General features: G+C 73.3%; 47 protein-coding genes (1 of these 47 only partly in view). 30 read left to right on the forward strand and 17 right to left on the reverse strand.

The window, feature by feature from the left end; all coding sequences use genetic code 11:
* The 5 genes from ACZ4MH_RS01020 to ACZ4MH_RS01040 form a co-directional block, all read right to left on the reverse strand.
* Nucleotides 1–270: the start of a thioesterase II family protein gene (locus ACZ4MH_RS01020; protein ID WP_351599502.1), read on the reverse strand. Its footprint begins 516 nt before the window's first position; 270 of the gene's 786 nt are visible here — the first part of the coding sequence; it begins with the start codon at nt 268–270; its stop codon lies off the left edge, out of view.
* Nucleotides 267–785, reverse strand: coding sequence for a PaaI family thioesterase (locus ACZ4MH_RS01025; RefSeq protein WP_351599503.1), 519 nt, complete (start codon nt 783–785; stop codon nt 267–269). The genes ACZ4MH_RS01020 and ACZ4MH_RS01025 overlap by 4 nt, the downstream gene beginning before the upstream one ends.
* Before the next feature lie 20 nt (nt 786–805).
* Nucleotides 806–1,954 carry an acyl-CoA dehydrogenase family protein gene (locus ACZ4MH_RS01030; protein WP_351599504.1) on the reverse strand — a complete coding sequence of 383 codons (1,149 nt, stop codon included), beginning with the start codon at nt 1,952–1,954 and terminating at the stop codon, nt 806–808.
* A 6-nt stretch (nt 1,955–1,960) separates the two neighbouring features.
* Entirely contained in the window at nt 1,961–3,553 is a 1,593-nt protein-coding gene (locus ACZ4MH_RS01035) for an aldehyde dehydrogenase family protein (RefSeq protein WP_351599510.1), read from the reverse strand.
* A 95-nt stretch (nt 3,554–3,648) separates the two neighbouring features.
* A complete protein-coding gene (locus tag ACZ4MH_RS01040; RefSeq protein WP_351599505.1) occupies nt 3,649–5,103 on the reverse strand; it encodes a CoA transferase in 1,455 nt (484 codons plus the stop codon).
* A 133-nt stretch (nt 5,104–5,236) separates the two neighbouring features.
* On the opposite strand from ACZ4MH_RS01040, the gene ACZ4MH_RS01045 reads away from it, so the two are divergent.
* Genes ACZ4MH_RS01045 through ACZ4MH_RS01060 form a run of 4 tightly spaced genes read left to right on the forward strand, consistent with a single transcriptional unit; the run spans nt 5,237 to nt 14,526 of the window.
* Nucleotides 5,237–5,545 (forward strand): acyl carrier protein, encoded by a 309-nt coding sequence (locus tag ACZ4MH_RS01045; protein ID WP_351599506.1) that lies wholly within the window; start codon nt 5,237–5,239, stop codon nt 5,543–5,545.
* A 14-nt stretch (nt 5,546–5,559) separates the two neighbouring features.
* Nucleotides 5,560–11,895 carry a type I polyketide synthase gene (locus ACZ4MH_RS01050; protein WP_351599507.1) on the forward strand — a complete coding sequence of 2,112 codons (6,336 nt, stop codon included), beginning with the start codon at nt 5,560–5,562 and terminating at the stop codon, nt 11,893–11,895.
* The gene (locus ACZ4MH_RS01055) at nt 11,895–13,505 is read left to right on the forward strand and encodes a long-chain-fatty-acid--CoA ligase (protein WP_351599508.1); all 1,611 of its coding nucleotides are present in this window, start codon (nt 11,895–11,897) and stop codon (nt 13,503–13,505) included. The genes ACZ4MH_RS01050 and ACZ4MH_RS01055 overlap by 1 nt, the downstream gene beginning before the upstream one ends.
* A 28-nt stretch (nt 13,506–13,533) precedes the next feature.
* A complete protein-coding gene (locus ACZ4MH_RS01060) occupies nt 13,534–14,526 on the forward strand; it encodes an LLM class flavin-dependent oxidoreductase (RefSeq protein WP_467753688.1) in 993 nt (330 codons plus the stop codon).
* A gap of 15 nt (nt 14,527–14,541) precedes the next feature.
* On the opposite strand, the gene ACZ4MH_RS01065 is transcribed toward ACZ4MH_RS01060, so the two are convergent.
* Both ACZ4MH_RS01065 and ACZ4MH_RS01070 read right to left on the reverse strand, forming a co-directional pair.
* Nucleotides 14,542–15,459, reverse strand: a complete 918-nt coding sequence (locus tag ACZ4MH_RS01065) for an esterase/lipase family protein (protein ID WP_467753690.1) — start codon at nt 15,457–15,459, stop codon at nt 14,542–14,544.
* Between the two features lie 76 nt (nt 15,460–15,535).
* On the reverse strand, nt 15,536–16,732 hold the full coding sequence (locus tag ACZ4MH_RS01070) for an MGDG synthase family glycosyltransferase (RefSeq protein WP_351598021.1): 1,197 nt from the start codon (nt 16,730–16,732) through the stop codon (nt 15,536–15,538).
* 41 nt (nt 16,733–16,773) lie between these two features.
* On the opposite strand from ACZ4MH_RS01070, the gene ACZ4MH_RS01075 reads away from it, so the two are divergent.
* The 4 genes from ACZ4MH_RS01075 (at nt 16,774) to ACZ4MH_RS01090 (ending at nt 20,374) form a co-directional block, all read left to right on the forward strand.
* The gene (locus ACZ4MH_RS01075; RefSeq protein WP_351598019.1) at nt 16,774–17,553 is read left to right on the forward strand and encodes a polysaccharide deacetylase family protein; all 780 of its coding nucleotides are present in this window, start codon (nt 16,774–16,776) and stop codon (nt 17,551–17,553) included.
* 105 nt (nt 17,554–17,658) lie between these two features.
* Entirely contained in the window at nt 17,659–18,495 is an 837-nt protein-coding gene (locus tag ACZ4MH_RS01080) for an SDR family NAD(P)-dependent oxidoreductase (protein WP_467753693.1), read from the forward strand.
* A gap of 49 nt (nt 18,496–18,544) precedes the next feature.
* The gene (locus tag ACZ4MH_RS01085) at nt 18,545–19,477 is read left to right on the forward strand and encodes a DMT family transporter (RefSeq protein WP_351598017.1); all 933 of its coding nucleotides are present in this window, start codon (nt 18,545–18,547) and stop codon (nt 19,475–19,477) included.
* Nucleotides 19,478–19,480: 3 nt separating this feature from the next.
* On the forward strand, nt 19,481–20,374 hold the full coding sequence (locus ACZ4MH_RS01090; protein ID WP_351598015.1) for a DMT family transporter: 894 nt from the start codon (nt 19,481–19,483) through the stop codon (nt 20,372–20,374).
* A 73-nt stretch (nt 20,375–20,447) separates the two neighbouring features.
* Here ACZ4MH_RS01090 and ACZ4MH_RS01095 read toward each other — a convergent pair whose 3' ends face one another.
* Complete coding sequence (locus ACZ4MH_RS01095) at nt 20,448–21,776, reverse strand: patatin-like phospholipase family protein (protein WP_351598012.1); 1,329 nt, start codon at nt 21,774–21,776, stop codon at nt 20,448–20,450.
* 367 nt (nt 21,777–22,143) lie between these two features.
* Nucleotides 22,144–22,956: a dimethylargininase gene (ddaH, locus tag ACZ4MH_RS01100; protein ID WP_351598009.1), complete on the reverse strand. Its 813-nt coding sequence runs from the start codon at nt 22,954–22,956 to the stop codon at nt 22,144–22,146.
* A gap of 265 nt (nt 22,957–23,221) precedes the next feature.
* On the opposite strand from ddaH, the gene ACZ4MH_RS01105 reads away from it, so the two are divergent.
* The 8 genes from ACZ4MH_RS01105 (at nt 23,222) to ACZ4MH_RS01140 (ending at nt 31,397) form a co-directional block, all read left to right on the forward strand.
* A complete protein-coding gene (locus ACZ4MH_RS01105; RefSeq protein WP_351598007.1) occupies nt 23,222–23,878 on the forward strand; it encodes a response regulator transcription factor in 657 nt (218 codons plus the stop codon).
* A 66-nt stretch (nt 23,879–23,944) separates the two neighbouring features.
* Nucleotides 23,945–25,630: a sensor histidine kinase gene (locus tag ACZ4MH_RS01110; RefSeq protein WP_351598004.1), complete on the forward strand. Its 1,686-nt coding sequence runs from the start codon at nt 23,945–23,947 to the stop codon at nt 25,628–25,630.
* 385 nt (nt 25,631–26,015) lie between these two features.
* Nucleotides 26,016–26,729 carry a GAF and ANTAR domain-containing protein gene (locus ACZ4MH_RS01115; protein WP_351598001.1) on the forward strand — a complete coding sequence of 238 codons (714 nt, stop codon included), beginning with the start codon at nt 26,016–26,018 and terminating at the stop codon, nt 26,727–26,729.
* Nucleotides 26,730–26,910: 181 nt separating this feature from the next.
* Entirely contained in the window at nt 26,911–28,611 is a 1,701-nt protein-coding gene (gene ctaD, locus ACZ4MH_RS01120; protein ID WP_351598030.1) for an aa3-type cytochrome oxidase subunit I, read from the forward strand.
* Nucleotides 28,608–28,976, forward strand: a complete 369-nt coding sequence (locus tag ACZ4MH_RS01125) for a hypothetical protein (RefSeq protein WP_351597999.1) — start codon at nt 28,608–28,610, stop codon at nt 28,974–28,976. The genes ctaD and ACZ4MH_RS01125 overlap by 4 nt, the downstream gene beginning before the upstream one ends.
* A gap of 158 nt (nt 28,977–29,134) precedes the next feature.
* Nucleotides 29,135–29,446: a hypothetical protein gene (locus ACZ4MH_RS01130; RefSeq protein WP_351597997.1), complete on the forward strand. Its 312-nt coding sequence runs from the start codon at nt 29,135–29,137 to the stop codon at nt 29,444–29,446.
* A gap of 45 nt (nt 29,447–29,491) precedes the next feature.
* Nucleotides 29,492–30,751: a nucleotide sugar dehydrogenase gene (locus ACZ4MH_RS01135; protein WP_351597995.1), complete on the forward strand. Its 1,260-nt coding sequence runs from the start codon at nt 29,492–29,494 to the stop codon at nt 30,749–30,751.
* A 112-nt stretch (nt 30,752–30,863) separates the two neighbouring features.
* On the forward strand, nt 30,864–31,397 hold the full coding sequence (locus tag ACZ4MH_RS01140; protein WP_351597993.1) for an EF-hand domain-containing protein: 534 nt from the start codon (nt 30,864–30,866) through the stop codon (nt 31,395–31,397).
* 75 nt (nt 31,398–31,472) lie between these two features.
* Here the strand turns inward: ACZ4MH_RS01140 and ACZ4MH_RS01145 are convergent, their stop codons facing one another.
* Genes ACZ4MH_RS01145 through ACZ4MH_RS01170 form a run of 6 tightly spaced genes read right to left on the reverse strand, consistent with a single transcriptional unit; the run spans nt 31,473 to nt 37,259 of the window.
* Nucleotides 31,473–31,937: a DUF6917 domain-containing protein gene (locus tag ACZ4MH_RS01145; protein ID WP_351597990.1), complete on the reverse strand. Its 465-nt coding sequence runs from the start codon at nt 31,935–31,937 to the stop codon at nt 31,473–31,475.
* Nucleotides 31,934–32,881, reverse strand: coding sequence for a Gfo/Idh/MocA family protein (locus ACZ4MH_RS01150; protein WP_351597987.1), 948 nt, complete (start codon nt 32,879–32,881; stop codon nt 31,934–31,936). Before ACZ4MH_RS01150 ends, ACZ4MH_RS01145 begins: the two co-directional genes overlap by 4 nt.
* Complete coding sequence (locus tag ACZ4MH_RS01155; RefSeq protein ID WP_351597984.1) at nt 32,878–34,002, reverse strand: Ldh family oxidoreductase; 1,125 nt, start codon at nt 34,000–34,002, stop codon at nt 32,878–32,880. The genes ACZ4MH_RS01150 and ACZ4MH_RS01155 overlap by 4 nt, the downstream gene beginning before the upstream one ends.
* Nucleotides 33,999–35,321 (reverse strand): M20/M25/M40 family metallo-hydrolase, encoded by a 1,323-nt coding sequence (locus tag ACZ4MH_RS01160; protein WP_351597981.1) that lies wholly within the window; start codon nt 35,319–35,321, stop codon nt 33,999–34,001. Before ACZ4MH_RS01160 ends, ACZ4MH_RS01155 begins: the two co-directional genes overlap by 4 nt.
* Nucleotides 35,318–36,235, reverse strand: coding sequence for a sugar phosphate isomerase/epimerase family protein (locus ACZ4MH_RS01165; RefSeq protein WP_351597978.1), 918 nt, complete (start codon nt 36,233–36,235; stop codon nt 35,318–35,320). Before ACZ4MH_RS01165 ends, ACZ4MH_RS01160 begins: the two co-directional genes overlap by 4 nt.
* Nucleotides 36,225–37,259, reverse strand: a complete 1,035-nt coding sequence (locus tag ACZ4MH_RS01170) for a Gfo/Idh/MocA family oxidoreductase (RefSeq protein ID WP_351597975.1) — start codon at nt 37,257–37,259, stop codon at nt 36,225–36,227. The genes ACZ4MH_RS01165 and ACZ4MH_RS01170 overlap by 11 nt, the downstream gene beginning before the upstream one ends.
* A 288-nt stretch (nt 37,260–37,547) precedes the next feature.
* Between ACZ4MH_RS01170 and ACZ4MH_RS01175 the strand changes: the two genes are divergently transcribed.
* From ACZ4MH_RS01175 to ACZ4MH_RS01215, 9 genes are all read left to right on the forward strand, one after another.
* Nucleotides 37,548–38,651, forward strand: a complete 1,104-nt coding sequence (locus tag ACZ4MH_RS01175) for a DegT/DnrJ/EryC1/StrS family aminotransferase (RefSeq protein ID WP_351597972.1) — start codon at nt 37,548–37,550, stop codon at nt 38,649–38,651.
* On the forward strand, nt 38,648–39,778 hold the full coding sequence (locus ACZ4MH_RS01180; protein ID WP_351597969.1) for a DegT/DnrJ/EryC1/StrS family aminotransferase: 1,131 nt from the start codon (nt 38,648–38,650) through the stop codon (nt 39,776–39,778). The genes ACZ4MH_RS01175 and ACZ4MH_RS01180 overlap by 4 nt, the downstream gene beginning before the upstream one ends.
* Nucleotides 39,779–39,874: 96 nt before the next feature.
* On the forward strand, nt 39,875–40,873 hold the full coding sequence (locus tag ACZ4MH_RS01185; RefSeq protein WP_351597966.1) for a UbiA family prenyltransferase: 999 nt from the start codon (nt 39,875–39,877) through the stop codon (nt 40,871–40,873).
* The gene (locus ACZ4MH_RS01190; protein WP_467753702.1) at nt 40,870–42,243 is read left to right on the forward strand and encodes a protoporphyrinogen/coproporphyrinogen oxidase; all 1,374 of its coding nucleotides are present in this window, start codon (nt 40,870–40,872) and stop codon (nt 42,241–42,243) included. Before ACZ4MH_RS01185 ends, ACZ4MH_RS01190 begins: the two co-directional genes overlap by 4 nt.
* 1 nt (nt 42,244) lies before the next feature.
* The gene (locus ACZ4MH_RS01195; RefSeq protein WP_351599322.1) at nt 42,245–43,822 is read left to right on the forward strand and encodes a long-chain fatty acid--CoA ligase; all 1,578 of its coding nucleotides are present in this window, start codon (nt 42,245–42,247) and stop codon (nt 43,820–43,822) included.
* Nucleotides 43,823–43,848: 26 nt separating this feature from the next.
* Nucleotides 43,849–44,697, forward strand: a complete 849-nt coding sequence (locus ACZ4MH_RS01200) for a methyltransferase (protein WP_351599323.1) — start codon at nt 43,849–43,851, stop codon at nt 44,695–44,697.
* On the forward strand, nt 44,694–46,388 hold the full coding sequence (locus tag ACZ4MH_RS01205) for a CoA transferase (protein ID WP_351599324.1): 1,695 nt from the start codon (nt 44,694–44,696) through the stop codon (nt 46,386–46,388). The genes ACZ4MH_RS01200 and ACZ4MH_RS01205 overlap by 4 nt, the downstream gene beginning before the upstream one ends.
* Entirely contained in the window at nt 46,385–48,031 is a 1,647-nt protein-coding gene (locus tag ACZ4MH_RS01210; protein ID WP_351599325.1) for a class I adenylate-forming enzyme family protein, read from the forward strand. Before ACZ4MH_RS01205 ends, ACZ4MH_RS01210 begins: the two co-directional genes overlap by 4 nt.
* A gap of 97 nt (nt 48,032–48,128) precedes the next feature.
* Nucleotides 48,129–49,259, forward strand: coding sequence for a PP2C family protein-serine/threonine phosphatase (locus ACZ4MH_RS01215; protein ID WP_351599326.1), 1,131 nt, complete (start codon nt 48,129–48,131; stop codon nt 49,257–49,259).
* 34 nt (nt 49,260–49,293) lie between these two features.
* Here the strand turns inward: ACZ4MH_RS01215 and ACZ4MH_RS01220 are convergent, their stop codons facing one another.
* On the reverse strand, nt 49,294–50,175 hold the full coding sequence (locus ACZ4MH_RS01220; protein WP_351599327.1) for a DUF5707 domain-containing protein: 882 nt from the start codon (nt 50,173–50,175) through the stop codon (nt 49,294–49,296).
* Between the two features lie 287 nt (nt 50,176–50,462).
* Here ACZ4MH_RS01220 and ACZ4MH_RS01225 point away from each other — a divergent pair, with 287 nt between their 5' ends.
* Both ACZ4MH_RS01225 and ACZ4MH_RS01230 read left to right on the forward strand, forming a co-directional pair.
* The gene (locus ACZ4MH_RS01225) at nt 50,463–51,059 is read left to right on the forward strand and encodes a TetR/AcrR family transcriptional regulator (protein ID WP_351599336.1); all 597 of its coding nucleotides are present in this window, start codon (nt 50,463–50,465) and stop codon (nt 51,057–51,059) included.
* A gap of 5 nt (nt 51,060–51,064) precedes the next feature.
* On the forward strand, nt 51,065–52,288 hold the full coding sequence (locus tag ACZ4MH_RS01230; protein ID WP_351599328.1) for a GDSL-type esterase/lipase family protein: 1,224 nt from the start codon (nt 51,065–51,067) through the stop codon (nt 52,286–52,288).
* 22 nt (nt 52,289–52,310) lie between these two features.
* Here ACZ4MH_RS01230 and ACZ4MH_RS01235 read toward each other — a convergent pair whose 3' ends face one another.
* Nucleotides 52,311–52,685 carry a hypothetical protein gene (locus ACZ4MH_RS01235; RefSeq protein ID WP_351599329.1) on the reverse strand — a complete coding sequence of 125 codons (375 nt, stop codon included), beginning with the start codon at nt 52,683–52,685 and terminating at the stop codon, nt 52,311–52,313.
* A 329-nt stretch (nt 52,686–53,014) separates the two neighbouring features.
* On the opposite strand from ACZ4MH_RS01235, the gene ACZ4MH_RS01240 reads away from it, so the two are divergent.
* From ACZ4MH_RS01240 to ACZ4MH_RS01250, 3 genes are read left to right on the forward strand one after another with little or no spacing between them, the layout of a single operon-like run.
* Complete coding sequence (locus tag ACZ4MH_RS01240) at nt 53,015–54,016, forward strand: LacI family DNA-binding transcriptional regulator (protein ID WP_351599330.1); 1,002 nt, start codon at nt 53,015–53,017, stop codon at nt 54,014–54,016.
* Between the two features lie 24 nt (nt 54,017–54,040).
* On the forward strand, nt 54,041–55,264 hold the full coding sequence (gene manD / locus ACZ4MH_RS01245; RefSeq protein WP_351599331.1) for a D-mannonate dehydratase ManD: 1,224 nt from the start codon (nt 54,041–54,043) through the stop codon (nt 55,262–55,264).
* Nucleotides 55,265–55,307: 43 nt separating this feature from the next.
* The gene (locus ACZ4MH_RS01250) at nt 55,308–56,822 is read left to right on the forward strand and encodes a mannitol dehydrogenase family protein (protein ID WP_351599332.1); all 1,515 of its coding nucleotides are present in this window, start codon (nt 55,308–55,310) and stop codon (nt 56,820–56,822) included.
* Nucleotides 56,823–56,879: the final 57 nt, after the last annotated feature.

The following is a 56,879-nucleotide window of genomic DNA, read 5'->3' on the forward strand; positions in this document are numbered from 1 at the left end:
GAAGAACGCGTACAGGCGGCCGTCCAGCTCCGCGTCGAGCGCCTCCCGCACCGCTTCGACCAGGGGTGCGGTCCGCCGGTGCGGCGGTTCGGTACGGCGCTCCCCGCGCCCCGGCAACTGCACGGCGTGCACCTCGACTCCGGGGAGCAGGGCCGCCCACCGGTGGTAGAAGGCGGCGCCGCCCCCGGCGTGCGCGAAGCAGAACAGCTGCCGTGCGGCGTCGGGCCGGGGCTCCGCCGTGCGGAACCAGCGGCCCGCCTCCCCCGTCACCCGGCACCCCCCTCCGCCGCCGCCCGCATCCGCTCCGCGAAGTCCGTGTCCGGCACGACGCTCGCGCGGGCCTGGGCGACGGCGCGCCCTTCCGCGTCGGCGATCCGGGCGTTGGCGACCATCCGGCGCCGGCCGGGATGGACGAGTTCGGCGTGCACGGTGTAGGCGTCGCCGGGCCGCGCCGGCCGCAGGAAGTCGATGTCCAGGCTGAGCGTGATCATGGGGTACGCGTGATCGCCGTGGCTCATTCCGGCGGCGCAGCAGGCGTCGTCGAGGACCATGGCGAGGTACCCGGCGTGCACCCCGCTGCCGGCGAAGTTGGCCAGCTCCCGCGGGGGCCGCCAGCTCTCGTCGACCCCGCCGGGCCGGGCGCCGGTCACCCGCAGGCCGAGCAGGGCGTGGTGGGCGCCGTGCGGCACCCGCCCGTCGGCCAGCGCCTGCAGCAGCTCGGCGCCGGTGAGTTCGTCCCAGTGTGCGAGCAGCGCGCTCTCCATCGTCTCCGGCACGTCCGGCATCCTCCCATCGTGACGGGCCATCAGGACAGCACGAGGGGCGCGCCGCCGAAGTAGGCGAGCAGCGGCTCGGCGGTGCTGGTGCGGGACGGCGGATGGAAGGCCAGCGGCCGGACGGCGGCGGCGAGCAGCGCGCCTTCCGGGGAGCGGATGAAGTCCATGCCGCCGAGCAGTTCCAGGGCGAGGTCGGCGGCGCCGGTCAGCGCCTCCTGGACGGCGTACCGGGCGACGAGCACGGCGGCGACCGCCTCCTCGCCCGCCAGGTCGCCGTCGCGGACCGCGCGCGCTGTGCCCTCCAGGAGCAGGCAGGCCGCCTCGACGCGTACCGCGAGCGCTGCCCGGTCGGTGGCGGCGCCCCGGCCGTGCTCCAGTACGCGCTGGACGAGGGCGGTGGCGACGCCCGCGTATCCGGCGGAGATCAGCAGCTCGAACCAGAGGAAGCCGGCGCTCTGGATCTCGGAGAGCCGGTCGGGGCCGTCGCCGTCGGCGGTGGTGCGCAGGACCAGGTCCTCGGGTACGAACACGTCCTTCAGGCGCACTTCGTCGCTCTCGGCCGCGGCGAGCGCGCCGTTGGCCCAGAAGGGATACACGCCGATGCCCGGCGTGTCGGCCCGCACCAGCGCGACGGCCAGCTCGGGCCGCCCCTCGGCGCCGGGGACGGTGACGCTCGCGGTCAGCAGGTCCATCGAGCGGGACAGACTGCACGGCTTCTTGGCGCCGTTGAGCACATAGCCGCCGTCGGCCGGCCGCGCGGTGACGGCCGGGGCGAGGATGTTCTGCTGGGTGCGGCCCTCGGCCCAGCCGGAGGCCATCAGCTTCCGGTCGGGCACGACGCCGGCCAGCAGGTCGCGCTGGGCCGCGGTGAGGCCGTCCTCGCGGTCGGCCAGCGAGTAGAGCATCGCGGCCGTGAAGTGGTGCATGGTCGCGGCGGCGGCGAGGGAGGGCGAGTACGAGCCGAGGGCCCGCATGACCCGTACGGCGTCCACCGGGTCGGCTTCGCGCCCGCCGAAGGCGGCGGGCACCAGCAGTCCGACGCCGCCGTGTTCGCGGAAGAGCGGGATCACCGGGCTGCCGGGCTGTTCCCGGTCCACGAGGTCGGTCTCCTCCAGGGCCTTGCCCAGGCCCGGGTGGTACTGCTCGCAGGTGGTGCGGGCGGATTCCAGGGAGCGCATCGGAGGTCACCTTTCGCCGAAGACCGCGTGGCGCGGGCTGACGCCGGAGCTGATGCCGACACCCTGGAGGTGCGAGGTGGTCAGCATGGGGTAGTTGGCCTCGCCGTGCACGCCGCCGGTCAGGCCGGTGCCGCCGTGGCTGGGCAGGCAGGGCAGGAAGCCGATGTGCGAGTCGTTGACCTTCAGCAGGCCGCCGTTGCGGACCCGTCGCACGAAGGCGTCCACGACCGAACCGTCCCTCGTCCAGAGGGAGTTGCGCAGGCCGTAGGCGTTGGCGTTGAGGAAGTCCCAGAACCGGTCCAGGAGGACCTTCTCGGCGGCCGGTTCGGCGACGATCACCGGGAGCAGCGGGAAGAACGTCTCCCTGCGCACCATCTCCAGCTTCCGGGCGCCCGCGAGGCCGTCGACCCGGACCACGGTCGGCTCCAGGAACACCCCGGTCTCCGACCGCGTCCCGTCCGCCTCGATGCGGTGCCCGCCGCAGACCAGCTCGGCTCCGGAGCCCAGCGCCTCGTCCAGCAGCGCGAAGAACCGCTCGCTGCGCCGTACGGGAGAGAGCAGTACGTCCTCGTCGCCCGGGTGGCCCGGGCGGATGTCGCGGGCCTTGGCTGTCACCTCGGCGAGCAGCGCGTCGGCGATGTCCGGGTGGGCGAGGACGTAGTTGGGGACCATGCAGATCTGGCCGGAGCCGTAGAACGCTTCGGTGACGGCCTCGGCGGCGAGCGGCAGATCGGCGTCCTTCCACACCATGACGCCGTCGTTGCCGGCGAGTTCGAGGACGGGCTTCTTCCCGGCGGCGATGCAGCGCAGCTGGAAGCGGAGGCCCTCCTCGCTGCCGCCGATGTAGAAGATGTCGTCCACCAGGGGGCTGTCGAGCCATCGGGTGAGGGTCCGGCCGGGGTTGCCGCAGACGGCGGCCAGGATGCCGGGCGGGGCACCGGCCTCCCGCAGGACGGGGGCGACGAGTTCACGCAGCAGGTACATGGTGCTGAGCGCGATGCTGCGCGGGGCGCGGACCACGACGGCATTGCCGGCCATGAGCATCAGGACGGCGAGCGCGGCGCTGGGCGCCGGGGCGTTCTGCGGCGGGTTCAGGCACACCACGCCGTCGGGCTGCCGGTGGACGACGAGGCGGCGTCCGGCGTGCCGGAATTCGCTGTGCATGCACTGCCGGTACCACGCGCAGCTCTCCGCGCCGTACAGCTCCAGCAGGCCGCTCAGCTGCCAGCGGGCGAGCCGCAGCGGGGTGCCCTCGGCCACCATCAGGCCGAGGAGTTCGGTGCGGTGCTCCAGCAGTCGTTCCCAGAACATCGGTGCCAGGGCCATGCGCCGGTCCAGTGGCACGGCTGCCCAGTCGGGTGCCGCTTCCGCCGCGGCCTTGAGGGCGGCGTCGTTGTCCGCGTCGTCCGCGACGGCGACCCGGCCGACGACATACGGGTGCTGGGCGGCGGCGGAGTCGGGGTCCGGGTCGCGTTCCAGGGCGCGCTTCAGCCTGACGCTGGTGAAGACGTCCTCCAGCAGGGAGCCGGCGCTGACGGTGTAGACCCAGCCCTCGCCGCCGGCGTCGCGGCCTCCGATGTACGAGGAGTAACTGCGCAGCGGGTGTGCGCGGGGCGGCGGTGCGGGTGCCGCACCGGCCGGCTCGGTGGTGCTGCGGGGAGAGGACCCCACGGTGCCTCCAACGGTCGGGATGGTCACTGCCCCACCGGCAGCGGGCGCCACCGCGGCGCCGAGGAGCCGCGGGGTACGAGTACCGGGTCGTCGTGGCCCGCCGGGGTCTCGCTGAGGCGGACGGGCGGGACGGTGTGCCGCAGCTCGCCCAGCGGGGTGGCGCTGGTCCGCCACTCGGGGGCGGGTGGGACGGCGTCCTCGGCGAGCGCGTCCGTCAACTCCGGCTCCCAGCTGCCCAGTTCCCAGCACCAGTTGGCGACGCCGGCGAGCGATACGCGGACGGCGTAGCTGCCGCCTTCGTGGGCGCGGCGGACGGCCGCGGCCATGATGCCGGAGGCCGCCAGGTAGGAGGCGATGTAGTCGCACAGGATGCGGCCGGGCGGCAGCTTCGGGGTGTCGCCACCGCCTTCGCGCAGGCTGATGCCGGTGAGCGCCTGGGCCTGCTGGTCGAAGCCGCCGCGGTCGCGCCAGGGCCCGGTGTGTCCGTAGGCGCTGAGGGAGCAGTGGATCAGGCCGGGGACCGCGGCGGCGCACTCCTCGGCGGTGAGCCCGAGCCGTTCGGCCTTGCCCGGGCGGTAGTTGTGGACGAAGACGTCGGCGTCGCGCAGCAGCCGGTCGAAGGTGTCGCGGCCGGCGGCGCCCCGGGCGTGCAGGTCCAGCCGGGCCGAGCGCATGCCGCCGGCCGACTCGTGCCAGATGATGTCGTGGTCGAAGGAGTCCGGTTCGCACACGTGCAGGACGTCGGCGCCGTACTCCGCCAGCGTCCGGCCGGTCGCGGTGCCCGCCAGGATGTGGGTGAACTGCAGGCAGCGCAGCGAGGACAGCGGCCGCGGCCCGTGCGGCAGCGGGACGACGGGGCCGTCGGCGATCCGCTCCACCGCCACCAGCGGCTCGGCCAGCACGGCGCGGCCCTGGGGGTGGGCGAGGAATTCCGCGCGGGTGCGGGCGACGGCGAGCGGGACGGCCCGTTCGGCGGCCGCCTCCTCCAGATCCGCGGCGTCCCAGCCTGCGACGGCGGCCGCAAGGTGCTCCCTGGTGTGCGCGCACCCCAGGAGGTCCAGCAGGGCGTCGCGGGTGCGCGGGTAGCAGGCGATGGGGATGACCCAGCGGCCGTCGGCGGTGCGGTAGAAGTCCCAGAGCGCGGGGGCCGGTCCGGACAGCCCGGCCAGCGATCCCATGCTGGAGGGGTAGCCGTTGAGCGTGGCCAGGCCGCCCAGGAACGGGGACATGCGGTGCAGGCCCTGGCCCAGGTCCAGGGCGAGGCGCTGGGCCCGTCCCGTGCGCAGCTGCCAGATCTGTGCGGCGCCGACGGCCGACGTGAGCAGCGGCACCCCGATCGCGGCGGACATGCGCAGCGTGGATTTCACGTACGGATGGCAGCCGGTCACGGTCAGGTCGCTCACGGCCGATTCCCGGCTCAGGCCGATCGCTTTCAGCGTGGCGTCCAGTTCTCGGGTGAAGTCGAACCCGTCCTCCATTATTCCCTCGATTCTTTCCGTCCGGCGCGTTCCGGTGCGGGGCCGCCGAGTCTGCCACTGCCGTGGCACCGCCGGAACACATGGTCAGCGAGGCGTCAGCGCATTGTCAGCGGGCTTTGCTTGACTGCCGACCATGGCGGACTCCGACGACCTTCACCGGCTGCCCCGCGCCGAGCGCCGGGAGGCGCTGGAAGAAATTCTTTCCCGGGAGTTCAGGGCCGGTCTGCTGATGGACGAGGCGGAAGAATTGCCTTGGGACGAGAACTTCTTCGACCTGGGCCTGACCTCGCTGCGCCTCATGGAGCTCAAGCAGCGCGTGGAAACCCTGCTGAACTGTGACATCAGCACCAACGTGCTGTTCAACAGCCCCAATTTGGCGAAGCTTGCGGACCACCTGGCCGATGTCGTCCTGCCCGGCCTTTCCGACGAACCGGCCCGCTGAGGAAGGAACCAGCCATGTCAGAAACGCCCGAGGCCGCCACGGGGGACATCCGGCACACCGCGGACGAGCCGATAGCCGTCGTCGGAGTGGGCCTGCGTTTTCCCGGCGGAAACGAAACGCTCGCGGAATTCGCGGATTTCCTGCGTGCGGGACGGTCCGCCGAGGGGCCCGTTCCGGAGGACCGGTGGGTTTCCGCGGACAGTACGGAGCGGCCTGCGGGTAATTTCCTCGACGGGCTCGACCGGTTCGACGCGAAGTTCTTCAAGATATCCCCCAAGGAAGCCCCGTACATCGATCCCCAGCAGCGCCTGGTGCTGGAGACCGCCTGGCACGCCCTGGAGGACGCCAACATCGACCCGACGGGCCTGCGGGACACCGGCGCCGGGGTCTATCTGGGCGTCATGTCCATGGACTACATGACGGAGACGGCCGCGGTACCGGAGAAGGAACTGTCCGGCGCGCTGGTCCCCGGCAACGCGCACAGCGCCGTGTCCGGGCGGCTGTCGTACTTCCTGGGGCTGCGCGGCCCCTGCATGAGCGTCGACACCGCCTGCGCGTCCTCGCTCACCGCCGCCCACCTCGCCGCGCAGGGCCTGCGCCGCGGGGAGTGCGACCTTGCGCTGTGCGGCGGCGTCAACGCGATCCATCACCCGCTGATCCAGGCCGCCCTGAACAGCGCGGGGATGCTCGGCGCCGACGGGCGCTGCAAGACCTTCGACGAGAGCGCGGACGGCTACAGCCGCGGCGAGGGCTGCGGCGTCCTGGTGCTCAAGCGGCTGTCCGACGCGCTGCGCGACGAGGACCGCGTCCTCGGGCTGCTGCGCGGCTCGGCCGTGGGCGCGGACGGCGAGAGCGCGGGCCTGACCGCGCCCAGCGGCATCGCCCAGCAGGCCGTGATGAGGGCCGCGATCGCCGACGCCGGGCTGCGGCCCGAGCACATCCAGTACGTCGAGGCACACGGCACGGGCACCCCGCTGGGCGACCCCGTGGAACTGGGCTCGATCAGCGACACCTTCGCGGCCTCCCACAGCGCGGCCGCGCCGGTGGTGGTCGCCTCGGCCAAGACCAACGTCGGGCACCTGGAGTCCGCGGCCGGTGTCTGCGGCATCGTCAAGGTCCTGCTGCAGATGCGCGAGGGCGTCTTCTACCCGCATCTGCACCTCACCACCCCGTCGCCCCGCATCCCCTGGGACAGCTGCCCGGTGACCGTGCCGACCCGGGTCACGCCGTGGCCCGCCGGCGGTCCGCGGCGCGCCCTGGTGAACGGCTTCGGCATCGCCGGCACCCTCGGCTGCGTGGTGGTCGAGGAGCCGCCGCCCGCGGCCGGCACGGAGCCCCCGCAGGACGACGCCGCACCGCAGGTCCTCACCCTGTCCGCCAAGAGCGCCCCGTCGCTGCAACGCCAGATCGAGCGCTGCCGGGAGTACGTCGCGGACCACCCCGATGCCCCGGTCGCCGACCTGTGCCGCACCGCCGCGCTCGGCCGCGCCCACCTCCCCGTCCGCCGCGCCGGAGTCGTCCGCGACCGCGCCGGGCTGACGAAGCTGCTCGGCGACTGGGCGGCGCGCGACGCCGGACCGGGCGCCGGCGGCGCCGACGGCGGGCGCGGCGTGCGCAAGGTCGCGTTCCTGTTCACCGGCCAGGGCAGCCAGTACCCGGGCATGGGCCGGGCACTGTACGCCCGCCACCCGCTCTTCCGGGAGCGTCTGGACGCCTGCGACCGGCTGTTCGCGCCGCACCTGGGCCGGTCGGTGAAGGACCTGGTGACCGGCGCCGACGGGGACGGCGTCGCGATCGACCGGACCGTGCACACCCAGCCCGCACTGTTCGCGCTGGAGTACGCGCTGGCACACCTGTGGCTGTCCTGGGGCGTACGCCCGAACGTCCTGGTCGGCCACAGCATCGGCGAGATCGCCGCGGCGGCCGTCGCGGGGGTCTTCTCCCTGGAGGACGCGGTGGCGCTGGTGGCGGCGCGGGCCCGGCTGATGCAGTCGGTCACCGCGCCCGGCGGCATGGCCCAGGTGCCGCTGCCTGCGGACGAACTCGCCCCCTTCCTGGACGGCCACGCCGATCTCGCCGTCGCCTGCCGCAACGCGCCCCGCCAAAGCGTGATCTCCGGCGGCCGGCGGACCCTGGACGAGGTGTGCACGTACCTGCGCAAGGAAGGTCACGACGTGCGCGAGCTGCCGGTATCGCACGCGTTCCACTCACCGCTCATGGCCGAGGTGGCGGACGCCTTCCGGCACGAGCTGAAGGACCTCAACTTCCACGAGCCGCGACTGCCCCTCGTCTCGAACATCACCGGGCGCGTCGCCAGGGCCGGGGAGCTGACCACGCCGGAGTACTGGGTCCGGCACATCGGCGCGCCCGTGGACTTCGCGGGCAGCATGCGCACGGTCGCCCGGCGCGGCGGGCACGCGTGCGTCGAGATCGGCCCCGCCTCGACGCTCACCTCCCTGGCCCGGCAGTGCGTACCGGCCGGTGACCACCTGTGGCTGGGCGGCCTGCACCGGGCCGACGGGGACGGCAACGTACTGCTGACCTCCCTCGCCCGGCTCTACACGGCCGGCTTCCCGGTGGACTGGGCGGGCTTCCACCGCGGCACCGCCGGCCGGCCCGTCACCCTGCCCCCGTACGCCTTCGACCGGAAGCCGTACTGGCTCCCGGTCCCGCGCGGGCGGAATCGGGGCGCGGTGGCCGCCGCGGCCGGGCAGCAGCACCATCCACTGCTGGGCGAGGAGAGCACCACCGAGGAGCAACTCGGCGACAGCGTGCGGGAGTTCGCCGCCCGGGTGAATGCCAAGCACCCCGCGTACCTGGCGGACCACGTCATCATGGGGCAGGTCGTGCTCCCCGGCGCGGCCTATCTGGAAGTGCTGCTCGCGCTTCAGGACGCGGTGTACGGGGAGACCTGCCGGCCGGTGACGGACGTGGCGATCCTGGAGCCCGTCTTCCTCGCCACCGACCGGGTCACGGAGCTGCGCACGCGGCTGCGGTCCCGGCCGGACGGCACGGCGACGGCCGAGATCGTGACCCGGGTCGCGGGCCGGGGCGGGGCCTTCGAGCGCTGCCACGCCACCGCGGTCCTGGGCCTGCCCGCGGCGCCCGGTACGGCGCTCACCAGGGCCGGTACCGAGCTGTGCGCCAGGGCCGCCGAGGCGGCCGGAGCAGGCGAGGCGGCGGCGGAGATGAGCAGCGAGGAGCTGTACGCCGGGATGTCGGCGGCCGGGGTGGACTACGGCCCGGAGTTCCGCCGCCTGGTGCGGGCCCGCCGGTACGACGGCCGGCTCACCGTGGGCGAGCTGCGCGGCACGCGGACGGGCGCGGCCGAACAGCTGCCGCCGGCCCTGCTGGACAGCTCACTGCACGCCATGGCCCTCCTCAATGACGCCGGGGAGACCTACCTGCCGGTGCGGTTCGGACGGCTGCGGCTGTTCAAGAAGCCGAAGTCGGCGGAGCTGCGGACGCTGGCCAGGCTCGTCCCGGTACCGCCCGGGGCCGCGCAGGAGGTGGACCTGGCGGCGGACGTCGTGCTGCTGGAGGGCGACCGGCCGGTCTTCGAACTGACCGGACTGGGCCTGAAGCGGGTGGCCAACACGGCGGCCGGGAGCGGGCGTCCGGCCCACCTCTACCACGAACCGCGCTGGGTCAAGCGCTCGCTGACCGGTCCTGGGGCCGGGTCCGGGGAGCCGCGCCGCGTCGTGGTGCTGAACCGCGGCGAGGCGGAGCGGGCGCCGCTGGCCGCCCGGGCCGCGGAGACCGGTACGGAACTGGCGTACGCCACCGGACCTGATGACCTCGCCGATCTGCTGGCCGACCGGCGGCCCACCGATGTGTGCTGGTTCTGGCGGCCCGGCGAGGGCGACGGAGTGGCGGCGCTGCGTGCCGAGTGCCGGCGCAACTACCGCGACCTGCTCGCGGTGCTGGGCGCGCTGGAGCGCGCGGGCTTCGGGCACGGCGGGCGGCTGTGGCTGGTCACCGAGGGCGCCCAGCTGCTGCCGGAGGAGGCACCGCGCGGGGCCGGGCCGTCGGCGGCGGCCACGTTGTGGGGCTTCGGGCAGGCGCTGTGGCACGAGTACCCGGGTTACCGCGTCACCCTGGTCGACCTGCCCGGCGGCAGCGATGCGGACGGCGCGGCGGGGGCGCTGCTGGACGAGTTGCCGGCGCGGGACACCGGGGAGTTCCAGGTGGCGTACCGGGGCGGGCACCGCCACGTACGGCGGCTGCACCCGTTCGATCCCGCGGGCCGGCGGGACGCCCCCGTCCGGCTGGCCATCAAGGAGTACGGCTCGTTCGCGGACGTCCGGCCGGAGCCGGCCGAGGCCGTCCCGCCCACGGGCGACCGGATCCAGGTCGCGGTGCACGCCGCGGGGCTGAACTTCAAGGACGTGCTCAACGCTCTGGGCCTGCTCAAGCAGCACGCCGAGGACACCGGCGGGACGTACCGGGCGCAGCCGCTGGGGTTCGAATGCGCGGGGACGGTGATCGCGGCCGGGCCGGACGCGGCCTTCGGGCCCGGAGACGAGGTGGTGGTGAACGCGGTCGGCTGCATGGCGAGCACCCTGACCGTCTCCTCGGAGCTGGCGGTGCGCAAGCCGGACCGCCTCACCATGGCCGAGGCGGCCGGAGTGCCGACGGTCTTCGTCACCGCGCACTACGCCCTGCACCAGCTGGCCGGGATCAAGCCGGGCGACCGGGTACTGATCCACGCCGCGGCGGGCGGCGTCGGGCAGGCCGCGGTCCAGCTCGCGCAGGCGGCCGGCGCCGAGGTGTACGCCACCGCCAGCCCCGCCAAGTGGCCGCTGCTGCGCGCCCAGGGCATCCGGCACGTCATGAATTCCCGGACCCTGGACTTCGCCGACGAGGTGCTCGCGGCCACCGGCGGCGCGGGCGTGGACACCGTGCTGAACAGCCTGAACAAGGAGTTCATCCCGGCGGGTCTGCGCTGCCTGGCCCCGGGCGGACGGTTCGTCGAGCTGGGCAAGGTCGGCTCCTGGACCCCGGAGCAGGTACGCGAGGTACGCCCCGACGTGACGTACCACCACTTCGACCTGGGCGAGCGTCCCGAGGCCGAGGCACGGGCGCACACCCGGCAGATCCTGCGGACCGTCGTCGAGCAGCTCGCCGACGGACGGCTGAAGCCCGTTCCCGCCACGGTCTACTCGCTCGACGAGGCCGAGGAGGCGTTCTCGGCACTCAGCCGGGGTGCGAGCACCGGCAAGCTGGTGCTGCGCTTCGCGGACGAACGCGCCAGGGCCGTAAGGCCGTTCGCGGTCGGGCCCGACCGCACGTACCTGATCACCGGCGGCCTGGGCGGGCTGGGGCTGGTGACCGCCCGCAAGCTCGTCGAGCTCGGCGCGCGCCATCTGGCGCTGGTCGGCCGCGCCGGACTGCCCGCCGCCGAGGCGGCGGCGCTCGCGGCCGAACTCGGGAAGGACGTCGAGGTCGCGGTCCTGAAGGCGGACATCGCCGAGCCCGCCGACGTCGAGCGGATCACCGCGGAGCTGAAGCAGTGCCCGCATCCGGTGGGCGGCATCGTGCACGCGGCCGGCGTCCTCAACGACCTGCCCGCGTCCGCGCTGACCTGGGAGGACATCGAGACGGTACTGCGGCCCAAGGTCTACGGCTCGTGGCTGCTGCACGAGGCGGCCACGTCCTTCCCGGAGCTGGACTTCTTCGTGGGCTACTCCTCCGTGGCCGCCGTGCTCGGCGGCCCCGCACAGGCCAACTACGCGGCGGGCAACGCCTACTTGGACGGGCTGCTGCGCTGGCGGGCGGGCCACGGCCTGCCCGGACTGACCGTCAACTGGGGCCCGTGGGCCGAGGTCGGCATGTCGGCCCGGCTGGACGCGCCGCTCGCCCGACGGCTCCAGGACCAGGGCGTCGCCTTCCTGCACCCGGCGGACGGGATGCACGCACTGGTCGCCCTGCTCGGGCAGCCCGCTCCCCAGGTCGTCGCCGCGGCGTGCGACTGGGACCGGTACGCGGCGGGCCGGGCGTTCCCGCACAGCCTGTACCGGCACCTGGTGCGCGAGTCGGGGGGCACCGCCCGGCCCGGGCTCGACGCCGACGCTCTCCTGGCCCTGCCCGCGGACGAACGCAGGGCGGCGCTCAACACGTATCTGCGCGCCCGCATCGCCGACATGCTGCACTTCGAGAGCACCGACGACGTGGAACCGGACGCGGTGTTCCTGGAACTGGGCCTGGACTCGCTCGCCGCCGTGGAGCTCAAGAACGCGCTGGAGACCGCGCTGCGCGTGCCGCTGCCCGCCTCGGTCACCTTCGATCACCCCTCCGTCGGGCGGCTCACCGACTTCCTCGACCGGCAGCTGTCCCGAGAGGGCCTGTGATGAACGACGACACGCTCACCCCTCCGCAGACCACCGTCCACCCGCGGACGCTCGACGCGGTCGCGGCCCGCCGGGCCGCCGACCACCCCGGCCGGCCCGCCATCCTCTGCGAGGACCGCAGCGTCACCTACAGGGAGCTGCACCGCGAGAGCAATCGCACCGCGCACGCGCTCCGCGCCGCAGGGCTCGGCCCCGGCTCCCGGGTGGCCTACCTCGGCAAGGAGTCCGAGCACTTCTACGAGACCGCGCTGGCCTGTGCCAAGACCGGCGCCGTCCTCGTACCGGTCAACTGGCGGCTGACCCGCGACGAGATCGCGCACATCCTCCGCGACTCCGACACCGAACTCCTCTTCGCCGAACGGGAGCGGCTGGTGGTCGCCGGGCAGCTGGCGGCGGACCTGCCGCGGCTGCGCGGGGTGGTGCCCCTGGACACCGCAGAGCACCGCCGCTCGGGCTTCCTGGCCTGGAAGGCGGGCCATCCGGACGACGGGCTCTCCCCCGCGGCCGGCCCCGGCCCGGGCCCCGACGACGCCGTGGCGCAGATCTACACCAGCGGCACCACCGGGCTCCCGAAAGGCGTGGTGCTGGCGCACCGCAGCTTCTTCGGCGTCGAGGAGGCCGTCCGGCGGCACGGCTGCGACTGGGTGGAGTGGCAGCCCGGCGACCGGTGCCTGGTCGGCATGCCCGGCTTCCACATCGGCGGCCTGTCCTACGCGATGCAGGGCTTCGTCGCCGGGGCGACGATGGTCAGCATGCCGATGTTCGTCCCCGCCGACGTACTGCGGCAGATCGGCGAACTCGGCATCACCCACGGCCTGGTGACCCCCGCCATGCTCCAGATGCTGCTCGACGAGCCGGGCGCGACCTTCGCCGCCTTCCGCTCCCTGCGGAAGATGGTGTACGGCGGCGCGCCCATCTCCGGCGCGCTGCTGCAGCGCTGCCTGGCGACGCTGGGCTGTGAGTTCGTCCAGATCTACGGCAGCACCGAGACCGGCAACTTCGCCGCCTGCCTGCCGCCCGCCGACCACGTACCGGACAGTCCGCGGCTGCGCGCGGCCGGGCGCGCGTACCCGGGGATCGACCTCAAGGTCACCGACGCGGACGGCGCGGCCCTGCCGCCCGGCGCGGTCGGCGAGGTCTGGGTCCGCTCCCCCGCCCGCATGCTGGGGTACCACCGGCAGCCGGCGGCCACCCGGGAGACGGTGCGGGACGGCTGGGTGCGCATGGGCGACGCGGGCCGGCTGGACGCCGACGGCTATCTGTTCCTCTGCGACCGCATCAACGACACGATCATCGTCGGCGGCGAGAACGTCTACCCCACCGAGATCGAGAACGCGCTCGCCGACCATCCGGCGGTGGCCGAGGCGGCCGTGGTCGGAGGCCCGGACGAGCGCTGGGGCGAGGCGGTGCACGCGTACGTGGTGCTGCGCGCGGAACAGCAGGCCACCCCGCGGGAGCTGTTGCGTTTCCTGCGCGGCCGGCTCGCCGACTTCAAGATCCCCACGGCGTACGCGTTCCTGGACGCGCTGCCGCGCAACCCCAACGGCAAGGTGCTGCGCCGCGCCCTGCGGGATCCGCTGTGGCAGGGCCGGGAACGCCAGGTCAATTGAGGGCACGTCAGGAACGGGAGACCACGGCATGAGCACCGAGGAACACCAGGACCACACCGAAGGACACCGGCTGCGGGTCGGCGTCCTGCTGCCGACCCGGGAGGCGGCGATCAACGGCGACCACGCCGTCGCCCCGCTGCTGGACTTCGCCCGCGAGGCGGAGCGGCTGGGCTACGACTCGCTGTGGACGGGTGATTCGCTGCTCGCCCGGCCCCGCCTCGACCCGGTGGTGGTGCTCGCCGCGGCCGCCGCCGTGACGACCCGGATCACCCTGGGCACGGCGGCCTTCACGGCGGCCCTGCGGCACCCGCTGCTCGGCGCGCACCAGCTCGCGAGCCTGGACCGGGCGGCGGCCGGGCGGCTGGTGGCCGCGCTCGGCGCGGGCTTCCCCGTGGCGGAGACGGAGGCGGAGTTCGCGGCGGTGGGCGTGCCGTACACCGGGCGGTTCAGGCGTCTGGACGAGACGGTACGGCGGTGGCGGGAGGTGTGGCGCGGCGGTGCCGGCGCGGACGGCGCCCGGCCGGGCGATGCGGCGCGGCTGCCGTCCCCGGCCACGCCCGGCGGGCCGCCGCTCTGGCTGGCCGGCAGCGACACCCCGCGGGTATTGGCGCGCACGGCCGAACTGTACGACGGCTGGCTGCCGTTCCTCCCGGAGGCGGCGGCGTACGCGCGGGCCTGGGAGCGGATCGGGCAACTGGCCGCGGAGCGGGGGCGGTCGCCGGGCGACATCGCGCCGGGGCTGTACGCGACGCTGGCGGTCGGCCCGGACCGGGCGGCGGCACGCAAGGAGCTGGACGCGTACACGCAGGCGTACTACGGGCGCTCGCTGGCGGAGATGGCGGGGTTCCAGGCGTACGGGTACGGCAGTGCGGCGGAGTGCGCGGAATGGCTCGGCGGGTACGTCCGGGCCGGGGCCCGGCACCTCATCGTACGGATCGGTTCGCTGGATCCGGCCGCGCAGCGGTCCCAACTGGCGGAGATTGCGGAGGAGTTGGTGCCCGCGCTGCACGCGGGCACCTGACCCTTGCGTTCCCCGCTACGGAGCGGGCGCGGGCTTCGGCGTGGCCGCGGGCGCGGTCTTCTTCGGCTTCCCCGGGCCGAGGGCGCGCAGTACTTCCCGCATGGCGTACGGCGAGTAGACGATGGCGTTGTGTTCGCTCAGGTCGGCGACGCACAGGTCCTGCAGAAGGACGTTGCGGACGTTCGGGCCCTTCAGCCAGCACGAGGTGTAGGGCGTGACCACCTCGTCGTACTTGGTCGCGATGACGGTGTAGCGCACGCCGTCGACGGTGTCTGCGCCGTCGTTGAGCTTGTTCATGAAGGGGCTGCCCTTGTGCTGTTCGGTGCACGCGGGCACGGCCAGGTTGGTGAGCTCGATGGTGGCCGGGTACTGCTTCATGAGCGCGGCGATGCCGTTGCCGGTGGTGCCGTGGTTGTTCGGGGCCAGGCCGATCAGATGGTGCACCTTGGCGGCGCCGCCGAGGTACTTCAGGTAGTAGCGCGGCAGCATGCCGCCCTGCGAGTGCCCGATGATGTCGACCTTCTCGGCCCCGGTGGACTCCAGCACCCGGTCGACGTAGGCGGCCAGCTCCGCCGCCGACTCCTCCATCGACGCGATGCCGTGGACCAGCGGTACCCGCGGATCGGCCCCGTAGTCGAGCCGGAAGACGCTGTATCCGGCGGCAGCGAGGACGGGGGCGACGGTCAGCCAGTAGGTCTCGGCGTTGCCGAAGGTGCCGTGGACCAGGACGACCGGGCGCGGGTGGTCCTCGTCCGGGCGCGCCGACCAGTCGTCGATGCCCGGCGCGCGGGTGAGGGCGGTGGCCGCCTGCGTCGTGATGGCCGCTGCCTGGGCGAGGGCCAGCCCGTCGGCCATGGCGCCGGTGACGCTCTTGGAAACCGCTTCGAGCGGGTTGGGGATCGGTAACTTGGGACCTTTTCCGGTGGGGAACATTGAATATCCTCCCGACATGACGGAATCACCCTTTCCGCCTCGAATAAGCGGATGGGCCCCGTTATGCGGCCTCACGCTATCGCTCCGAAGGCGATCTGCCCCCGTTCGGTTTCTCCCGAGGGCCGGTATCCCGCCACCCCGAGGGCACGCCGTCCGCGCAGCCCGATGCCGCGAGGACGGCGTCCGCGGCATCGGCCCGGAACAGCGCCCGCCCGGCGGCGATCCGGGCCTCCCGCACCGGCCCTTCGCGGGTCAGGCCGTCGAGTACGCGCAGCAGGTCCGCCGGGTCGCGGGCGTGGCCCGACAGGCCGGCGGCCGCCATCCGGCGGGCCCCCGCCGCGCCGTGTCCGGGGATCGGCCGGTAGCTCACCACCGGCAGCCCGGCCGCCAGCGCCTGGGCCGCCGTCTGCCCCGCCGCGTTCTCCACCAGTACGCCCGCCGCCGCCATCAGGGCCGGTACGTCCGCCACCCAGCCGAGCGCCACGGCCCCGGGCACCCGGCCGATCCGCCGTCGCAGCGACCGGCTGCGGCCGCACATCACCACCGGCAGGTAGCCGCCGTCGCGGAGCAGCGCCGCCGTGTGCGCCAGGTGCGAGGCCACGCCCCAGGCCCCGGCGGAGAGCAGGACCGGGGTGCGGCCGGGGGCCCGGGCCGCGAAGCGGCGGGCGAAGAAGGCGGTACGGGACGGGGGCGGCGCGGTGCGGAACGCGGCGGGCACCACAGGGCCGACCGCTTCCGCGCCCCGGCCGCCGAGCCGGCCGATCTCCTGCGCGGTCTCCCGGGTCGGGCAGAGGTGCAGGTCGTTGCCGGGATGGAGCCACTGGCGGTGCACGGCGAAGTCGGTGAGCACGACGACGCTCGGGCAGCGCAGCGCCCCGGCGTCCCGCAGCCGGCCGCTGACCTGCGCGGCGAGGTGGAAGGTGGCGATCACCGCGTCGGGCTCCGCGCCGGCCAGGCGGCGCCGCAGCTCCTTGGCGGCGGGCGCGACGACCGGCGAGGTGTCGGCGGGGCCCAGCTGCGGACGGCCGGGCCCAGCGGGCGGGCGGGGCGCGAAGTAGGCGCGGTAGATCGCGTCGTAGAGCGCGGGCGCGTGCCGCACGGTGGCGGCGTAGAAGCCGCGCAGGGCGGCGCCGGTGCCGGCCGGCAGCAGGTCGAGGACGTCCAGGGTCTCGGCCTGGTGGCCGCGGCCGGTCAGCCGGTGCGCGAGTTCTCCGGCCACCGCGTGGTGACCGGCCCCCATGCCGGCGCTGAGGATGACGAATCGTCCGCCCACGTGTCCACCGCCCCGGTCCGGGTGCCCTTCCCGAGCATTCCATGACGTACGCGACCATACTGGACGGCATGCGCATCGACCGTCCTCCGCTCGGTCCCGCCGCGTGGCAGGCGGCGGGCGCGGCCGCGACAGCGGCGGCCGCGCTGCACATCGTCCCGGCCGGGACCTGGCTGCCACCCGTACGGCGCGTCCTCTTCCCCGGTCTCGACGGCCAGGGCCATCCGGGGCACGTCGCGCTGACCTTCGACGACGGCCCCGACCGCGCGAGCACGCCGCGCTTCCTCGACGCGCTGGACGGCCTGGGCGTGCGGGCGACCTTCTTCCTGCTGGGCGCGGCACTGGCCGAAGCGCCCGAGGTGGGGCGGGACATCGTGGCGCGCGGGCACGAGGTGGGGCTGCACGGCTGGGACCACCGCAGACCGTGGTGGCCCGCGCCGGCCCGTGAACTGCGCGAGCTGCGCCGGGCCGTCCGGGCGGCCACCGACATCTGCGGAGTGCGGCCCCGGTGGTACCGGCCGCCCTACGGCATCCTCACCGGCGACCGGTGGGCCGCGGCGCACCGCCTCGGGCTGCGCACCGTGCTGTGGTCCGTGTGGGCGCGTGACTGGGTGGCGGAGGCCGATGCCGCCGCGGTCGTGCGCACCGTGGAGCGCCGACTGGAGGGCGGCGCGACCGTCCTGCTGCACGACAGCGACCGCACGTCGACGCCCGGTTCCTGGCGCGCCACACTCCAGGCGCTGCCCGTACTGGTGCAGCGCTGCCGCCACCAGGGCCTCACGGTGGGTCCACTGCGGGACCACGGCACCGACACGGGGTGGTGACGCCCGAGGTGGCAATTGCCCGGATCATCACGAAAGTCATGTCATGCTGGTCCGGATCTGGTATCAGGACATAGAGGGTGAGCCCCAGCCCGGAGGAGGTCTCCTGTGGAAGCCGCGGGACCGCTGCCGCACAGTCCTGTACTCCCGGAGGACCGGCCCGGGCGCCACGGCCCCGCCCCACGGGCGCACCGGACCGGCGCACCGGTGGCGCTGATCACCGGCGCCTCGTCCGGCATCGGCGCGGCCGTCGCCACCCGGTTCGCCGCCGAGGGCGGCTGGCAGCTGCTGCTGAACGGCCGTGACCAGGAGCGCCTGGGCCGGATCGCCGACCGCTGCGGGGCCACGGCCCTCCCCTGCGACCTGGCCGACCCGGCGGGCTGCGGGCAGCTGGTCGACAGCGCCTTCGACGTGGCGGGCGGCGTGGACGTCCTGATCGCCGGGGCCGGCATCGGCTGGGCCGGCCCCTTCACGGCCATGCCGCCGGCCGCCATCGACGAGGTACTGGCGGTGGACCTTGCGGCCGTCATGCACCTGACCCGCCGGGTGCTCCCCCACATAGTGCGCCGCGACCGCGGACACCTCCTCTTCGTGGGGTCGATCGCGGGCGCCGTGGGAGTACGCGAGGAGGCCGTCTACTCGGCGGCCAAGGCGGCCGTCGCGGCCTTCGCCGAGAGCCTGCGGTACGAACTGGCCGGCAGCCGGGTGCGGGTGTCGGTGGTGGTGCCCGGCGCGGTCAACACCCCTTTCTTCACCCGCAGAGGCGCGCCCTACCAGCGCTCCCGGCCGCGGCCGATCGCCCCGGCCCGGGTCGCCGACGCCGTCTGGGACGCGGTGGCGCACGAGCGCAGCGAGGTCTTCGTCCCCGGCTGGCTGCAGTTCCCCGCCCGCTTCAAGGGCCTCGCCCCGGCCCTGTTCCGGCGGCTGGCCACGCGCTTCGCCTGAGGGGCCGCCCGATCCGTCCTCTCCAGGAGGACGACCGAGGAAGGACGTCGTGCTGAGCTACCTCCTGGCCGTGCTCGCCGCCTGCGCCAATGCGGCCGCCTCGGTGCTGCAGCGGCGCGCCAGCCGCGACCTGCCGGGCGAGGACAGCCTGCGGCCGCAGCTGATCCTGCACCTGCTGCGCCGCCCGGTGTGGTTCGCCGGCTTCCTCTGCGTGATCCTCGGCTTCGTCCTGCAGGCGGCCGCGCTGGCGACCGGCAGCCTGTCGGTCGTCCAGCCCATCCTCGTCATCGAGCTGCCGGTGACGCTGCTGCTGGCGTCGCGGGTGTTCCACACCCGGCTGCACCACCGCGAGTGGCTGTCCGCCGTGGGCATGACCGGCGGGCTGGCCGCCCTGCTGTACTTCCTCTCGCCCGCCCCCGGGAACGGCGAGGAGGCGGGCTGGCAGGCGTGGACGGTGGGCGTCGGCGCGAACCTCCTCGTCGTCGTCGCCACCGTGGAGTGGGGCCGCCGCCAGTCTCCGGCGCTCCCGGGCGGCGCCAGCCGCAGGGCCGCCGCCTTCGGTGTCGCCGCCGGCTGCCAGTTCGGGCTGACGGCCGCCTTCATGAAGGGCGCGATGGGCCGCGAGGAGGAGGGCCTGACCGCGGTGTTCGCGGCCTGGCAGCTGTACGCGATGGTCGCGGCGGGCATCCTCGCGATGTTCCTCCTCCAGTCGGCGCTGCACGCCGGCAACCTGCTCGCGGCCCAGCCCGGACTGACCCTCTCCGACCCGCTGGTGGCCATCCTGTGGGGCTCCCTCGCCTTCGCGGAGCACGTGCGCGGCGGCTGGTACGTGGTGCCGGCCGTCGCCGGCGGCGCGCTGATCGCCGGCTCCGCGCTGGTACTGGCCCGTTCCCCGCTGCTCAAGGGGGAAGCGGCGCTGCGTGAGGCCGCCCGGGTGCCCTCGGCCGAGCAGCCGCCCGCCGGCCGCCCCCCGGTGCGGTGAAGCATGCTGTACCTCTACGGTGTCCTCGCCGCCTGCCTGTTGGGGCTGGGCTTCGTCCTGCAGCAGCACGCGGCACGGGAAGCGCCGCTGACCGACATGCTCAGCTTCCGGCTGCTGCTGGACCTGATGAAGGTACCGCTGTGGCTCGCCGGGATCGGCTGCATGATCGTCGGGCAGATCTTCAGCGTGCTCGCGCTGAGCCAAGGCGACCTGTCCCGCGTCGAACCGCTGCTGGCCACCAACCTGCTGTTCGCCATGGTGCTGGCCCGGTGGCTCAGCGGGGAGCGGCTGGGCTGGTCGGGCTGGGCCGGCGTGCTCCTGCTCAGCGGCGGCGTGGCGGCCTTCATCATCGCCGGAAGCCCGTACAGCGGGCCCGCCCACACCGGCACGCTGCGGCACTGGATCGTCTTCGGCGGCGTCCTCGCGATCGCGCTGCTCCTGGTACTGACGGCCCGTCATGTGCGCCTGGTGGAGGAACCGCCGCTGCTGGCCGCCGCCGCGGGTGTGCTGTACGGCCTCCAGGACGCGCTGACCCGCGTGTCCAGCTCGATCGCGGAGGACCACGGCCTCGGGAGGATGCTGCTGAGCTGGGAGCCGTACCTGATCGTGGTGCTGGCCGTGACGGGCCTGATGCTGGTCCAGAGCGCCTTCGAGGCCGGGCCGCTGCGGATGTCCCTGCCGGCACTGACCGCGGCCGAACCACTGGCCGGCATCGCCTGCGGCATCGGCTTCCTCGGCGACCGCATCCGCGTCACCCCCGCCGCACTGGCGGGCGAACTCCTGGGCCTGGCAGCGGTAGTGACCGGCGTCTTCCTCCTCGGCCGCCACCCGGCCATGCCCACGGGCAGCCACGGGGGCCCGGACGATGCTCCGGACGAGCCGCCCGAAGGGGCCTAGGGCGTTTCGGGCAGGCCCCGTCCCGCCGTCCCGCCATCCGGGCGGGCGGACGGCGGGACGTTGCGGACACGACCTAGGCGGCGCTGACGGCGTCGTTGCGCCACAGGAGTTCGCCCTCGCGCTCCTCCGCGTTGCTGAGGATCAGTTGTGCGTCTTGCTGGCCCAACTTGATTGCCTCGTTGATGAATTCCGGTTCAAAAAGCACGTAGCTGAGCAGCTCGCCACGACTGTGTCCAGGGCCGAGCAGGGTGGCGAGGAAACTCAGGTCCAGATTCTGCAGACGGCGGATCCCGCGGAAATAGGTATCCAGGACGTATGCGGCACGTTCACCGAGCTGTCCGTACTGACCGGGGGCCGGCCCTCCGAAGAGGTAGTCGATGACCTCGTAGTCGCGCCCGCGCGGGCTCTTCACCGGTTTGCTGGACTTGATCAATTCGTCCATCTTGCCGAGGGTGCGGACGTCTTCGATCATGCGATCGGCCATCAGCCCGTTCAGGATCTGGGCAGAATCGTCCAGGATGGACGGCTCGGTCTCCCCTATCCCGCGGGGCTGGGGAAGGTATCGCACGGGCGCGGTCGCGATGACCGCGACTCGGCTCACGCCGAGCTCGATCGCCGGCTTGATGGGTGCGTTGAGCCGCACACCGCCATCCATGTACCAGCCACCGGCCAACCCGATGCGAACCGGCGGGAACGCCACGGGGATCGCGGCGGATGCCAGCACATGCTCCTCGGTGAGGACGGCCCGGGTGTAGTCCACCGCCCGGTCGGCGTCGCTCGGCGGCAGCCGGTCGGCTCGCGGCCCCTCCACGAAGATTTCGGTGCGGCCGCTGTAGCACGCCGTGGTGGCCACCGCCACGGCCTGTACCGTCCCGTTCTGCAGGTTGTCGTGCAGCTGACGCCAATCCAGCTTCTTCTGCAGGGTCTTCCGCAGCGGAGCGGTATCGAGCAGAGCGGACAGCGAGGCGCGGGACGGGTTCAGCAGCCCGGCGAGGTACTGCCTGAGGACCACCGGCACGGCCCTGGGCAGGAACGGCTCGAAGACCTGGTTTTTCGTTATCCCCCGCCACACCTTCAGTGCCTCATCGGCGGCCTGTTGCGCGGGCAGGTGGGCGAGCGAGGCGAAGAGCGCCGCGTTGAGGGCCCCTGCGCTGGTGCCGACGAACACCCCCGGCCGCTGGCGACGCTCGTCAAGCTTCGGCAGGAGCGTCGCCAGCATCCCGGCCTCGTATGCCCCGCGGGCGCCGGCCCCGGCCATCACGACACCGATGTTGCCGTCACTTGTTTGCGCACGCGATTCAGACGGCGAGGCGCGCTTGGACTCGGCAGCACGGCGAGCTCCCTCGCTGACCGTCCTGGATCCCGTCTCTCGCTGCGACGTCTTGGGTTCCGTCTCGGGCATGATCTCTCCCTGTTGTCGGCCGGCGCGTGCGATGGTTCATGGGACGGCTCTACGAGGCCGGGGTTCGATTGCCAGTTCGGCTCGTCCACCCGGTTCCAGGCATGCACTGGGTTGAGCGGTGCTGTGTTGAGCGGTGCTGTGTTGCGAGGTGCCTTGTTGACCGGACGTGCTGGGACTCGGCACATTCGGAGAGCAGTTGCCGTTGTGGTTCGAGGGACTCCCCGGTCTCCCCGCCTCCCACCTCGTGCGACAGGTGCTGGTGCAATAGCAGTCCTCTTGGCGGCACGTCGCAATGGCCGAACCGGCCATTGCTGGGCCCGTGCCTACCGCTGCCGCTCGGCGGCCCGGCGGCTCGCCGGTCCGGGTGTCACCCCTCGCGCAGCTCCAGGGTGCAGCACTTGACGCTGCCGCCGGCCTTGAGGAGTTCGGTGAGGTCCACGCCGATCGGCTCGAACCCTCGCTCGCGCAGCCCCGCGACGAGCCCCGTCGCGGATTCCGGCAGCAGCACGTGGCGGCCGTCGGAGAACGCGTTGAGGCCGAACACCGCCGCGTCCTCGGCCGTCGCGAGGAGCGCGTCGGGGAACAGCTCGCGCAGTACCGCCCGGCTGCCCGGCGTGAACGCCTCCGGGTAGTACATGACCTCGTCCTCGGAGAGCACGGCGAGCGCGGTGTCCAGGTGGTAGAAGCGCGGGTCGACCAGGGTCAGGCCGGTGACCGGCACGCCGAAGAACTCCTGCGCCTCGGCGTGCGAGCGGGGGTCGGTGCGGAAGCCGGTACCGGCCAGGAGTCGGCGGCCGACCAGCAGGTAATCCCCCTCCCCCTCGTTGACGTGCTCGGGCCAGTACGTCTCGGTGAAGCCGTGGGCGCGCAGCCAGGAGAGGTACAGCGGCCCCTCGGCGGTGCGCTTCTCGTGCCGGAAGCGGGCGCCCAGCACCCTGCCGTCCACGACCGTGGCGCCGTTGGCCGCGAAGACCATGTCGGGCAGCCCGTCGGCCGGCTCGATGACCTCCACGGTGTGGCCCAGCTCCCGGTACAGGGCGCGCAGTTGCTCCCACTGGGCGAGGGCGAGCCCGCCGTCGACCGGCTTCTCGGGCTCCATCCAGGGGTTGATGGAGTACGTGACGTCGAAGTGGCGGGGCGCGCACATCAGAAGGCGGCGCGGCACGGCGGTACGGGACATGGCGTCTTTCCCTTTATTCGGGTTGTTCGGGGGACGGTTATTCGGGGGGCGGTCGAAGTGTCGGCGCGCGGGGTGTGCGCCGGGTGAAGCGCGCGCGAAGCTCAGACGTCGCGGCGGCGCGGTAGTGCTCAGACCTTAGGGAGCGGGGAAGGGGCCGGTCAGGGGTCCTTCGTCAGCGGTGGTACGGCACTTTCGTCAGCGTCCGAGGGGTTACGCAGGCGGTAGCGTGGGCCCGCTCTGTGCACGTACGGAAACGGGGGAGACGATGATCCGAGTGCTGCTGGCGGACGACGAGGCGATGATCCGGGCCGGGATCCGGGCCATCCTCGGTACGGCCGAGGACATCGAGGTCGTCGCCGAGGCGTCCGACGGGCACGAGGCCGTGGCGCTCACCCTCAAGCACCGCCCGGACCTGTGTCTGCTCGACATCCGGATGCCGCGCCTGGACGGCCTGCAGGCCGCCGCCGAACTGCGCCGGGTCGCGCCCGGGAGCGCGGTGGTGATGCTCACGACGTTCTCCGAGGACGAGTACATCGCGAGCGCGCTCGGCTCCGGCGCCGCCGGGTTCCTGCTGAAGTCCGGCGATCCGCGCGAGCTGATCGCCGGCGTGCAGGCGGTCGCCGAGGGCGGCGCCTACCTCTCCCCCGCCATCGCCAGCCGGGTGATCAACCGGCTGGACTCCGGGCAGCTCGGCAAGCAGGCCGGCGCCCGGGCGCGCATCGAGGGCCTGACCGGCCGCGAACGGGATGTGCTCGCCCTGGTCGGCGCCGGTCTGTCCAACGCCGAGATCGCCCGCCGGCTGCACGTGGTCGAGGGGACCGTGAAGGCGTACGTCAGCCAGATCCTCGCCCACCTGGACGTCAGGAACCGGGTGCAGGCGGCAATCCTCGCGTACGAGGCCGGGGTCGTCCAAGAGGACTGATATCCCGCGTTTTTGATGACTTTCGTCAGGGGCGCGGGAGGCGGGGCATCGGCGATCCTGGACGGCATGAGCAGCATGACCGGTTGGCTCCCGCGCCCCTACGACCTGGTGCTGTGGTCCGCAGTGACCGCACCGCCGGCCGTGGCCCTCTTCGAGTTCCCGCCCGGGCGGCCGCTGTTCGTCGCGTTCGCGTCCGTACCGCTGCTCGCCGTGGCCGTACTGCTCTGCCGCCGCCGGCCGTTGGCAGCGCTCGGGGTACCGGTCGCGCTGGGTCTCGCGCAGAGCGTGGAGCTGCTGAGTCCGCTGTACTGGCCGGCGCTCGCGACCTTCGCCTACCTGGCCGGGCGCCGCATGGCGGAGATCCGCCCGGCCCTGTGGTTCTTCGCGGCGGTCGCGGTGGCCGGGCTGCCGCTCTGCGCGATCATCGGCCACGATCTGTGGGGCTGGCCCCAGATGCTGCTGGTGCTGCTGCCGTGTGCGGTGCTGCCCTGGCTGCTGGGCCGCCTCCGGCGCCAGTACGCCGAGCTGGTCGGCAGCGGCTGGCGGCTGGCCGACCGGATGGAGCGCGAGCAGCAGGCCGTCGCCGACCGCGCGCGAATACGCGAACGGGCCCGGATCGCGGGCGACATGCACGACTCGCTCGGGCACGAGCTGACGCTGCTCGCGGTGCGCGCGGGCGCCCTGGAGGTCGACCCGTCGCTGGACGCCCGCCACCAGGCGGCCGTCGGCGAGCTCCGGGCAGCGGCGGGCGCCGCCACCGAACGGCTGCGGGAGATCATCGGCGTACTGCGCGCGGACGACGAACAGGCGCCGGTGGTCCCGTCGGAGGAGACCGTGGAAGCGCTGGTCGAACGGGCACGGAAGTCCGGCGTCGACATCCACCTGGCGCGCACGGAGGCAGCGGACGGCGTGGCCCGCACGGGGGAAGTGGCTGGCGTGGCCCGCGCGGACGCAGCGGACCGCGTGGCCCGCACAGGTGCAGTGGACGGGCTGTCGCCGATGGTCGGCCTCGCCGTGCACCGCGTGGTCCAGGAGTCCCTGACGAACGCGGCGAAGCACGCGCCGGGCGGCGCGGTGCGGGTACGAATCGACCGCGCGGACGGCACGTTGTCCGTCGCGGTGGTCAATGAGCCCGCCGCCGCGGATGCGCCGCCGCCCGGCGTGGCCTCGGGCGGCGCCGGGCTGGTGGGCCTGGACGAACGGGTCCGGCTGGCGGGCGGCACGCTCCGGACGGGGCCGACCCCGGAGGGCGGCTTCGAGGTCGCGGCCGAACTGCCGACGGGTGCGGGCGCGGGGACGGTCGCGGACGCGCGCGCCGCCGGACCCGACTCCGGACCCGACCCCAACCCCGCCGCCGGCCCCGGCTCCGGAGCACCCCGCAGTACGTCCGCCCGCGAGCTGGAGCGGGCCCGCCTTCAGGTGCGGCGGCGGCTGACGCAGACCGTCGTGGCGCCACTGGCGGCCCTCGCCGGCATCCTGCTCCTGATGATCCCGGTCAGCCTGGTCAGCTCGTCCTTCTCGGTGCTGGACCGCGCCGCGTACGACCGGCTGCGGGTGGGCCAGGACGAGCGGGCCGTGGAGGACCGGCTGCCGGCCTTCACGAGCGACGGGCCGCCGGACGACGCACCGCCCGCGCCGCGCGGCCGGCGCTGCGCGTACTACAACACGGGCGTGTTCGCCTCCGACGCCTACCGGCTCTGCTACGAGAGCGGGCGGCTGGCCGACAAGTCCGTGGTGGGCGGGAAGGAGTGAACGGGGAACTTCCGACGGTTCAAGAGGGCCGGGACTGTCCGAGCCATCTTTGCCTGCGTGTTCGTACGTCGGGCACGACGGACGCGGCGGACCTCGTGGCATGTCCCCTTGGCATTCCGGCTGGCCCGGTACGGGGCGGGCCCGCCCGGAGGGACCGTAGCGGGAGGCCCGGCTCCGGGCGCCGGATGGCTCGGACGGCACGGTACGTGTCCGAGTCATAGTCATGGCGCGCGGCCGGTGCGGGACCCTGTGAGAGTGCTGTTACCGAGTGGATGCGCACGGTGCGCGGCATTGCCCGAGGAGGCGTCAGGGCCGACCGCGTGTTCGTCACCCCCTGCCTGCCGGACGACCGTCCTCCTCCCTCTTCACGGCCGTAAGGATGATCATGGGTCGCGAGCAGTTCCTGGCCGACGTCTTCGTGGACTTGGCCGACGCCTCCTACGGGCAGGCGTTCGACACGACCGGCTACTTGCAGCGGTTCGCCACCCGGTGCGTGCAGCTGCTGGACGTCTCCGCCGCCGCGGTGCTGTGGGCGCCGCCCGGCGAGGGGCTGCAGCCGGTCGCCGCGAGCGAGCCGGACCCGGCCTTCACCGACCTGCTGACCATCGCGGCGCTGGAGGGACCCGCGCGGGAGACCTACCGCACGACCTCCCCGGTCGTCTCGGTGGACCTGCTCTCCACCGCCCCGCGCTGGCCCGCCTTCACCGAGCAGGCCCTCGCCGCCGGGTACCGCTTCGCCAGCGCGGTCCCGCTGACCCACCGGCGGCAGGCCGACGGCTGTCTGCTGTTGCTGCGTACGGGCTCCGCTCCGGTGCCCGAGCCGGACGTGCGGCTGGGCCAGGCGCTGGCCCACGTCGTGGCCGTCAGCCTGTGCCACCAGGAAGCCCTGATCACCTACCGCAGGGTCAACGACCAGTTGCGCACCGCGCTGCAGAGCCGTATCGCCATCGAACAGGCCAAGGGCTTCCTGGCGCACCGCATGGGGGTCAGCGTCGACGAGGCGTTCGAGGTGATGCGCGGCCACGCCCGCCGCCGCGGCAGGCGCCTGCGGGAGGTGGCGAGGGAGGTCGTCGAACATGCGCTGATCCCCGACGCCTGACGCCCGACGCCTGACGCCCGACCGGTTCCCGGGGGCTCCCTGGCCGGGACGGATTCCCCTCTCCCACGTACGGCCCAATGGCACGGCTGCTTTCGGCCGGTGCCGTATACCAGCCGTGTACCCATGGGAGCGGAAAGGGAGTGGCGTCGTGACGACGCAGACGGAGCGCCCGGATCAGCCGATGGTCCGAGAAACCCCCCGTCGCACGAGAGGCGCCGTGGTGGTGACGTGGCTGACCACCACGGACCACAAGAAGATCGGCTCTCTCTACATGGTGACGGCCTTCATCTTCTTTCTGTTCGGGGGGCTGCTGGCGCTTTCCATGCGTGCCGAACTGGCGCGCCCGGGCCTGCAGATCCTCTCCAACGAGCAGTTCAACCAGGCGTTCACCATGCACGGCACCATCATGATGCTGATGTTCGCCACCCCGCTCTTCGCCGGTTTCACCAATGCCATCATGCCCTTGCAGATCGGCTCGCCGGACGTGGCGTTCCCCCGCCTGAACATGCTGTCCTACTGGCTTTTCCTCTTCGGTTCGCTGATCGCGGTGGCGTCGTTCGTGACGCCGGGCGGCACGGCCGATTTTGGATGGTTCGCCTATACGCCACTGTCCGACGCCACCCGGACACCGGGGGTCGGCGGGGACATGTGGGTGATGGGCCTGGCGCTCTCCGGATTCGGCACGATTCTCGGCGCCGTCAATTTCATCACCACGATCATCTGCATGCGGATGCCCGGCATGACGATGTTCCGGATGCCGATCTTCACCTGGAACGTGCTGCTGACCAGCGTGCTCGTCCTGATGGCCTTCCCCGTCCTGGCCGCGACCCTGCTGGCGCTCGCGGCGGACCGGAAATTCGGGGCCCATATCTACGATCCCGGCAACGGCGGCGCGCTGCTGTACCAGCATCTGTTCTGGTTCTTCGGGCATCCCGAGGTCTACATCATCGCCCTGCCGTTCTTCGGTGTGGTCACCGAAATCATCCCGGTGTTCGCCCGTAAACCCATCTTCGGTTACATCGGACTGGTCGCGGCGACCATCTCGATCACCGGTCTTTCGGTCACCGTGTGGGCGCACCACATGTTCGTCACCGGCGGCGTGCTGCTGCCGTTCTTCTCGTTCATGTCCTTCCTGATCGCGGTGCCCACCGGGGTGAAGTTCTTCAACTGGATCGGCACGATGTGGCGCGGCTCCCTGTCGTTCGAGACGCCCATGCTGTGGGTCCTGGGCTTTCTCCTCACCTTCCTCTTCGGCGGACTGACCGGCGTCATCCTCGCCTCTCCCCCGATGGACTTCCACGTGAGCGACAGCTATTTCGTGGTCGCGCATTTCCATTACGTCGTGTTCGGCACGGTGGTCTTCGCCATGTTCGGCGGATTCCATTTCTGGTGGCCCAAGTTCACCGGCACCATGCTCGACGAACGGCTGGGGAAGATCCACTTCTGGACGCTCTTCGTGGGCTTTCACACCACGTTCCTCGTCCAGCACTGGCTGGGCGCCGAGGGGATGCCCCGCCGCTACGCCGACTACCTCTCGGCCGACGGCTTCACCGCCCTGAACACGGTCTCCTCCATCGGCGCCTTCCTCCTGGGCGTCTCGACTCTGCCGTTCCTGTACAACGTGTGGCGGACCGCCAGGTACGCGCCGAGGATCACGGTCGACGATCCCTGGGGCTACGGCCGGTCCCTGGAGTGGGCGACGTCCTGCCCGCCGCCGCGGCACAACTTCGAGACGCTGCCCCGGGTCCGCTCCGAGTCCCCCGCCTTCGACCTGCACCACCCCGGCGTCGCCATGCTGGACCAGGCCGAGGCCACCGGGCGCAGGGACATGCTGGACGAGGACCCGGACACCTCGCTGCGCGGCGGCACGGGGGAGAAATGAACCCGCAGTACGGCCCGGACGAGCGCGCGGCCGACGCCGGCCTCGGCCGGCTGGAGGGCTATCTGCTGTGCTGGACGGAGGCCGAGCGGGCCCGGACCGAGGCCGCGGCGTTCGCGGACCGGATGCCCTGGCTCACCACGGCGCAGCGCGAAGAGGTCATCCGCCAGTACACGGACGACCGGCTCGCCCTCACCCGCCGCTACCTGGAACGGATCCGGCACCGCTGCGCGGAGCTCCAGGAGGAGTACGCCACCCGGTACCGAGCGCTGCGCCACCGGGTGCTGTGCCTGGCGGTGACGGCCGCGCTGTCCGCCTGCGCCCTGGCCGGCTGCGTACTCGGCCTGCTGACCGCCGACGGCCGCTAGCCCGCCCGGCGGCACGGCTGACCGGTCATACGATCTTTTCGTGTCACCGGATCGGCATATTGTCGCTGGTTCGGGTGCACCTTGACGGGTGAATATTACGCGGGAGGGCGCAGGGGCAGCATTCCGGCGATGCTCGTTCCCCGCGAAAGGAAAGTCATATGCGCCGAGTCGGCTCCGTTTTCACCCTGGTAGCCGTCGCGCTCATCGCGAGCGTTTCCGCGGTCGTGCCTGCCGCTGCCGCCCCGAGTGACGGCGAAGTCACTGTTTTTGAAACCGAGTTGCAGCCGCTCACCACGTACGAGAATCCGGTGGGCTGTCAAAAGCTGCCGCCCGCCGCTCATGTCCTCGTCAATCGCACCGACAAGCCCGTCCAGGTGTACGGCGATCCGTTCTGTCTCTCTCCGTCGCTGACCGTGCAGCCGGGATTCGGGGCGCACGTCCCGCCGAACAGCGGGAGTTTCTCCGCCTGACGCGGGTGCGAGGAAGAAGCCGTTGCGAACGAGGGGGGATTTTCCATGACCGTCGATCTCGCCGTGATCGGCCTGGGGCACGTGGGGCTGCCGCTCGCGCGGGCCGCGTGTGCCGCGGGTCTGAGCACCGTCGGGTACGACGTCTCCGCCGCGGTGGTGAGCGGGCTCAACGAGGGGCGCTCGCACGTCGGCGGGGTGGCGGACGCGGACGTCGCCGAGATGGTGGCCGCCGGGTTCCGCGCGACGGACGACGCGTCCGTGACCGGCCGGGCCGACACGGTCGTGATCTGTGTCCCCACGGGACTGGGCGCGGGCGGCGCGCCGGACCTCGGCGCGGTGCGGACCGCGTCCCAGGCCGTGGCCCGTGGCCTGCGCCCCGGCATGCTCGTCGTCCTGGAGTCCACGAGCTACCCGGGCACCACGGAGGACGTCGTCCGGCCGATCCTGGAGGAGGGCAGCGGACTGCGGGCCGGTACGGACTTCCATCTCGCGTACTCGCCCGAGCGCATCGACCCCGGCAACCGGCGGTTCGGGATCGGCAACACCCCGAAGGTGGTGAGCGGTTGCACCCCCCTGTGCGCCAAGCACGCCGTCGCCTTCTACGGCCGGTTCGTGGAGACGCTGGTGGTATCGCGCGGCACGCGGGAGGCCGAGATGGCCAAGCTGCTGGAGAACACCTACCGGTACGTCAACATCGCGCTCGTCGACGAGGTGGCGCTGTACTGCGACCGCGCCGGCATCGACGTGTGGGACGTGCTGTACTGCGCCGCGACGAAGCCCTTCGGGTTCGCGCCGTTCCGGCCCGGGGCCGGGGTGGGCGGCCACTGCATCCCGGTCGATCCCCGCTATCTCGCGGCGAAGGCCGACGCCGAGGGCTTCTCCTTCCGGATGCTGTCCGCGGCCCACGAGGTGGTGTCGCGCATGCCGGAGCACGTCGCCGGCCGGGCCGTCGGGCTCCTCGGCGACATGGGGAAGGCGCCCGCGGAGGCGGCGGTCGTCCTGCTCGGCGTGGCGTACAAGCCCGATGTGGCCGACGCCAGGGAATCGCCGGCGGCTCCCGTGGCGAGCGGCCTGCGCGCCCGGGGCATCACGGTCCGCTATCACGACCCGTATGTACCGGAATTCGCCGCGGACGGTGAATTCCTGGAGCGCGTGGAGTCCTTGCCGGACGCCCTGGCCGGTGCCGACCTGGCAATTCTCCTGCAGGACCACACCTGTTACGACATGACGACGCTGACCCGCGCGGACTGTGCCCTGCTGGACACCCGCGGAAGGGCCTCCGGAGCCCGGGTCACGCTCCTCTGAATTCCAGACTTGCGGGCCTTCGGAGAAGGAAGGCCACGCGAGGCGGCGCCGACGTTCTGTCCAGCGCCGCTGAAATCCCGCACATCCCGCACATCGAGGAAAGGACACACCCATGGCTACTCCCGTCGCGAACGAGCGCCTGCGGAAGCGTTTCGAGAAGTGGGACTCGGACGGCAACGGAATCCTGGAATGGCAGGATTTCGAGCAGGAGGCCGGGAAGATCGCGCAGAACTTCGGCAAGGCCACCGACTCCCAGGAGGCGCGGTCGCTGCGGGAAGCGTTCCGCAGCCTCTTCGATCACCTCACGCAGGCGGCCGGGGCACCGTCGAACGGCCCGCTCACCCAGGACCAGTTCCTGCGCGTCACCGAGAACCTCATCTTCGAAGGAGGCGAGGCCGACTTCAACCGCGCGCTCGGCCCGGTGGTGAAGGGCATCATCGGTCTCTGCGACAAGAACGCCGACGGCCAGATCAACGCGAGCGAGTTCGAGGCGTGGCTCGGCGGGATCGGCGTGGACCGCTCGGCCGCCCAGGAGGCGTTCCGCAAGGTGGACACCAACGACGACGGCGAGCTGTCGCTCGACGAACTGCTCGCGGCGGTACGCAAGTACCACTTCGGCCAGCTGGACGTCGAGCTGCTCGGCTGATCCCGTCACCGACGCGAAAGGCGCGGCCGGTGGTCCCCGCGGGGCCACCGGCCGCGCCGTGTCCGTGAGCGGCGGTCAGTGGGCCGGTGACCTCATCTGCGTGAAGGCGACCGGGAGTTCGGGGCACAGCTCCAGGTCGCCGCCGGTGACGAGCCGGCCGGTGCGGATCAGGATGTTGTAGTGGTTGGGGAAGTGGCAGGCGTCGAAGCCGACGACGGTGCCGATGCAGAGGCCGTCGATCCAGACGTCGTCCCCGCGGTCGATCACCCCCGCGCAGGCCAGCTCCACGAAGCCGAGGAAGCCGACCCGGTCGATGCGGGAGCCCGGGCGGGTCTCCCGCTGGTCGGTGGTGACCAGTTCGTGGACCTCGCCGCGTTGCACGCAGCGGCTCGCGTGCGGTTCGAGCGTCATGCCGCGGTCCGTCCGGCGGTGCAGCAGGATCTTCACGAGGTCGCCGCGCACGGAGCGCTTGGGACCGTCCTCGTGCGACGTGCTGCCCCCGTGCGAAGCGCCGGCCTCGTGGCACATGCGTCCGGTCACTGGTCTCCCCTGTCTGTCATCACGTCTGTCGTCACGACGTGTTCCGTGCGGTAGCTCGCCGCCACCAGCTCCAGCGCGGCGAGGCCGTCGTCCGTGCCGTCGTCCCCCGGTGGCCGGGCCGCGGCGAAGTCGTCGAGGATGCCGGCGTACTCGTGCCACAGCGACGCCTTGAAGCCCGGGTGCCGGGCCAGCATGTCCGCGTACCGCACGGTGCCGTCCGTCAGCCGCACCTCGATGTCCTTGGCCTCGCCGGGGTAGGACCAGTCCAGTTCGACCGTGGCCGTGCGCCCGTCCGCGGCGCGCAGGCCGATCACCGCCTGCCGGTCGGTGCCCCGCGCGTCGCGCGTGATCGCCGCCTCGCTGACCTGCACCTCCCCGAGGAACTGCCGTACGAGGTCGAAGGCGTTGGGGCCGTTGTCGGCCACGCAGCCGCCGCCGCACCGCTCGGGATCGAGGTACCAGGTGTCGCCGCCGATGTGCTCCTCGATGCGTTCGAGGTAGCGGACCGTGAGCGAGGCGATGGGGGCCCGGGCGGCCGCCACGTCGCGCCGGAGCCGGCGGACCTCGTCGTTGTAACGGCGGTGGAAGGCCGTGAAGAGCGGGGTCGCGTGCGCGCGGGCCAGCGCGGTCAGCTCCCGCCCCTCCCCCGCGTGCAGGGCGAGCGGCTTCTCGACGCAGACCGGGAGGCCGGCGCGCAGGGCGTCCCGGCAGATCCCGGCGTGCGCGTGGTTCGGTACGGCGACGACCACGGCGTCCAGGCCGGGCTCCGCCAGAAGCGCCTCGTGGCCGGCGTGGCAGGGGACGTGACCGCGGTGCGGGGCGAGCGCCGCCTCGCGCGGGTCGCACACGGCCGCCAGGGTCCAGCCGGGCAGTCGGTCGATCGCGGCGAGGTAGTACCGGGAGATGGCGCCGAGCCCGATGACGCCGATGCGGCGGGGCCTCATCGCGCCGCTCCCGTCGCCCGGGAGAGCACCCCGAGGGCGGTGAGCTCTTCGTGGAGGTGGGCCGGGAGGGGGATGCCGTCACGGCGCCGCGTCTCCGCCCGCTCCGCCTCCCACCAGCCCGGATAGCGCACGGGGCGGCTCTCGTGCACGGGCGGGCAGGCCAGCAGCGTGCCGAACAGGGCCCGTGCGGCGCCGGGGAAGTCCCCGTCGGGCCGCAGTTTCTCCGGTGCGACGGCGAGGGCGAAGAAGCCGATGTCGTCGTCGCGGCCGTGCGGCCGGCCGTCGCCCTCCAGCGCCTCCGGGGCCGGCCCGACGGCCGCGCCCGGCAGCAGGGCTGCGAGCAGCTCGACGACGAGGCCGAGGCCGAAGCCCTTGTACGCGCCGGTGGCCGGGTCGCCGCCGAGCCAGCGCAGATGGGCCTCGCCGCGGTCGAAGGCGCCGGGGTCGGTCTGCGGGTTGCCCGCCGGGTCCGCCAGCCAGCCTTCCGGTACGGGCTCGCCGCGGCGCGCTGCCGTGCGGATCCGTCCCGTGGGGACGACCGTGGTGCTCATGTCGAGGACGAAGGGGCGGCCGTCCAGCGCGGGCGCGGCGACGCTGAGCGGGTTCGTGCCGAGCATGGCGAGCGTGCCGTCCGGCGGGCGGGCGATGCGCTGGCCGCCGCAGTTGCTCGCGAGCATGCCGATCATGCCCTGTTCGGCGGCGCGTGCGGTGTGGAATCCGGCGCAGCCGAAGTGGGTCGCGCGGCGGGCCGAGACCAGGCCGATGCCGTACAGCCGGGCTCGCTCGACGGCGAGGTCCATCGCCTCGGCCGCTGCCCACAGACCGAGTGCGCGGCGCGAGTCGAGGACCACGCAGGCGCCGAGGTCGGTGACGGTCCGGGGCTCGGCGGCGGGGTCGGCCCTCCCGCTCTCCAGGAGCGGGAGGTAGAGGCGCCCGAGGTTGAAGACGCCGTGCGAATCGAGCCCGGTGAGGTCTCCGTAGCACAGGGCGGTGGCGGCGGTACGGGCGCGCCGGTGCGGGACGCCGTAGGAGGCGAAGAGGGTGGTGACGGCCGTGCGCAGGGCGTCGTACTCGACCAGTACCGGCGGCTGCGGTGCCTGGTCCTTGGCTGGGTGGGTCATACGGAACTCCCTTGCCGGTCCGCTGGTCGGTCTGCTCGCCGGGCCGTGCGCCGGGCGAAGGTCGTGAGCACCGCGGCCACCGCCGAGGCGAAGGCCTCCAGGTCGGCGAGGTCCGCGAACTCCCCTTCGGCGTGTGCGTGGTTGCCGTCGAGGGTGCCGGGGCCGAGGACCGCGGTGAAGGTGCCGGGGCGGCCGGCCATCCAGAGGGCGTCGCAGGTGAACGCCGGTTCGTCGGCGGGGTATCGGGGCACGCCCGCGTCCGCGAGGACGGCCTCAGCCCACGGGTCGGCGTCGGCCAGGCACGGCAGGCCGCGTTTGTCCCACCGGAGGCGGGTGATGCGGGCCGCGTCGGCGGCCGTGCGCGCGAACTCTCGGGCAGCTCCGAAGCGTTCGGCGAAGGCCCGGAGTCCTGCGTCGAACGCCTCGGTCACCGCCCGTTCCAGTACGGCGCCGTCGGAGGTGCGCGCGTACGAGAGGTTGAGGAGCAGGTGGCCGCGGCCGTAGACGCGGTTGTGCAGGTCGCCGGTGTGCAGTCCGGCGACACAGACCCGGCCGTCCGGCAGCGCCCCGTCCAGGGCGGCGGCCAGGTGCTGGGCGAGGAAGCCGAGGAGGACCGTGGCATTGTGACCGGTGTCCGGGCGGTCGTCGATCGCGCCCTCGCCGTCGACGGTGATCCGCGCGGTCATCGAGGCGGTGGCCCGGGGGAGGTAGCGCAGCCCGGTCGGCTCGCAGAAGAGGTTGAGGCGTCCGTAGTACCCGGCTTCGATCAGCGGCCGGGTGCCGTACGTGCCCATCGCGCCGCCCTCCTCGCCGGCGACCGCCTGGATCAGGACGGCGGTGTCGCGGCCGAGGGACGGTTCCGCCGCGGCCGCCGCCCGGACGGCCGCCAGCAGGGCCACCGCCGGGCCCTTGGCGTCCGCCGCGCCGCGTCCGGTGAAGCGCCGCCCGTCGAAGGTGACCGGCTGCTGCCCGGCGACCGTGTCGAGGTGGACGTTGCACATCACGGTCGCGGCGGGCGGCCGCGCGGGACCCAGCCGCAGGACGAGGCTGGGCTGCAGCGCGAGGAAGTCCGGGTCGGCCGCGGCCCGTCGTACGGCCGCGGGCACGTCCGGGCGGGCGGCGCAGGCGGCGGGTGGCGCCGCGTGGTGCACGACCCGCATGCCGATCTCCTCGGCGGCGCGCGCGTAGTCGTGCTGTGCCTCCCACAGCCGCGCGGGTACGCCGCCGGGGCCGGTCTCCAGCGGGCCGGCCGTCGGCGTGCGCAGCAGCCGGTGGAGCAGGTCAAGGTCGGCGGGGCCGAGCAGGGGGCCGCCGGTCATGCGCGGGCCCCTTCCGACGTTCCGCCGGGGCCCGCGGCGGCGGCCGTCGTCGCGTGCGGCGCCACGCCCGCCAGTACCTCTTCGAGGCGCCGCCCCGCGCGGACGAAGAGCGCCGCCGCGTCGTCACGGGTGCGCAAGCCCTCGTGTGGCCGGACGGCGAGGTGCGGTTCGAGGGAGAAGGCGCCGGGGTAGCCGGACTCCAGGAGCAGCCGCAGACAGTCGGCGACGCGCGCCTGTCCGTCGCCGGGCAGCGTGTACGCCACCGTGCCGTCCGGGGCCCGTACGGCGTCCTTGACGTGGACGTGGGCGACGTGCGGCAGCACCTGCTCCAGGACGCCGAGCGCGTCGTAGCCGTACGGGACGCCGTTCCCCGTGTCGAACAGCAGGCGCAGCGCGGGGCTGTCGACCTCGCGCACCAGGCGCAGCATCCGGTCGGCGCGGTCGCCGGCCCAGCCCGCGCAGTTCTCGTGCAGCAGGGTGAGGCCGGTCGCTTCCGCGCGGGCGGCGAGGCGGGCGACGCGGTCGACGGCCCGCGCGGCCCATTCGGCCTCGGGGAGCCCGTCGTCGGGGTACGACATGATCCGTACGTACCGGCAGCCCAGGGCCGCGCACTGGTCGGCCAGCGTGTCCAGTTCGGCGAGGTCGTCGGCGAACGGGTGGGTGATGGGGCGGGACCAGTTGCCGATGCGGGAGGCGAGGCAGAGCACGTCGAGGCCGGCGTCGCGGAGCCGGGCCGCGACGGTGCGGAAGGTGCCGGCGTCGAGGTCGGCGAGCGGCACACCGTCGATGGTGCGCAGCTCCAGCGCGCTCCAGCCGAGCCGGCGGACGGCGTCGAGCTGCCCGTCCAGGCCGCGGGCCGCCTCGTCGCCGATGCCGGTCAATCGGTGCTGCGGGAAAGGGCGTTCACCGGACATGCGGTTCCTCCGTTGTCGGGGCGGCGGGGGTCTCCCCCGCGGTCGGGGGTTCGGCGGCGCGGCAGTGGTCCTTCGCCGCGCACAGCAGGCGGACCACGTCGTAGGGCAGGGTCGAGTCGTGCCGCCGGCCCGCCGCGAAGTCCTCGTACGTCTGCCGGACGAAGGCCGTGAGCGCGTCGTCGCGGAAGACGCGGGGGCGGTGCGGGTCGTCGGGGAGGACGAGCTGTGCGTGGTCGTCGTGCTCGCTCAGGGGATAGTGGCCGACCACCGTGGCCCGCTCGAACCGCAGGGTGACGCTGCGTTGTTGGACGGGCGAGGCGAGGTCGGAGGCGATCTCGGTCCGTACGCCGGAGTGGTGGCGGAGCGTGAGCCGGGCACCGCCCATCCGGCGGCGTACGCCGCCTTCGCACGCCAGGTCGCTCCAGTGCGCGTCGACGAGGTCGGCGGGCCCCGCCAGGTCGAGGACGACGCCGAGGGAGTGCGGTATCTCCACGTCGAAGGCGGTCGGGTGGCCGTCCTCGGTGAGGGACTTGAGGAAGCGCGGTTTGTGCTGCGCGAAGGCGATGTGGCGCAGCGCACCGTGCGGGCGTTCCTCGACCAGGCGGCGCAGCCGGTGGGTGAGGCCGGCGGCCAGCCAGTGGCTCATGACCACCAGGTCGAGGCCGTACCGGTGGCGCAGCCGGTCGATGGCGTCGAGAGCAGCGCGGTCGGCCGCGAGCGGCTTCTCGACGAGGAACCTGCGGAAGCCCAGCCGGGCGAGCTCGGCGAGGACGGGGGCCCGTGCCCGGGGCGGGGTGCAGACGTGGACGACGGTGGCCGGCGGGGCGACGAGCCGGGCGGCCTCGGCGAGCGAGCGGGTGACCGTCACGCCGGTGAGGCCGTGGCCGGCCTGCGGGCGCGGGTCGCAGGCGATCAACCGGCCGGTGACCGGCGGACCTTCGGGTAAGGCGGCCAGGCGCGCGAGAGCCTTCACATGAAGTCCGGCTCCGGACCGGCCCAGCCCGATCACGAGGGGCTGCAGCATCTTCCTCCAAAAAAGGTGCGCGGCGTGCGCGCCGTTCATCGGACAAGCGAATGCTGCGTGCCGCCAGAAGGGGAGTCAAGAAATATGAATAGGACTTACCGCAAAGTGTGAATATGCCAGGGGGTATGTGTCGATTGGTGCGAACGGGGGATCACTCACCCTGCGGGAAACCGCCGAATGTGTACCAGGGGGGTGTACTAGGGGGTGGTGAAGGTAGCGACCTTTCAAGGGCATTGTCATACAGTCCCATTCTTCTCCCAGGCCAAGACCTTCGCGCGACTGTGGCCATTGATCGAGGACCGTGTGAACGAGGTGTTCGACAACGGGAAATTCTCGCACGGCCGTCAGGTGGCGGAACTGGAAAGCGCGTTGGCCGCGTACACGGGAGCGCGCCATGTGATCGGGGTGAACAGCGGGACGGACGCGCTGGTGCTGCTGCTGCGCGCCTGCGGCATCCGGCCCGGCGATGGCGTCCTGGTGCCCGCGTACTCCTTCGCGGCCACCGCCACGTCGGTGGCGCTCGCCGGTGGCCGGCCGCAGTTCGTCGACATCGACCCCGTCACGTACGCCATGGACCCCGCCGCGCTGGCCGCCGCCGTCTCGCCGACGAGCCGCTTCGTGCTGCCCGCGCATCTCTTCCATCAGATGGCCGACATGGCGGGCCTGGCCGGTGTGGCGGCCCGGCACGGGCTGGTGCTGCTGGAGGACAGCGCGGAGGCGATCGGCATGCGGCAGCGCGGCGTGCACGCCGGGCTGCACGGCGCGGGCGGCGTGCTGTCGTTCTTTCCGAGCAAGACGCTCGGCGCGCTCGGCGACGCGGGCGCGGTGCTCACCGACGATCCCGGGACGGCGGAGCTGGTCTCCGGCCTGCGGCACCACGGCCGGCTCGGCCGCACCCTCGACGACTTCCCCACGATCTCGACGCGGTCCACGCTGCCCGGCGTGAACAGCAAGATGGACGACATCCAGGCGGCGGTACTGCTGGCCAAACTGACCCGGCTGGACGCCGACATCGCGCGCCGCGGCGAACTGGCCGCGGCCTACGGGGAACGGCTCAGGGAAATTCCCGGCGTCCTGCGACTGCCCGAAGTGGTCGACCGCGGCCCCGACTCCTCGCCCGTCTTCTACGTTTATCTGATCGAGGTCGAGCGCCGGGACGAACTGGTCGCCCATCTCGCCCGGCACGGCATCGGGACCGAGGTGTATTACCCGACCCCGCTGCATCTGCAGCCCTGCTTCGCGGAAATCGGCCATTCCCGGGGGGACTTCCCGAATGCGGAGGCGGCGAGCGAGCGCGCGGTGGCGCTGCCTTTCCATCCGGACCTTTCCGAGCGGCAGCTCGACCGCGTCTGCGAGGCGATCAGCGCGTTCTACCGCGGGAGGCCGGAATGACCACAGCGCCACGTATTCCGTTCTTCCCGCCGGACCTGTTCGAGGACGACCGCGCGGTACTGCTCGACCTCCTCCGCGACATCGGCCTCGCACCGGAACAGCGCTTCATCCTCGGGGAACACACCCGCAGGTTCGAGCAGTTGCTACAGGAATCGCTCGGCGCCGCCGACGTGGTCGCCTGCAGCAGCGGGACCTCGGCGCTGGACCTGGTGCTCGCCGCGCTCGGCGTGGGCCCGGGCGACGAGGTGGTGGTACCGGCCTTCGGCTGCGCCCCGCTCGCCTCCTCCGTCGTGCACCTGGGCGCCACGCCCGTATTCGCCGATGTCCGGCCGCACACGATGGTCGCCGACCCCGCCGAGGTGGAGAAGCGGATCACCGAGCGCACCAAGGCGCTCATGCCGGCCCACATCTTCTCCGTGATGGCCGACATGCCGCAGTTCGCCGACCTCGCGCGGCGCCACGGCGTCCGGCTCGTCGAGGACTCGGCGGTCGCGCAGGGCGCGGTGCTCGGTGGCAGGCCCGCCGGGCTGTGGGGCGAGGCCGGGGTGTTCTCGTTCGTGCAGGTGAAGTCCTTCGGGATGCCCGGCGAGGGCGGCGTGGTGGTGACCCGGGACGCGGCGCTCGGGGAGCGGGTGCGGATGCTGCGCAATCACGGGCAGGACGGCCGCCATCGGTTCCTGCATCACGTCATCGGGCGGAACAGCAGGTTCGACGAGATCCAGGCGGCGTTCCAGATCCACCGCTTCGGCGGGCTGGCGCGGCGGCTGGAGCGGCGCGCCGCCATCGCCGAGTACTACACCGAGCGGTTCGCGCCGCTGGCGGAGCGGGGCGTGGTCCCGCCGCCCGCGGGCCGCGACGGCCGCTGTTACTACGTCTACGCGGTCCTCGCGGAGCGGCGGCAGGAGCTGGAGCGGCGGCTGCGGGAGCGCGGGATCGAGTCCCACGCCTACTACCCGCTCCCGCTGCCGCTGCAGCCCGCGTTCGCCGTGTACGCGGCGCCCGGCGACCGGTGGCCACACGCCGAGGAGGCGAGCCGGCGCGCCCTGGCGCTGCCCGTGTATCCGCATCTGACCGATGCGCAGGTCGAGTACGTCGCCGACGCCGTGTGCGCGTTCGCGGGCCACTGAGCAACAAGCGACCGAGCAGCGAGCCGCTGAGCAGCAAGCGGCCGTGCAGCGGGCGACCGATCAGAAGGCGACCAACTCACAAGGAGGACAAGGCAGATGGCACACCACGACCTACCGGCCGGGCTGCCGCGGGCCGCCGCACGGCGGACGGAGCACCGGCTCCGCAGCTATGTCCGGCTGGGCAAGCTCGACGTCTACGACTACTACCTCAGCATCCTGGTGGTGCTGGCCGCCGTGCTGCTGCCCGCCGCCCGGTTCGACCGGCCCACCGGCACGATGCTCGTGGTGTTCCTGCTCGGCCAGGTGTGCGTGATCATGGCGATGGTCGCGCTGGACGACGTGACCGGCTTCCGCGACGGCAGCGACACCCAGAATTACGGCCCGGACAACCCGCTGCGCAACAAGCTGCGCAAGCCGCTGGTGGCCGGCACCCTGACGGAACGCGAGGCGCTGGGCTTCGCCTGGGTGACGGCGCTGGCCGGCGCGGTCCTGTGGGCCGCCGCCGTGACCGTCGCGCCGCACCGTCCGACGTGGGCGCTGGTGCTGATCGCGGCCCTGTTCGTGGTGTCCCTCCAGTACTCCTACGGCCTGAAGATCAGCTATCACGGCTTCCAGGAGGCGTTCCTCGTCGCGCTGGGCGTGGTGCTGGTTGTCGCGCCGTACGGCCTCGCCGCCGGCCATTTCTCCGGGTTCCTCCTCGTGCAGGGCGTGCTGTTCGGGTTCGGCCCGCTGATGTTCGGGGTGTACTCCAACACCAACGACGTCGAGGGCGACCGGGCCGTCGGGCGGCCGACCGTGGCGGCACTGGTGTCGGAGCGCGGCAACGCGGTGTTCATCGGCTGCCTGTCGGCCGCGGAGTTCCTGCTCGGCGCGGTCGCCTCGGCCACCGGCATCGCCCCGTGGTGGTTCGTGCTGCTGATGCTGCCCGCGACGGCACTGCGGACGAAGCAGTTCGTCACCGGCTTCGTGCGCGGTGACATCATGCGGGCCCGGAAGACCGGCTTCGCGGTGCACCGCCTGAGCGTGGCGCTGCTGGTGGCGGCGAACCTCCTCGTGGGGTCGGGCCTCCTCGTGGGTTCGGGGGCCGCCGCATGAGCCCGGACCTGGACGTGGCCGTGATCGGCGCGGGCATCGCCGGGCTGACCACCGCGCACGAGCTGCAGCGCGCCGGGCTGAGCGTCCGGGTGTACGAGAAGCAGCGGCACGTCGGCGGCCGGATGCGCAGCTTCCGGCACGACGGCTACACCGTCGACGAGGGCGCCGAGCAGCTGCCCCGGCACGGCTACCGCGCCACCTGGGAGCTGATCGAGCGGCTGGGCGTGCCGGACGGCGACGTGCCGCGGATCGGCGGCCGGCTGGGCATGTGGCGCGGCGCGCGTGCCCGGCCGGGCGTGGCGGAGCGCTCTGCGCTGCTCACCGGCGCCGGGCTCGGCCCGCGCGCCCGCCTGGACCTGGCCCGCCTCATGGGCCGGCTCGCGCGGCAGCGCGCGGAGTTCGACGCCGACCACCCGGAGCGCACCCCGCTGGGCAGGACGACCGTCAAGGAACTGGCCGGGCGCTACCACCCCGACCTCCACGACTACCTCCTGCAGCCCATCGCCGGCGGCTTCTTCGGCTGGGACACCGCGCGCTCCGCCGCGGCCCCGATGCTGAGCCTGCTGCTGGACGCGGGCGGGCCGGCGAGCTGGCGTACGTACACGGGCGGCATGGACCTGCTCGCCCGCCGGCTCGCCGCCGGGCTCGACGTGGTCACCGGCAGCGAGGTGCACGAAGTGGTCGCCGACAAGGACTCGGCGGGATTGCGGATCGGCGGCGGCGTCGTCACCGCGCGCGCCGCGGTGCTCTGCGTGCCGGCGCCCGTCGCGGCCCGGCTGCACGCCAACCCCTCGGCGGACGAGGCCGCCTTCCTGTCCGCGTGCACGTTCACGCCGACGCTGAAGGTGAGCTGCCTGCTGGACCGGCCGCTCGGGCCGCGGGCCGGCGGCGAGCCCCTGTACCTCCTCCTCGCCCCGGACGCGGAGGACAGCGTGCTCTCCGGCGTCATCGCCGACCACGTCAAGCACCCGGCGCGGGCCCCCGCAGGCAAGGGCCTGCTGACCCTCATGGCGCACGCGCGGACCATCCCCGAGCTGCTCGCCGCGCCGGAACGGGAGGTCGTCGAGCGCCTCACCAAGGCGGCCCGGCGCTATGTACCGGGCCTGGAGCAGGCCGGTATGCGCAACTTCGTGCACGCCTTCCCGCACGGCCTGCCCGAGGCCACCCCCGCCGCGCTGCGCCGCCGCCCGTCCTTCATGGCGCGCGCCACCGGCCCCGTGGAGTACGCGGGCGACTGGGTGATGCTGCGGCCGTCCTCCGAGGGCGCCGTGCGCGCGGGCGCGCTCGCCGCCTCGCGCGTCCTCAGCCGGCTGCGCGGACCCCGCCCGCACGACACGACCGACCGGGAGACGACGCGTGAAACCGCATGACATGGGGACCCTGTTCGAGGAGTGCGCCGAGCGGGGACACGGTACGGAATTCCGGCTGGACCGGCCGTTCGACATCGCGCCGGAGGCCGGTACGACGCACTCCGTCGCCGGACTGGCCGCGCTCGTGCAGGACATGGCGGGCCGGCTGGCCGCCGCCGGGGCCCGTCCCGGGGACCGGGTGGCGATCGTCAAGGACAACCACTGGGACTACGACCTGCTGGCCTGCGCCGCCGTGCGGATCGGCGCCGTCCCCGCACAGCTCTCCGGGCAGCTCCCCGGCGAGACGCTGCGACTGCTGCTCGAACGCCTCGGCCCCGCCCTGCTCGTGACCACGTCGGGCCTGCTGGAGCGCGCCCGCGCCGAAGGCGCCGACCTGCTGCGGGCCGCGGACGCCTGCGCCGTACTGGACGGCGCGTTACCGGGCACGCTCGCCTTCGAAGCCCTGCAGGGGAACCCCGCGCCCGGCCCCCGCCGACGGCACGACGACGAGCCCCTGGTCATCAACCACACCTCGGGCACGACGGGCGTACCCAAACTGGTGGTGCACTCGACCCGCACGATCATCGGCAAGCTGGCCCGGTTCGAGACCGTGCGGTATCCGAAGATCGGCGTGCGGCGTGACGACACGCTGCTCAACGCCAGCTCGTACGCCCACGGCCGGACGTTCTGCTGGACCGCGAGCGTGCTGTGCCTGGCGCCGCGCCGGATCACGATCGTCACGGGTCAAGACCCGGACGCCGCCGACCCGTTGCTGCGCGCCCACCCGCCGACGGTCGTCGAGGCGCTCCCCGCCTCGTTCGTCCGCTTCCGGCCGCTGACCGCCCGCCTGGACAACCCGTTCCGGCGCGTACGGCTGTACATCAGCACGTACGACGCGGTGCACCCGCCCGTCCTCCGCGCCTACCTCCAGGCCAGCGCGCACCGCAGCCCGCTGTGGATGCAGGGCTGGGGCCAGACCGAGACCGGCCCGCTGACCTTCCGCTTCCACACCCGCCGCGCCGTGTCGGCGGACGAGGGGCAGCGGGACGCCCGCGATCTCGGCCGGCCCATTCCGCTCAAGACCCGGCTGCGGGTGGTCGATCCCGACACGCTCGCGCCGCTGCCGCGTGGCCGCGAGGGGCTCGTCCTGGCCAGGACGGCGGCGCGCGGCCTCGCGTACGTCGGCGAGGACGCCCGCTGGGCGGCGAAGCAGCACGGCGGCTGGTGGAACACCGGCGACATCGGCATCCGCAGCCGCGGCGGCAGCGTCCGGCTGCTCGACCGCGAGGTCGACCGCACTCCCCGACTGAGCTGCCTGCAAACGGAGGACGTGCTGGAGGAACGGCTGCCGCAGGTCCTGGAGTGCGTCGTGCTCGGCAGCCCCGGCGAGGCGCCGCTGCCGGTCGTGGTCACCGCGGACGGCACGCTGGACCGGGACCGCTGGCAGGAGGCGGTGCGCGACCTCCCGACGCTGCGCGAGCCGGCCGTCCTCACCTGGGACGCCGTCCCCCGTACGGGCACGGGCAAGGTCCGCCGCACGGCACTGCGCCGCCGGCTCACCGGCCGTACGGACACCTCGGGCTCCGGCCGGTGGACGTGAGAGCCGGCGCCCGGAACGAGCAGCTCATGTATCGCAGAGAGGCGGGGAGCACACTGAGCCGGACCCTGAAAGACGACACCCTTGGTTACGTCTTCGACAACGACAGCACGCACAGCGAGGAACAGCACCGCTGCCTGGCCGCCGCGTACGACCCGGTGACCCTCGCGCGGCTGGCCGCGACGGGGGTCGGGGACGGCTGGCGGTGCCTGGAGATCGGTTCGGGCGGCGGGAGCGTGGCGCGCTGGCTCGCCGCACGCGTCGCGCCCACCGGCGAGGTGACCGCCACCGACGTCAAACCGCACCACATCCCCGAGACGCCGCACCTCTCCGTGGTACGGCACGACGTGGTGACCGACCCGCTGCCCGAGGCGGCCTTCGACCTCATCGTGGCGCGCCTCGTCCTGCAGCACCTCGCGGAGCGGGGCGCGGTGCTCGACAAGCTGGTACGCGCCCTCAAGCCCGGCGGCCTGCTGCAGATCGACGAGTTCGACACCTCCTACGAACCGCCGCTGCTCGCCCCGGACGGGCGCGCGGCCGAGCTGTACACGGCCTTCCTGCGGGCGAAGGCCGACGCGATGCAGGCGGGCGGCGGCGATCCGCACTGGGGGCGGCAGGTGCCGGCCGCGATGCGGGCCGCGGGGCTCGTCGACATCGACCCGCAGCCGTTCATCGAGGCGCGGCACGCCGGCTCCGCCGGCCTCCGGCTCCAGCTGCACCACACGTACCACCTGCGGGACAAGCTGATCGCCGCGGGCATGACCGAGCGGGACCTGGAAGAGGTACGCGTACTGATGCGGGACCCGTCCTTCCGCGCGGCGTCCAGCGTCCTGTACTCGACACAGGGCCGCCGTCCGCGGATCGGAGGCGGCTCGTGACCGCGCCGGCGCCGCCGGACGGGGCCGCTGTCGCGGGGCGCGTCGCCGCGCGCGCCCTGGACCTCGCGGACGCCCCCAAGTCCGGCCGGTCCGCGTACACGATCGACTGGGCGGGCCCTGTCGGCCTGCCGCTGCCCGACGAACGGGCCGTCCAGGCGGCCTGCGGCATCATGCACGTGCACGGCCGCGCGGCCGGCCGCCCCGCGCCGCTCGCCGTCGACTACGCGTCGGCGGTGGCCGGAGTACTGGCCGCGCAGGGCGCCCTGGCCGTCCTCATCGGCCGGTCCCGGGGCCTGGAGCTGCACCGGGTCCGCACCTCGGTCGCCCAGGCGGCGCTGCTCTCCGTAGCGCAGTACCTCGCCGCCGCGACCGCCGGCGACGACCCGCCGGAGCCGCTCGCGCCCGGCGAGTGCGCCTGGCTGACGGCCGACGGGGTGCACATCGAGGTGGAGACCCTCGACGCCCTTCAGTGGCAGGAGTTCTGGCGGCGGCTCGGCGCGCCTCCCTCCGACGTCGGGCGCGGCTGGCGCCCCTTCCAGCAGCGGTTCGGCACGGCCGGCTGCCCGCTGCCGGCGTCCCTGCACGAGGCGGTGGCCCGTGCGTCGTTCCGGGCCGTGCGGCACGCGGCCGGCGAGGCGGGCGTCAGCGTACTGGCGGTCCGCGAGGACCCGTTCCCGCCGATCGGCATCCGGCCGTGGACCCTGACGCCGTTCCCCGAGCGGGCCGCCGCGCGGCCGTCTCCGGCGACGGAAGCGCCGCTCGGCGGCCTGCGGGTCGTGGAGTCGACCCGGCGGGTGCAGGGACCGCTCGCCGGGCACATCCTGCGGATGCTCGGCGCCGAGGTCATGCGCATCGAGCCGCCGGGCGGCGACCCGATGCGCGGCATCCCGCCGATCGCGGGCACGTGTTCGGCCCGCTTCAGCGCGCTCAACGCGGACAAGACCGTCGCGGAGATCGACCTCACCACGGACGCCGGCCGGCGCGAGGTGCACGAACTGGTCTCCGGGGCCGATGTCTTCCTGCACAACTGGGCGCCGGGCAAGGCCGCGCAGCTGCGCCTGGACGCCGACGACCTGCGCAGGACCCGCCCGGGCCTGGTGTACGCCGGGGCCTCGGGCTGGGGCGACGCGCTGGGGCCCACGCCGCCGGTCGGCACCGACTTCCTGGTGCAGGCCCGCAGCGGCCTGGCCGCCGCGCTCCGCCCCGCCGACGAGCCCCCCGTCCCCTCCCTGATGACGCTCACCGACGTCCTCGGCGGCCTGGTGTCGGCGCAGGGCGTACTGGCGGCCCTGCTCACCCGCATCCGTACCGGTCACGGCGGGCGCGTCGACTCCTCCCTGCTCTCCGCCGCCGCGGTGATCCCGCGCCGCCGCCGACGGGTGGAGTGGACCCCGCTGGACCGTCCGGTGCGGACCGCGGACGGCTATCTCGCGCTCGGCCCGGAGGCCCGCGCCCGGCCGGAGCGGGTCGCGCGGATCACGGGGCCCGGCGCCGCGGCGGACCTCGCCGCGTCCCTCCTCCGCTTCCGCCTCCGCCCGACGGGCTTCTGGTCACCCCGGCTGCACGAGGCGGGCCTGACCGCGACACCTGTCTGCACCGACCTGCGCGACCTGCCCCGCGCCCCGGCCTTCCGCGCGGCCGTGGCGACGGCGGAGCACGCTCATCCGCTCGCACCCTGGGAGTTCGCATGAACGCAGGCTCAGGAGCTCCCGCGCCGACGGCCGTATGGACCTCCCGCGACGGAGTCACGATCCGCGATCTCGTACCGGCGCGGTACCGCCGCGCCTGGGCAGCGCGGGGCCACTGCCCGGACCGCGATCTGTACTCCCTCTTCGCCGAGCACGCCCGCCGGCACCCCGCCCGGGAGGCGGTCATCGACGCGGCGGGCGCGGTGGACTACGCCACCCTCGCCGCCCGGGTGCGCCACCTCGCCGGCGCCTTCGCCGCCGCGGGCCTGGGCGCGCGGGACATCATCGCGCTCCGCCTGCCCAACGGCCGCGAGGCGGTGGCGGCGGAGCTGGCGGTGGCCGCGCTGGGCGCGGTGTCGCTCCCGTACCCGACCGGCCGCGGCACCCGGGACACCCTCAGCCTGCTGACCCGCTCCCGCGCCCGCGGCGCCGTCTTCTCCTCCCCCGACGACGTCGCCCTGCGCTCTCAACTACCGTATCTGCGCGCCGTGTTCGCCCTCGGTGACGTGCCCGGAGCCCGCCCGCTCGACGGGCCCGCGCACACCTTCCCGGACCCGCCGTCCCCCGACCCCGAATCCCCCGCCCGCATCCTCGTCTCCTCCGGCTCCGAGGCCGAGCCGAAGATGGTCGCCTACTCGCACAACGCGATGGCCGGCGGCCGGGCCGCGTACATCCGGTCCCTGCACCCCGCCGGCTCCCCGCCCCGCCACCTCGTCCTCGTCCCGCTCGCCTCCTCGTTCGGCTCCTGCGGCACGCCCGTCACGGTCGCGGCGCTCGGCGGCACGCTCCTCGTCCAGGAGTCCTTCGATCCGGCCGCGGCCCTCCGCATGATCACCGAGCACCGGCCCACGCACGTCTTCGGCGTACCGACCATGCTCCGCCGCCTCGCCGACCACCCACCGCTCCCGGCCGAGGACCTCACCGGTCTGCGGGCGGTGGTCTCCAGCGGCGCCGCGCTGCCCGAGTCCACCGCCGACGCCTGCCGGCGGCGCTTCTCGCGCCCGGTCATCGCCGTGTACGGCTCCTCCGACGGCGTGAACTGCCACACCGCGGCGACCGGCCTCACCCCGGAGACCGGCACCGGCCGCCCCGACCCCGCCGTGGCCGCCATCCGCATCACCGACGGCCGCGGCGACCCGCTCCCCCCGGGGCAGCCGGGCGAGATCTGCGCCCGCGGCCCGATGACGCCGCTCTGCTATGTCGCGAGCCCGGAGCTGGACGCCCGCTACCGCACCGCCACCGGCTGGGTGCGCACGGGCGACCGCGGGCTGCTGGACGCGCACGGCCGGCTGCACGTCCTCGGCCGGCTCCGGCAGATCGTCGTACGCGGCGGTTACAACATCAGCCCCGCCGAGGTGGAGCGGGAGCTGGGCGCCCACCCCGCCGTCGCCGAGGCCGTCTGCGTCGCCGTGCCGGACCCCGACCTGGGCGAGCGCCTGTGCGCGTGCGTCCGCGAGCTGCCCGGTACGACGCCCACGCTGACCCTGCCGGACCTCACCGCGTTCCTGGAGCGGGAGCGCGGCCTCGAACGCCGAAAGCTGCCCGAACTTCTCCTCCGGCTGCCGGAAATGCCGCTGGGCCCGACGGGCAAGGTCTGCCGCCGGACCCTGACGGCGATGGCGTCCGCGACGCCGCGGCGCGCCTGAGAGACTCCGCTGGTGGCGCGCCCGGGGCAGGTACCGTTCGGCCGCGTTCGGCTTGCCGTGAGCTGCCTGCGGCGTTCCGGGCGGGCAAGATGGCCTGATGAGGGAGTTGGCAGTGTGGTCGCGGACGCGTCATTGGATTCCGGCGGCGGTGATCGTTCTCGCGGTGCTGGTGGAGCTGCTGTCGCCCCCGGCCGTGTCGTCGGCGCCGCTGCTGGCCGTCGCGCCGGTGGCGGCGGTCTCCCTCCTCCGGCCGGCGGGCATCATCGCCGTCGGCCTCGCCGCGATGATGGCGCACGCGGGCCTGGCATACGCCGACGGTTCCTTCGGCTGGCAGGCCGGCATCGCCAACCAGGTCACCCTGCTGGCCGTCACCGCACTGGCCGTGGGCCTGGACCGGTCCCTGCGCTCGCAGCACGCCAGCGCCAGCCGGGCGCGGTACGCCGCCGAGGTGGCCCAGCGGGCCGTCCTGCCCCGGCCGCCCAGCAGGCTGGGTGACCTGCGGATCGCGGCCCGCTACGTGCCGGCCGAGGACATGGCCCTGATCGGCGGGGACCTCTTCGTGGTGCAGGAGACCCCGTTCGGCGTCCGCGCGATGGTCGGCGACGTGCGCGGCAAGGGGCTGGCCGCCGTCGCGGCCGTCAGCGTCGACATCGGCGCCTTCCGCTTCGCCGCCGACCACTCGCCCGACCTGCCCGATCTGGTCCAGGTCATGGAGGAGTCGCTGCTGCGCGAGGGGCGGCGCCGGGACGGCCCGGACGAGACGGAGGGGTTCACGACCGCCCTGATCGTCCAGTTCAGCGCGGATCTGGAGCAGGTGCAGCTCGTCAACCGCGGGCACCCGGCGCCGCTCCTGCTGTACGCGGACGGCCGGGCGCGCGTACTGGAGCCGGCGGAGGAGGCGCCGCCGCTGGGCATCACGACCCTGGGCGACTGGGCGTCACCGGTGGACACGTACGCCTTCCCGCCCGGGTCGATGCTGCTGTGCTTCACCGACGGCGTGACCGAGGCCCGCGACCGCGCCGGCACCTTCTACGACCCGGCCGACCGGGTGCCCGGCATGATCCACGACTACCTGCACCAGACCGGGCATCTCCCGGAGCCGTCGGCCGTCCTGGACTTCCTGGCCCGCGACGTCAGCCGCCACAGCGCCAGCGCTCCCCAGGACGACCAGGCCCTCCTCGCGCTCCACCGTCCCCTCCCCCACCAGGACCTGCTCACTCGCCGGTGACCGGGCCCCGCCGGAGAAGGGGACGTGCCGGGCGTCAGCGCACGTCGACGCAGTCGCCGGTGGAGGTCACGGCGGGGGTGGTGGAGGTACCGGCGAAGCTGTACCGCCAGCAGGTGTCGGTGCTCGCGGTCCGGGTGGTCTTCACCTGTCCCGCGGCCGAGCCGCTGCCCGAGGTGTACGTCTTCAGCGTGGAGTACGTGCTGCCGCTCGCGGCACGCGACTGGAGCTTCACCGACTGCTGGGTGTAGCCGGCGTACTTGTAGGTGTCCCAGTTGGCGCGCGTCAGCAAGCCGGAAATGGTGATGGTCCTGCCCTTGACGACCGGCTCGGGCGAGGCGTTGGCGGTCAGCTTGGAGTAGCGCTTCATCGAGAAGGACTTGACGTTGTCCTGCTGGACGTAGTCCGCGTCATTGCCCTGCGCGAGCGCCCACACCTTCCAGGTGCCCGCCGCACCGTTGAACAGGTGGGACTGCGGGTCGATCGTGAACGTCTGCGTGCACTTGGCGGTGGTGGACGAGGTCGCCGTGCAGCCGGCGTACTCCTCGTTCGGGGTGACGCCGGTGTCGATGTCGTCGAAGGTGGCGCCGCCGTGCCACAGGAGGGCGGTGGCCGAGTCGATGCCCGAGTCGTCGGTCGCGGTGAAGGTCACCGTCACCGTCTTGGTGTTGGTGGTGCCCAGGACCACGTCCTTGCCGCCGTTGACGACGACGTCGGAGATGGTCGTGTCGCCGTACCCGTCGTCGGCGGCGGCGGCACGCAAGCCGGCCGGCGCGGCCTTCGGCTGCTTCGCCGAGGCGGCCTGCTGCACGGAGCTGTCGTGCGCGGTACGGGCGGCAGCGGCGGCATCGCCCGCCTGCCCGGCGTCGGCCTGCGCGACCGGGATCGCGAGAGCCGTCAGGGCCAGAGCACCGCTCACGGCGGCGGCAGTGGCGCGTCTACGCATGGTGTTCCCCAAGTGGAGAAGGGGGCCCGGAACTGGCTGCTCACAGGCCCGAAGGTTCGAAGGAGTCTGTTGACTCGACGGTGAAGATCACCCGGAGAACCGAAAGGTTGTACGGGTGGGGAGGAAAATCCCAACGCCAGGTGAACGACCCAGGTACCTAACGGGCACCTAACAGGGCCTAGCAAGTGCATGGATTTGCCTAATACTATTAGGCAACTGCATAATCGCTTCTGGCTGACTGCTGACTGGAGGACGGCATGGTGCGGCGCGTAGGGCTGACCACGGAGCGCCTGACCCGGGCGGGGGCGGAACTGGCCGACGAGGTCGGGTTCGACCAGGTGACCGTCTCGGCGCTCGCCCGGCGGTTCGACGTGAAGGTCGCGAGTCTGTACTCGCACGTGAAGAGCTCCCAGGACCTCAAGACCCGGATCGCCCTGCTCGCCCTGGAGGAACTCGCCGACCGGGCCGCCGCTGCGCTCGCCGGGCGGGCCGGCAAGGACGCCCTGGCCGCCTTCGCGAACGTCTACCGCGACTACGCCCGGGAGCATCCCGGGCGCTACGCCGCGGCCCAGCTGAGGCTCGACCCGGAAACGGCGGCCGCCAGTGCCGGCGTCCGGCACGCGCAGATGACCCGGGCGATCCTGCGCGGCTACGACCTGACGGAGCCCGACCAGACGCACGCGGTCCGGATGCTGGGCAGCGTCTTCCACGGCTACGTCAGCCTGGAAATGGGCGGCGGCTTCAGCCACAGCGCCCCGGACACACAGGAAACCTGGTCGCGGATGCTGGACGCCCTCGACGCACTGCTGCGGAACTGGCCCGCGCCCCCGAACACCCCCGTCACCCCAACAGGTTGAGACACATGCGCACCGAGCACACCGAGCAGACCGAGCACACCTGGATCACCACACCCATCACCGCCGACCTCCTGCGCGGCGCCCTCGACCTGGAGCGCACCGCGCACGGCGTGCTGCCGCACCGGCTGCCCGCCCGGGCCCGCAAGCAGATCCCCGACGGCCAGCTGGCCATGGCGGAGTCCCAGCCCTCCGGCGTACGGCTGGTCTTCCGCACCCGTGCCACCGCCGTCGAACTGGACACGCTGCCCACCAAGCGAGTCTACGTGGGCGCCCCGCCCCGCCCGGACGGCGTGTACGACCTGCTCGTCGACGGCCGGCTGGCCGACCGGGGCAGCGTCACGGGCGGCAACACCCTGACCATCGACATGACCACCGGTTCCGCCACGACCGAGCCCGGCCCGGTCGGCACCCTCCGCTTCACCGACCTGCCCGGCCCGTCCGACCCGTCCAGTCCGTCCGACCGCGTCAAGGACGTCGAGATCTGGCTGCCGCACAACGAGGCCACCGAACTCGTCGCGCTGCGTACCGACGCCCCCGTCGAGCCCGTGCCGGACCGGGGCCGCAAGGTGTGGCTGCACCACGGCAGTTCGATCAGCCACGGCTCCGACGCCGCCAGCCCCACCACCACGTGGCCCGCGCTCGCCGCCTCCCTCGCCGGCGTGGAACTGATCAACCTGGGGCTGGGCGGCAGCGCCCTGCTCGACCCGTTCACCGCCCGTACCCTGCGGGACACCCCCGCCGACCTGATCAGCGTCAAGATCGGCATCAATCTGGTCAACGCCGACCTGATGCGGCTGCGCGCCTTCGCCCCGGCGGTGCACGGCTTCCTCGACACCATCCGGGAAGGGCACCCGACCACACCGCTGCTGGTCGTCTCGCCCCTCTTCTGCCCGATCCACGAGGACACCCCCGGCCCGGCCGCTCCGGACTTCAGCAACGTCAGTGCCGGGAAGCTGAGTTTCCGGGCCACGGGCGACCCCGCTGACCGCACCCGCCTGACGCTCAACATCATCCGGGAGGAGCTCTCCCGCCTCACCGCCGCACGCGCGACCGAGGACCCGAACCTGCACTACCTCGACGGCCGCGAGCTCTACGGCCGGGCCGACTTCGCCGAACTGCCGCTGCCCGACCAGCTCCACCCGGACGCCGCCACCCACCGCCGTATCGGCGAACGCTTCGCCGAGGTGGCCTTCACTGCCAACGGCGTCTTCGCGGACCGCGACGCCTGACCCCCGGCCGCCGACGCCCTCTTCACACGTCGAACCCCTGCTCCGCCGCGCGGAGCCATTTTCTGGTGGCCGACAGGTCGGCGCGGGCCCGGCTCAGTACCACGTAGAAGAAGATGCCGTCGTTCCGGCAGCGGGAGAGGGGACGGATGAGGTGGTATTCGTCATCCAGCGTGATCAGGATGTCTTCCATCCGGTCGGGGCTGTAGCCGAGCGTTTCGAGCGCGGCGAGTTTGGCCCGTACGACATCGGTGTCCACCAGCGCCGCCTTCTCCAGGTCGGGGCCGGCGGGGTGGCCGATGGAGCCCAGCATGAGCCGACTGTAGTAGTCGACCACGGAGACCCCGAGGACACCGTCGATCTGCAACAGGTCCCGCAACGTCTGATCGATGCCGGTCACGGCCCACCTGCTCCCGCCCCCCGATGCTCGCGCCCACACGTCATCGTTGCAGGCAGCAAGACATGAACCCGCTGCTTGATCAGAACCGTCGTCACTTGTTGCGGCCCTGGTCGAGAATGTATGGGAGGCAGCCGGTTGTGGCCGTGGGGCGGCGGGGCCGTGGGTGGTCGGCGGTGCTGCGGCGGCGCGCGAAGCCACGGGCAGACACCATTGACAAGCTTGCGCAATATTGCCGAACATAAGGCGGGTCAATCTCTGGCCCGACGACCGCAGGTAGTGCGGCGTCGCGTTTCCCGCCAGGAGGCAAGATGGGCTGCACCCTCACGGACGTGGCCAAACGCGCAGGCGTCGCGCTGTCCACCGCATCCCGCGCGTTCAGCGAGCCGGACCGGCTGGGCCCGGAAACCTTGCGCAAGGTTGTCGAGGCCGCCCGCGAGCTCGGTTATGAGGCGCCGCCGGGCCGGGTGAGCGGTGGCAGGGGCCGGGACTCCCAGCAGGACACCGTCGCCGTGCTCGTCCCGGATGTCGCGAACCCGGTGTTCGGCTCCTTCGTCAAGAGCGCGCAGCGCGAGGGCTGGCACCGCCGGCTGGCCGTCGTACTGGCCGACACGGACTTCGACCCCGCGCACGAGCGGGAGCTGATCGGGCACCTGTGCCGGCGCGCGGCCGGGCTGATCGTCTGTTCTCCGCGCCTGGCGGCCGAGGAGGTGATCGGGCTGTGCGGTGACACGCCGCTGGTGCTGGTCAACCGGGAGACCGACCGGGCCGATTGCGTGCTCGCCGACGCGGGTGAGGGGCTGCGCCAGACCGTCGCCTACCTGGCAGCGCTCGGCCACCGGAAGCTCGCCTACGTACAGGGGTCCGCGCGCTCCTGGTCCAATGCCCACCGCGTCGCGCTGGCCCGCGCGCTGACGGCGGAGGCCGGGCTCGAACTCGACGTGCTGGGGCGGCAGTCGGAGACCGCCGCCGGCGGCACCGCGGCCGCGGCGAGCGTGCTGGCCTCCGGCGCCACCGCCGTGCTCGCCCACAACGACCTCGTGGCCCTGGGCATCGTTGCCGGCGCCCGCGCACTCGGCGTACGGGTCCCGGCGGACCTCAGCGTCGTCGGCTTCGACGACATCCCCTTCACCGAGGTCACCCACCCGGCTCTCACCAGCGTCGCCGTGCCCATGGCGCGGGCCGGCGCGAGCGCGGTGGAGCGGATTTCCGCGGCCCTCTCCGGCACGGGACGCGCCCGGCCGGAGACCCTGCGGCTGACCACCCAGCTGCACGTCCGCGGCTCGACGGGCCCGGTGCCCGCAGCCGCCCCCGCGCTCCCCGCCCGCTCCTGACCGGAAGTCCCCGAGGAGTACCTGATGAGCAAGCCCGACCGCATCGTGGCCGCCGATGTCCTGGTCACCAGCCCGACCCGCAACTTCGTCACCCTCAAGGTCACCACCGAACAGGGACTCGTCGGCTGGGGCGACGCCACGCTCAACGGCCGCGAACTGTCCGTCGCCTCCTACCTCCGCGACCATGTGGCCCCCCTGCTCATCGGCCGCGACCCCGCCCGCATCGAGGACACCTGGCAGTACCTCTACCGCGGCGGCTACTGGCGCCGCGGCCCCGTCACGATGACCTCCGTCGGCGCGGTCGACCTGGCCCTGTGGGACATCAAGGGCAAGGCCGCGGGGCTGCCCGTCTACCAGTTGCTCGGCGGCGCCGTACGCGACCGGATCCTCTCCTACACCCACGCCACCGGCTGGGACGTACCGCAGCTGCTGGACTCCCTCGACGCCCGGCTCGCCCAGGGCTTCCGGGCCGTACGGGCCCAGACCGGCGTCCCCGGCCTGGACATCGTGTACGGCGTCGCCAAGGACGGCGCCGCGTACGAGCCCGCCGGGCGCGGCCTCGCCCCCGTCGAGGAGACCTGGGACACCGACGCCTATCTCCGGCACGCGCCCGAGGCGTTGGCCGCGGCCCGCTCCCACCTCGGCCCCGACGTCAAGCTCCTGCACGACGCCCACCACCGCCTCACCCCCAACGAGGCCGCCCGGCTGGGCCGTTCGCTGGAGGACCTCGACCTGTTCTGGCTGGAGGACGTCACCCCCGCCGAGAATCAGGAGGTGCTCCGCCCCCTCCGCGCGAAGACCACCGTTCCGCTCGCCATCGGGGAGGTGTTCCACACCGTCTGGGAGTGCCAGAGCCTGATCACCGAGCAGCTCATCGACTACGTGCGCTGCTGCGTCACCCACGCCGGCGGCATCAGCCATCTGCGCCGGATCGCCGCCCTCGCCGACATCTGGCAGATCCAGCTCGGCCCGCACGGCCCCTCCGACGTCTCCCCCGTCGCGCTGGCCGCCTCGCTCCACGTGGGCCTGGCCACGCCCAACTTCGCCATCCAGGAGTACATGGGGTACGACCCGCTGGTGCACGAGGTGTTCCAGCACTCCTGGTCGTACGAGGACGGGCATCTGCACCCCGGAGACGCGCCAGGGCTCGGCATCGAGGTCGACGAGGACCTCGCGGCGCGCCATCCGTACGAGCCCGCCTACCTGCCCGTCGCCCGCCGCCGCGACGGCTCGATGACCGACTGGTGACCCGGCCGCCGCAACGACGACCACCGCAAGGACGTACCCGCACATGACCACCGCCTCCGCCCGCGCCGCCCGGCTCACCGCCGCCACCACACCGGCCGGCGCACTGCTGCACCACCGCACCCTCACCCCCGCCGAGACCGGCGTCGTCCACCTCGGCCTCGGCAACTTCCACCGCGCCCACCAGGCCGTCTACACCGCCGCCGCGCTCGCCCGCGAGGACGGCCCGTGGGGCGTCCTGGGCGTCGCCGGGCGCTCCGCGGGCGTCGCCGACGCGCTGCGCGCCCAGGACCTGCGCTACACCGTCGCCGAGGTCTCCCCGGACGGCCTGCGCTGCACCGTCCCCGCCGTGCACACCGGAGTACTGGTCGCCGCGCGGGAACCCGAGCAGGTGCAGCGAGCGCTCGCCGCCGCCGGCACCCGCGTGATCTCCCTGACCGTCACCGAGCATGGCTACACGTACTCGCCCCGCACCGGCGGCCTCGACCTAGACCACCCGGGTATACGGGCGGACCTGCGTGGCAACCGCCTCGCCCCGCAGACCACCGTGGGCCGTATCGTGCGTGCCCTTCAGGAGCGCGCCGCCACCCACGGCGCCCCGGTCACCGTCCTCAGCTGCGACAACCTGATCGGCAACGGCGACCACACGCGTCGCCTCGTCGAGGAGTTCACCGCCCAGCTCCCGGCCGGCGAGCGCGAAGAGCTCAGCGCCTGGATGGCCGCCGGGAACGTCACCTTCCCCAACACGATGGTCGACCGCATCGTGCCGGCGACGACGGACGCGGAGCGCACCGCCGTCGCCGAGGCGCTCGGGCTGCGCGACGACGTCCCGGTACCGGCCGAGCCGTTCACCATGTGGGTACTGGAGGACCGCTTCGCCGCGTCCCGTCCCGCCTGGGAGGCCGGCGGCGCGCTGTTCGCCGACGACGTGGAGCCGTACGAGCTTCTGAAGGTCCGGCTGCTGAACGGCACGCACTCGCTCATCGCCTACCTGGGCGCCCTGGACGGCCGCGACACCATTCCGGAGTCCACCGCGCAGCCCTTCGTCACGGAGGCGGCCCGCGCGGTCCTGTGGAACGAGTACTTGCCCGGTCTCACCGTCCCCGACGGCATCGACCTGGAAGCGTACGTGACCCAGCTGTTCACCCGCTGGGCCAATTCGGCGCTCGGGCACCGCACCCGGCAGGTCGGCTCGGACGGCTCCGTCAAGCTGCGCCAGCGCGTCCCCGGCCCCGCGCTGCTCCAGCTGCGGTCCGGCCGGATGCCGCATCACCTCGCCCTCACCGTCGCCGCCTACCTGTGCTGCCTGGCCCCCTCCGCCGGCTTCGATCCGGGCGAGCACGCGGCCGCCATGGCGGACCCGGCCCGCGACCACCTCGCCGCACTGCGCGCCCGCACTCCTGACGGCCCGTCGTTCGCCACCGCCGTACTGAACGACGGCCTCCTCGGCGACGACCTCCCGGAACACCCCGAATTCGCCGCGCGGACCGGCGAGTTCATCGACCTGATCCACACCCGTGGCCCACGCGCGGCGGCCACCGAAGCCGCCCGCTCCGCCTGACCGGCAATGCGGCGATGTACTGCTCGCACACGCGGGTGAGCTGTCACGGTAACCGTC

It is taken from the genome of Streptomyces sp. NPDC026301 (assembly GCF_055567935.1).

What these genes read in the sequence shown, in the direction of transcription:
- ACZ4MH_RS01025 (WP_351599503.1), bottom strand. Translation starts at nt 785, where the DNA reads ATGCCGGACGTGCCGGAGACGATGGAGAGCGCGCTGCTCGCACACTGG.
- ACZ4MH_RS01030 (WP_351599504.1), bottom strand. Translation starts at nt 1,954, where the DNA reads ATGCGCTCCCTGGAATCCGCCCGCACCACCTGCGAGCAGTACCACCCG.
- ACZ4MH_RS01040 (WP_351599505.1), bottom strand. Translation starts at nt 5,103, where the DNA reads ATGGAGGACGGGTTCGACTTCACCCGAGAACTGGACGCCACGCTGAAA.
- ACZ4MH_RS01045 (WP_351599506.1), top strand. Translation starts at nt 5,237, where the DNA reads ATGGCGGACTCCGACGACCTTCACCGGCTGCCCCGCGCCGAGCGCCGG.
- ACZ4MH_RS01050 (WP_351599507.1), top strand. Translation starts at nt 5,560, where the DNA reads ATGTCAGAAACGCCCGAGGCCGCCACGGGGGACATCCGGCACACCGCG.
- ACZ4MH_RS01055 (WP_351599508.1), top strand. Translation starts at nt 11,895, where the DNA reads ATGAACGACGACACGCTCACCCCTCCGCAGACCACCGTCCACCCGCGG.
- ACZ4MH_RS01060 (WP_467753688.1), top strand. Translation starts at nt 13,534, where the DNA reads ATGAGCACCGAGGAACACCAGGACCACACCGAAGGACACCGGCTGCGG.
- ACZ4MH_RS01065 (WP_467753690.1), bottom strand. Translation starts at nt 15,459, where the DNA reads ATGTTCCCCACCGGAAAAGGTCCCAAGTTACCGATCCCCAACCCGCTC.
- ACZ4MH_RS01075 (WP_351598019.1), top strand. Translation starts at nt 16,774, where the DNA reads ATGACGTACGCGACCATACTGGACGGCATGCGCATCGACCGTCCTCCG.
- ACZ4MH_RS01090 (WP_351598015.1), top strand. Translation starts at nt 19,481, where the DNA reads ATGCTGTACCTCTACGGTGTCCTCGCCGCCTGCCTGTTGGGGCTGGGC.
- ACZ4MH_RS01095 (WP_351598012.1), bottom strand. Translation starts at nt 21,776, where the DNA reads ATGCCCGAGACGGAACCCAAGACGTCGCAGCGAGAGACGGGATCCAGG.
- ddaH (WP_351598009.1), bottom strand. Translation starts at nt 22,956, where the DNA reads ATGTCCCGTACCGCCGTGCCGCGCCGCCTTCTGATGTGCGCGCCCCGC.
- ACZ4MH_RS01105 (WP_351598007.1), top strand. Translation starts at nt 23,222, where the DNA reads ATGATCCGAGTGCTGCTGGCGGACGACGAGGCGATGATCCGGGCCGGG.
- ACZ4MH_RS01110 (WP_351598004.1), top strand. Translation starts at nt 23,945, where the DNA reads ATGAGCAGCATGACCGGTTGGCTCCCGCGCCCCTACGACCTGGTGCTG.
- ACZ4MH_RS01115 (WP_351598001.1), top strand. Translation starts at nt 26,016, where the DNA reads ATGGGTCGCGAGCAGTTCCTGGCCGACGTCTTCGTGGACTTGGCCGAC.
- ctaD (WP_351598030.1), top strand. Translation starts at nt 26,911, where the DNA reads ATGGTCCGAGAAACCCCCCGTCGCACGAGAGGCGCCGTGGTGGTGACG.
- ACZ4MH_RS01125 (WP_351597999.1), top strand. Translation starts at nt 28,608, where the DNA reads ATGAACCCGCAGTACGGCCCGGACGAGCGCGCGGCCGACGCCGGCCTC.
- ACZ4MH_RS01130 (WP_351597997.1), top strand. Translation starts at nt 29,135, where the DNA reads ATGCGCCGAGTCGGCTCCGTTTTCACCCTGGTAGCCGTCGCGCTCATC.
- ACZ4MH_RS01135 (WP_351597995.1), top strand. Translation starts at nt 29,492, where the DNA reads ATGACCGTCGATCTCGCCGTGATCGGCCTGGGGCACGTGGGGCTGCCG.
- ACZ4MH_RS01140 (WP_351597993.1), top strand. Translation starts at nt 30,864, where the DNA reads ATGGCTACTCCCGTCGCGAACGAGCGCCTGCGGAAGCGTTTCGAGAAG.
- ACZ4MH_RS01150 (WP_351597987.1), bottom strand. Translation starts at nt 32,881, where the DNA reads ATGAGGCCCCGCCGCATCGGCGTCATCGGGCTCGGCGCCATCTCCCGG.
- ACZ4MH_RS01155 (WP_351597984.1), bottom strand. Translation starts at nt 34,002, where the DNA reads ATGACCCACCCAGCCAAGGACCAGGCACCGCAGCCGCCGGTACTGGTC.
- ACZ4MH_RS01160 (WP_351597981.1), bottom strand. Translation starts at nt 35,321, where the DNA reads ATGACCGGCGGCCCCCTGCTCGGCCCCGCCGACCTTGACCTGCTCCAC.
- ACZ4MH_RS01165 (WP_351597978.1), bottom strand. Translation starts at nt 36,235, where the DNA reads ATGTCCGGTGAACGCCCTTTCCCGCAGCACCGATTGACCGGCATCGGC.
- ACZ4MH_RS01170 (WP_351597975.1), bottom strand. Translation starts at nt 37,259, where the DNA reads ATGCTGCAGCCCCTCGTGATCGGGCTGGGCCGGTCCGGAGCCGGACTT.
- ACZ4MH_RS01180 (WP_351597969.1), top strand. Translation starts at nt 38,648, where the DNA reads ATGACCACAGCGCCACGTATTCCGTTCTTCCCGCCGGACCTGTTCGAG.
- ACZ4MH_RS01185 (WP_351597966.1), top strand. Translation starts at nt 39,875, where the DNA reads ATGGCACACCACGACCTACCGGCCGGGCTGCCGCGGGCCGCCGCACGG.
- ACZ4MH_RS01190 (WP_467753702.1), top strand. Translation starts at nt 40,870, where the DNA reads ATGAGCCCGGACCTGGACGTGGCCGTGATCGGCGCGGGCATCGCCGGG.
- ACZ4MH_RS01195 (WP_351599322.1), top strand. Translation starts at nt 42,245, where the DNA reads ATGGGGACCCTGTTCGAGGAGTGCGCCGAGCGGGGACACGGTACGGAA.
- ACZ4MH_RS01200 (WP_351599323.1), top strand. Translation starts at nt 43,849, where the DNA reads ATGTATCGCAGAGAGGCGGGGAGCACACTGAGCCGGACCCTGAAAGAC.
- ACZ4MH_RS01210 (WP_351599325.1), top strand. Translation starts at nt 46,385, where the DNA reads ATGAACGCAGGCTCAGGAGCTCCCGCGCCGACGGCCGTATGGACCTCC.
- ACZ4MH_RS01215 (WP_351599326.1), top strand. Translation starts at nt 48,129, where the DNA reads ATGAGGGAGTTGGCAGTGTGGTCGCGGACGCGTCATTGGATTCCGGCG.
- ACZ4MH_RS01230 (WP_351599328.1), top strand. Translation starts at nt 51,065, where the DNA reads ATGCGCACCGAGCACACCGAGCAGACCGAGCACACCTGGATCACCACA.
- manD (WP_351599331.1), top strand. Translation starts at nt 54,041, where the DNA reads ATGAGCAAGCCCGACCGCATCGTGGCCGCCGATGTCCTGGTCACCAGC.
- ACZ4MH_RS01250 (WP_351599332.1), top strand. Translation starts at nt 55,308, where the DNA reads ATGACCACCGCCTCCGCCCGCGCCGCCCGGCTCACCGCCGCCACCACA.